This window comes from Streptomyces typhae (genome assembly GCF_009755605.1).
Taxonomy (GTDB): Bacteria; Actinomycetota; Actinomycetes; order Streptomycetales; family Streptomycetaceae; genus Streptomyces; species Streptomyces typhae.
The window spans coordinates 82093-139763 of record NZ_WPNZ01000011.1 but is presented as its reverse complement, the minus strand read 5'-3'; the positions used below and the strand labels follow the sequence as shown (position 1 = coordinate 139763).

Sequence of the window (57671 nt, the reverse complement as noted above, 5' to 3'; positions counted from 1 at the left end):
CGGCACCGGCGACGGCACCCCGCCCCTCACGCCCCGTCGTCCGCCGACCACGCCCGCAGCCATCGCGGGTCCGGCGCGTCCGACTGGCGCATGAAACGCGTGTCTATGGACAGCCGCATCGCCTCCGTCGTCGCGTCGAGAGAGGCGTGGATGATGCGGGGCAGGTGCACCATGAGGTCGCCCGCCGAGAAGTCCGTCCACAGCCAGCGGCGGTCCAGGCTGCGGGCCGTGAACTCCAGGTCGTGGCAGATCTGGCGGCGGTCGCCCGGCCGGTCGGTGGTGTCCCGCAGCGGCTCGTACGCCTCGGGCGGCAGCCGGTGCGAACCCTCCAGATAGACGAGGGCGCCCGACTGCGGCGGGCAGTCCCCGACCGGGATCCACATCGTGACGACCCGGGGCGAGCCCTCGTTCATGTAGTCGAAGTCGACGTGGGCGCGCGAGGCCCTGCGCACCCCGCGGTGGAAGTGGCGCAGGATCCGGCGCGGCAGCATCCGGGCGTCGCCGTCGAGCAGATCGGCGGCCAGCTTGCGCAGCCGCGGATCGTCCAGGAACCGGTCGAAGGTCTCCGAGCGGACGAAGGCGTGCGCCGGGTGCCCGGCCACACCGTGCTCGGGGATCCCCTCCGGCACCCGGCCGGAGAACAGGCCCTCGCGCGCGCTCGTGCCCGGCGCGAGGAACCCGGCGGGCAGCTGCGAGAAGTACCGGGCCCGCAGCCGCAGGACGTCCTCGCGGTCGAGGAAGCCCGGCAGATACAGATAGCCGTCCTCGTGCAGCCGCTCCCGCAGGGCCACCGGATCCGGCAGGTCATCCGTGCCGGTGGCGTGCAGCGGACCGAAGAGCTCGGGGGAAAAGGGTATGGCTACGCCGTTCGACGAGAGATTCACCAGGAGTCCTTACGTCAGCGGATGGTCAGTAGACGCCCTCGACGGCCCCGTGCGGCCCGGTCAGGTCGTCGCGGAAAACCTGGACCGCGGCCACGCCCTCCCAGGGGAACCAGGGATGCGGGCCTGTCCTGATCGCGCTGTCCCGTTCCAGGAGGTTGGGCAGGAAGAGGTCCTCCAGGAGGGTGGTGACGCGCACCCGCCCCCGCTCGCCCACGGGCACCTCGCGCCAGGGATCCGCGGGATCGACGACTTGGAGGACCGCGAAGGGCGGTGGCAGATGGTACGAGTGGCCGGTGCCGCCGGGGGGCGCGGGCGCGCCCGGCACCGCGTCGGCCTGCAGGGCGTGCCCGGCCAGGGTGTTGCCGTAGGTGTCGATCCACTGCACGCCCTCGAGGTGCTCCTGGCGCAGGAAGGCGGCCTCGGCGGCGGAGCAGGTGGTGCCGCCGGTGCACACCGCGCGGATGCCGTAGGTGTGCAGCGGCCGCGGCAGGCGCATGGCGAGTTCGAGGAGCAGCCGCGAGGTGGTGAACAGGAGCGAGGGGCGTTCGGCGGACAGGAGCGTCAGGGTCTGCTCCACCAGGTGCGAGGTGTACGCGTCCGCCTCGCCGCCCGCGCGCAGCGACGCCTTCACCCAGCGCGGGTCGAAGTCGATGGCGTACACCGCGCCGCGCCAGCTGTCCGCGAGGCCCTCCACGAAGTGCCCGTACGCGTGCGGGCCGCTCGGCGTCATCGCGAGGACGTCGCCGCCCGCGACCCCCCGGGCCTGAAGGACGGTCCGGTAGATCTCCACGTCGTACGCGAGGCGCGTCACGTTCACGATCCGGCAGGGCGCGCCGGTGGTGCCGCCCGTCTCGAAGACCCGGAACGGCCGGTCCCGGTAGCCGCGCGGACGCAGGTCGAGGGCGCTCGCGGCCCGCAGTTCACCCTTGTCGAACAGCCCGAAGAGCTCCAGGGCCGCGAAGCCGTCGACGTCGGTCAGCGGGTCGAAGCCGAGCCTGTCCCTGCGCCCGACCCAGAAAGGGGAGCCGGTCTCCGGCGCGAAGTGCCAGCGCATCATGCGGCGCGTCCACGCGTCGAGGTCCACGGCCAGCTCGGGCACGCGCTCGCGCAGTGTGTCGTACAGGGTGTCGAAGGTGACCTGCGGGGCGTGCTGCGCAGGGGACGAGGTGGTCATGGCTGTTCTCCTGGTGCCGCCGGCGGTCGGTACACGAACAGGGAGTCGTCGGCGAGGGCGCGCGCGGCGTCGGCGCCGGCACCGAGCACGGCCGCGAAGGGGAAGGGGACCTCGTGCCCGGCGAGCGGATGGCGTCCGTCGGGGCCGAGGCCGTGCAGCAGCGCCAGTTGCGGGCGTACGAAGAGGTCCTCGGCGGCGCCGCGCACGAGGGCGGGCTCGCGGGTGAGGAGGCGGTCGCCCGGACGCAGCCGTTCCCGCACGGAGGCGGCGGCGCGCTCGGCCTCGCCGGGATCGCGGAAGGCGGTCAGCGGCCAGTGCGGCTCCGCGGGGTCGGGGGCGGGGCCCGGGTGCAGCGCGTCGAGCGCCGCCGCGAGGGCCTTCGCCAGGGGTTCCGGGTCGTGGTCCACGCAGACGACGGTGCGTACGTTGCTGCAGAACCGGCCGGAGTCGGCGGCGATCAGCGGAAGCAGCCACGCCACCGTGTCGTCCAGAGGAAGAAGGCCACCGCCCCCGCCGGGCGGTACGAGGGCGCAGCCGCGACCCGGGCCGTGCAGCGTGAGCGCCGCCGAGTCCCGCACCGAGGCCGCGAGGCCCGCGCCGCCGTACACCACGTGCCGGTCGGTGAGGCCGAGCAGGCCGTGCAGGGCGCGTTGTTCGCAGGGGTACAGGGCGAGGCGCTGCGGGGGCCAGCCCACCGCGAGGAGGGCGGCGACCAGGCGGGCGGCGGAGAGCGGCTCGCGGCGGCTGGGCCGCACCCAGACGCACGCGGACCGCTCGGCCTCGGCGAGGACGGAGTCCAGGCAGGTGAACGTGTTGCCGGGCAGGGACACCAGGACGAGCGCCCCGTCGGGCACGGCGGTCTCGCGGCGTGCGGCACCGTCGTGGAGCAGCGCGCCCCAGCGGTCGACCAGCGGCCCCGGCAGGCCCGCGCTCTCCCACAGGGCCGTCCGGAACCCGGCCGCGCTCTGCGGGCCGAGACCGCCGACCGTGACGGTGCCGTGCCGGAACAACTCCAGTGCGGCGAGGACGCGTTCACGGCGGTCGGTGAGCGGGGGCAGGCCCGGGTGCACCGCGTCCCACCAGCGGCGGTCGGAGTGGGCGACGATGTGCGGGACCAGCGCGAGACGGGTGCCAGCCAGGCCCGGCAGGGGAGCGGTGTCCAGAGAGGGCTGCCACGCGGCCCTGCGGAACGCGAGGACGCCCGGCTCCCCTTCGCTTCCAGGCCCCGCACTCCCCGAGGCCGGCTCGTCGTACGGCGAGCCGGCCTCCTCGGCCTCCCCCTCGTACGGCCGCGTCATGACAGTTCGCCGCGCAGCGCTTCGACCACCCGGAGCTGTTCGGCGCGGGTGAGCGTCGGATACAGGGGCAGGGCGATGTGGTGCCGCGCGAACCAGCGGGCCTGCTCGAACGGACCGTCGACGACCGCCGCTCCGGCCCCGGCCCCGGCTTCGGCCCCGGCTCCGGCCCCGGTCCGCGCCGCGTCGGCCCCCGCCTCCGCCTCCGCGGCGGCGAAGTACGGCTGGTCGCACAGCAGATGGTCGTACACCTCGCCCGCGAGGGAGACGCCGTGCCGTTCGCGCAGCCGCTTCTTCAGGAGGGCCCGGTCCACGGGGGCGTCCAGGTAGGCGAGGTACTTGTAGTAGTTGCTCTGCACCTCGGCGGCCACCGCGTGGGCGCGGACACCCGGCACGTCGGCCAGCAGCTCGTCGTACTCGTGGGCGAGCGCGCGCCGCGCGGCCAGGGTCGCGTCGAAACGCTCCAGGTCCACCGTGCCGACGGCGGCGTGCAGTTCGCTCAGGCGCCAGTTGCCGCCCGGCCGGTCGTGCAGGGTCGAACCCTGGGCGCTCTTGCCGTGGTCGCGCCAGCGCCGCACCTGCTCCGCATCCTCGGCGTCCGCGCACGTCACGAGGCCGCCCTCGCCGCTCACGGCGACCTTCGTCGGGAAGAAGGAGAACGCGCCGAACCGCCCGAACGCCCCGGCGAACCGGTCTTCGAGAGTCGCGCCGAGCGCGTGCGCGGCGTCCTCCACGACCGCGACGCCCCGCCGCTCGCACAGCGTGAGCACGTCGACGAGGGAGGGCGCGACGATCCCGCCGATGTGCACGGGAAGGACGGCCGCCGTGTCCGGATGCCGGTCGAGGGCCGCGCGCAGGGCGTCCGGGTCCAGGCCGAGCCCGTCCAGCTCGATGTCGACGAACCGTACCCGGGCCCCCGCGCGCACGGCCGCCGCGGCCGTCGCGAAGAACGTGTTGACCGGTACGAGCACGGTGCGCCCCGCCACCCCGACGATGCGCAGGGCGATCTCCAGGGCGGCCGCGCCAGAGGCGACCGCTACGCTCTCGCGCCCCGTCCAGGTCCGCGAGAGCTCCTCGAAGCGGGCCAGGCCCGGACCTTGTGTGAGATGGCCGGAGGCGAGCGCGGCGTCGACCCGGTCGAGGACGGCGCGGCGCTCGGCCACACCGAAGTGCACGCGCTGGGCGGGCACCTCACCGGCCGCCCCGGCACCGACGGCGCCGCGGCCCAGGGCACGGGTGAAGAAGTCGGCCGCGTGCCGTACGTGCGTGCCGTGCCCCATGGGCAGCTCGCGCACGTCGAGGCGGTCGAGCGCGTCGGCGGCCCGGTAGCCGCCGCGGACGACGTCGGCCGCGGCGCGGGCGTCGGCCGGTTCCAGGTAGCCGTCGTCGGTGCCGAACTGCAGGTGCAGCGGGGCCGGGGCGAGCGCGGCGTAGAGGTCGCCGAGGTCGGCGTACTCCAGGATGCCGGGCAGGACCGCGCCCTCGTACCCGGTCAGGAGCCGTTCGTACAGCGCCGGATAGCTGCCGAGGTGGCTGGCCGCGCACACCGGCAGCGGACGGGGTGTGAGGAGCGCGGTGTGCAGGGCGACCGCCGCGCCCAGGCTGTGCCCGAACAGGCCCACGCGGTCGGCGTCGACAAGAGGGTGCGAGGTGAGGACGTCCAGGGCGCCGAGGGTGTCGCCGGCCAGCGCGCCGAGGAGCGAGCGGCCGGTGAGGGCGAAGGCGTGCGCGAGCAGGGCGCCCTCCTCGCGGCCGCCGCGCCGCTGTTCGTCGAGGCCGCCGCCGATGCCGTGCTCGAAGGTCAGCGTGACGAACCCGGACCGCGCGAGGTGCTCGGCGACGTTCCGGTCGGGGAAGTCCGGCGGGCTCTCGCCGGTGAGCTGTTCCAGGCGGGCGTTCTTGCCGCCGAACACCAGGACGGCGGGGGCCGGCGCGGTGGTGTCGGCGGGGGCGAGCAGGGTGCCCTGGAAGGCGCCGCGCAGTGGGGAGTTGAGGGTCAGGCGCTCGCGTCGCAGGCCGCCGGTGACGGTGGTGTCGACGGCGGTGACCGCGAGGGGGGCGCGTTCGACGCGGGCCAGGCGCTCCACGACCGCGCGGACCTTGCGGGACCAGGCGGTGTGTGCCGGGGCGTCGGCGAGGGGCGGGCTGGGGCGCAGCGTGGGTTCGGCTCCGAGCAGGCGGCGCACATGGGTGGTCTGCATGCGGGTGCGTTCGCTCCTGTGAGTGTGCGGGTGGTGGCCCTCGCGGGGCGCCCCGGGCCCGCCCCTTTCCCTGAACCAGGGGGCTGCCGCCCCCTGCCCCCCCGCGAATCGGCGCTGCGCGCCTCGTCCTCAAACGCCGGACGGGCTGCGACGGGCCGGAGCCACAGAGAGGGCCTGGGTGGGGCGGGCGGTGGGGAGAGACTCAGACGAAGTCCGCGTGGAGGGTGTCGGGTACCTCCAGCGAGTAGGCGTCCAGCGCCTCGTCGAGTTTGATCTGACCGCGCTTGAGGAGCTCCAGGAGCTCGTTCTGCGGGCGGTAGAAACACGACTTGCACAGGTCCGTGCGGTTGGGGTTGGTGGACTCCCACTCGGCGCGCGGGCCGCCGTCGAGGACGGTGGGATAGCCGAGGTCGACGACGTCACCGATGCGGTACCGGCTGTTGAGGTGGACCTGCGGGCACGGGTAGAGATGGCCGTCGGCGCCGACCGCCGTCACGAAGCGGCTGTAGTGGCAGCGGTCGAAGTCGCCCTCGACCTCCTCGACCTGGTCCATCGGACCGCGGTCCAGCTTCGGCACCGACACCTCGAACGCGTCCGTGGACAGGGCCGCGGCCTCGACGAGGGAGGCGGAGATCTCCTGCATGACGGACTCGATGGTCTCGTGCCCCATCGCGCTGTAGAACTCCGGCTCGAAGCGGACGTAGTGCGCACCGGACTCGTGGGCGATGCGGGCCGCCTCGCGGATCTCGCGGTAGTTCTGCATCGTGATCACGTAGTTGAAGCCGATGCGGAAGTCCGGGGCGACCGCGTTGTCGCGCAGATGGCCGATCGTCCCGATGAACTTCGAGAACGTCTGCTCGCGGTCGCGGGTGATGTCGTTGAACGTGGCCTCGGTGCCCGCGTTCATGCCCACCCGCACCCAGGTGTGGGTCGAGGTGACGCAGTCGGCGACCTTGGGGCGGCCGAGCCGGGACCCGTTGGTGATCAGGCCGATGCGCAGGCCGGAGTCGTGCCCGGCGTAGCAGATGTCGGCGTAACCCGGGTGGATGGTGCACTCTCCGCTGCCGCAGAACGTCACGGCGCGGCCCTCGTTCTCGGCGAACTCCTTGAGCAGGATGATCGCCTTGTCGGTGGTGAGGGAGTCCTTGAACGAGAACAGGTCGTAGAACTGCTCCTCGTTCGGCGAATGGAAGTTGCAGAAATTGCAACGCATATTGCAGGCGCCCATGATGCCGATCCGCATGTGGACCGGTTTGATCTCTTCGCCTGCCACGAATCGCCGCAGGAGATCACCGTGCGCCATGACTTTCTGTGGCGAGTGTGCTTGATCGAGACTCACGTCCGGGAGGCCGTCACCGTTCTTGGGTGCGGCCAGGTCGATATCGCGGGCACCTTCAGTGCTGTTCACGAACCCCTCCACGCGCTTTTGGGCTGCGTTTTGCGTTGTCCGAGCGACCTTGGCGACAGTAGGAGAGCGCTTCCTGGAGTGTCAACGGGTCTAGACAACCCGAAAGTTGAGTAAACATCTATCGCGTTGTCGATTCAGGCCAATGTGGGGGGCACGTGTTCTTGTCACGTGCCATCCGTGTGCCGCCCACGGGCCTTCTTCGCGGCCTCAGGGCGCCCTCTTCGCGCCGGGTGTCAGGGGCACGGATGCCGGAATGTCTTCGCGAAGGTGCGGTAGGTCGTCTGCGGCCTGCGGTCCTCGGCGGCCGGGTGCTCGATGACGGGCACCGGTTTGCACACCGGCCACTGATTGGTGTCCGAGGACTTCTCGAAGCCGTAGGTGCCCGCCGCGCCCTGCAAACAGCCGATGCAGCGGGTGGATTCACCGGTGTCGACGATGCTCGCGTCGATGAGGGTGTTGTAGACGTCGTCCTTCGTCGGGGTCCGCACCGGTGACGGCGTGCCGGCGGTGGCCTCGGAGCCCTCGTTCGCCTCCGAGTACGACCGGTCGAAAGCGTTGGCCAAAAGCATGAAGGCGTCGTGATACATGATCGCGTAGCCGTCGTCGAGGGGCTTGGACCCGAGGTCGTACGGCTCCCTCATCTTGTCGAAGACCGAGAGGAAGCCGCCGAGGCCGACGGGCGCGCCCTTCTTCGCGAGCCACCACTCGGGTGTCACCGACGCGGCGGCGACCAGCGTCGTCCTCGTCTCCCGCAGCATCTTGGTGAGTTCGCCGGTGGTGAGGGTCGGTTCGAGGCCGATGCCGACTTTCAGGATGCGCACGGGGTTGTTGCGATCGCAGGAAGGCTCCTGTGACAGGCGTTTCACGAGTGCCGGAAGGTCCTGGTCGCGGCCGCCGAAGAAGACGGTGTCGGAGTCGGTCACACAGATCTTCTGCGCGGCGGACTGGAATCGCTGCGGGATGCCGGCGGCGGGACCCGTCGAACCGAGGAAGGAGGCCGAGCGCTTGCGCAGCCCGTACTTCTCCCCGAATTTCTTCTCAAGGAGCCGCTGCAAATTGCGCGAGTACACGTCGTCGGGCCGGCTGTCGAAGACGAGGAACCCCTTTCCCTGGCCCTTGTTCTTCTTCAGGTACTGATCGAGTGCATCCACCAACAGGTCGTTGTTCGGTGAGGTCTTGAAGAAATACGGGGCGTTCATGTCGGCGGAGGTGATGACCGGACCGACGGTCGCGATACGGCGTTCGCTCAGCGCCCGCATCGCGTCCCGGGTCTCGGGCGTGCTGCTCGGCAGACCCATCACGCCCACCAGCGGGGTCTGCCGGTCGTCCGTGAGTCCTTCGAGGTCGTCGACCACCGGCCGCCACTCGTCGAGGTCCCTGCCGTCGGGCGCCATGAGGAGCTGGTAGTGCGGTCCGCCGCTGCTGTTGGCACGCAACTGGGCGGCGTGCGCCCCGGCCAGGGCCCGGCGGATCATGTCCGCGGTCATCGCGCTGGAGTCGTCGGAGGTGAAAGGCATCATCAGCGCGATACGGCCGTACGGCATCGGCGTCTCGCCCTGCTCCGGGTCCGACCAGGCCCGCTCCACCCGCTCGTTCTCGTCCGCAACGGCCGCGATCAGCCCCTTGATGTTGTCGTTCGCCTCGAACTCCGACTCCGTGACGCCCACGCACTCGCCGTCACGCTTCTGCAGGCCCCCGGCGCAGTCCCCGGGGCGCGTCACGAGATAGACGATCACGCCCACGGCGATCAGGACCAGCGGCACCAGGACGGCGACGGCCTTGTCCAGGGGGCCGAACCCGTTGCGACGGCTCAGGAACATGCTTCCTCACAGTTCGGGCAGCGGGACGGGGCGCTTGGCGCGGACGGCCGCCGGCCAGGTGCGGGCGGCCTGGCTCAGCACCGCGCGCCAGGACTGGTGCCGCAGCGAGAGGAACGCCAGCTCGGCCCCGATGTCGTCGCACAGGTCGGCCTCCGGCTCGGCGGCCGCGTCGGAGAGGTACCACAGGCCGTGCAGCAGCCTGTTGATGCAGCGGTCGATCTCGTCTATGTCGTGATAACGCTCGTCGAACGCGCCCGCCGCCATCTCGGCGCGCTGGTCGTCCCAGTCCGCCGCGGGCGGGGGCGGCGCCGTCGCCGCGTACCACAGGCAGTTCAGCCAGCGCAGCGCGCTCTGCCGGTCCTGCTCCGACTGGAACTCCTCCGACAGCGCCGCCACCACCGTCTTCGCGTCCCCGGCCGCCAGCGTGTGGCGCAGCGCGTCGGCCTCGCTGTCCTCGCCGCGCGTGGTGTGGTGGCGCCGCAGGAAGCCGTGGATCTCCTGCCAGCCGCGGCGCGAGTCGGTGCCGTGGGAGGTGCGGCGCGCCTCGTGCACCAGGAGGGTGGAGAGCAGCGGGTCGGCGGCGAGCGGCCGGTCCTGCGGCGTGTCGTGCTGCCAGTGCTCGGCCTCCAGATAGTCGGCGGCGGCGTTCGCGGGCAGTTGTTCGGGGCCTTCGAGGCGCAGATGCGCGGCGAGGGCCTGCGCCGCCGTGCTGTCGCGGGCCAGGGACAGCGGTACGAGACGGGCCCGCTGGTGCGGCGAGGGCAGCAGCCGCTCCAGGATCGCCTGGGTCACCGGGACGCCGTCGGCGGTGGTCAGTTCGAGGAGGTTGCGCGGGCCGAGCGGGCCCGCGGGCGGCCCCGGCGCCGAGTCCCGCGAGGCCGTCGCGCGGGTGTGGTCGAGGACGGCGTCGCACAGCACGCTGCCGGCCAGCGGATGCCCGCCGGTGAGCGTGTGCAGCGCGGACGCCAGATACGGGTGCAGCGGGGCCGACGCGGTGTCCAGCATCAGCAGGACGTCGTCGCGGCTGAGCGGGGTGAGCGGCACCACCAGCAGACCCGCCGACGCGGCGTGCCCCGTGCGCCGCCAGTGCGTCGAGGTCACCAGGTCCGGCAGCGCGCGACGGGCGGCGTCCCCGGCGCCCGAGGGCGCGTCGCCGAGCCGGGTGGCGACGACCACCAGCGGGTCGTGCGGGGAGGTGCCCGGCCGGGCGCGGTAGGCGAGGACCAGGTCGACCAGGCGCTCGCCCGCGGGGGAGTGGGTGTTGTCGAGCAGGACCAGGGGGCGCGGATCGCGGTTCAGGCGCTGCCACTTGCTGCGGGCGGCGGTGATGTCCTCCAGGAAGGCGTGCACGAGGGTCTGCTCGGCCGCCTGCCGGTAGTCGCCGCCCCGGTGGAACCAGTCGGCGAGCCGCACGAGCCCGTCGTGGCCCTCCGCCGCCGCGCCGGTGGTGCCCTCGGACTCGGCGTACCGGTCCTGGTACCACTGGCGCGGCGGTGCGGACCCGCGCCCGCGCGCGTACCGCTCGAAGTACTCGGCGAGCGCCGCGTGCGCGACGGCGTACCGGTCGTGCCGGGCGTCGCCCGCGGCACCGGCGGCCCCCGTGTCCTGCGGGGCGGCCTCCGGCGCGCCCGGCTCGTCCAGGCGCGCCCGCAGCCGGCCCGCCCACCGCTGGGCGACGTCCGCCTCGGAACCGGACTCCAGGTGGCAGGCGAGCAGCAGACGGGCGCTGCGGAGGGTCGCCCGGGTGCGCTCGTCGGCGGAGTCGCCGAACCCGGCGAAGACGGCGAGCAGGCCGGGAAGCAGCAGCGGGAAGCGCCTGCCGAGGTCGGGCGCGAGCGACCGCACGAGGTCGGCGAGGAGCTCGACGACCTGGGGCGTGCCCGCGGTGTCGACGAGCGCGAGCGGAAGGCGCCCGGCGTAGTGCCGTTCCAGGGCGCGCAGGACGGCGGTCCTGCCCATGCCGTGCCGTCCGGTCAGCAGGACCAGCGGCAGGTCCTTGTCGTACTCCCAGGGGACCCGGGTGCGCTGGGCGTAGGCGAGACCTGTGAGGCGGGGGACCAGACCGTGGAGAAGCGGATCGCGTGCGTACAGCCGAGGGGCTTCGGATGTGTGCATCTCGCCGGTTACCGCTCCTGTCCTTGGCAGCCCGCTTGCTTCCCGTCCCGCCGGTACCGAAGGCCTCCCGGTGTTCCATGCCGACGTCAACTGCGGTGAAGGTGCATGAAGTTACACCTACCACTATCCGCTGGCCAGGGCTTACGTGGCAGGGGATCGGGCATATTACGGCGGATCTGTGACACGGTGCGGTATGCGGCCGAAGCACGTGGTGGGGCGGGGTCCGGCCGGCCCCGGGAGCCGGTCCGCAGGGGGGGGTGCAAGGGGGTACGCAGAGGGGTACGAGGGGGGTGCACAGGGGGCGCGGAGGTGGTGCGTGCCGGTGCGGGGCTCAGGTGCGCGGGCGCACCGCGAGCGTCACGCGCGCGGACAGCTCGTCCGCGTGGTGCACCTCGCCCGGATAGTCCAGGCGCACCCGGCGCAGCTCGGGAAGACCGGCCAGATGCACCAGGTCGACGGTGTCGAACAGGGTGAGGTGGACGTCCTCAAGGCCCGGCAGGCGCCGTGCGATCCGCCGCAGCGACACCGTGGCGCCGGGCCGGGAGCGCACTTCGAGGCCGGTGAGCTGCGGGATGCGCGCCCCCGGCGGGAAGAGCATCATGCTGAGCTGCTCGTGCGACAGGCGCAGGGTGCGCAGGGCGGGCAGCCCGGCGAGCAGCGCGTCCCAGTCGTCGGGCCGCAGCCGGTCGCTGGCGTTGTGCAGCCGCAGCTCGCGCAGCTGGGTCAGCGCGGTGATGTCGGCGAGCTCGACGGCGTCCGGCGGCAGCGAGAGCAGCCGCAGCGCTCCGGGCCGCGGCAGGTCCCGCAGGCCGCGCCACGGGACCGCAGCGCCGAGGAGCAGCGAGTCCAGGTTCGGGCAGGCGGAGAGCCGGGCCAGCGGCTCCAGTTGGGGCAGGTCGGCGAGGGTGAGCCGGCCGAGCAGCGGCAGCCGGGTCAGCGGCGCGGTGTCGCTGATGGCCCGGCAGCCGTTCAGGGCGAGCGCCCGCAGGTCGGAGAACGCCGACAGGAACCCGAGCGACGTCAACAGTTCGTTGCCGCGCAGCCGCAGCTCGCGCAGGCCGTCCGCGTCCAGGGAGTCGACGATGTCCTGCTCGCTGAAGTCGCCCTGGAGCACCACCCGTTCGTACCCGGACATCGCGCTGAGCGCCTTCAGCTCGGCTGCCGAGCGGACCGTGACGGCCTCGCCCGCGCCGGCCGCGAGCAGCGGCTCGATGATCTCCTCGGCGTACTCGTCGGTGTCGAACCGGTCCCAGTGGGCGAGCAGCTGGGTGCGCACCGCGGGCTGCGTCGTCGTCACGAACTCCCGCAGCCTGGCCAGGGCCGCGTCGCCGCCGATGCGGCAGATCGCGTGCACGGTCGTCACCTCGGCGTCGCCGGTCAGGCTCTGTGCGCCGGGCAGCAGGCCGAGCAGCAGCGTCCCGGTCTCCGCGAGGGCCCTGGCCTCGCGCATGTTCCGCGGGGGCAGGAGCTGGGCGGCGCGCTCCTCGACGACCGTGCGGACGTTCGGGTCGAGGCGGGTCGCGTGGTCGAGCGAGGCGAGGGCCAGCAGGCGCAGGCGCACCTGCACGGTGTCGTCCTCCTCGCGGTCGGCCCGCGCGGTGAGCCGGGTGAGGAGGTCGGCGCGCTCGTCGGGCCTGGCCTGGGCGACGGCCATCTGGAGCACGTCCTCCCACTGGTCGAGGTGCGCGTGCGCGACGAGGGCCTGGATGTCGTGCTCCTCCAGGGCGGCCTTCGCGCCCAGGAAGTCCTGGAAGGTGCGGTGGATGAAGTCCACGGAGCCGACGCCCGGCTCCCGCAGCAGCCCCGAGCGGTCCAGGAGCAGGTTGAGGACGAACTCGGCGCTGCCCGCGGCGGCGAGCTGCGGCACCGACGGGCGCAGCCGGTCCACCAGGTCGACGGCGTCCTCGCGTTTCAGACGGGTGCGTTCGTTGCGGATCAGCCAGTACGCGAGCCGCTTGAGGGGTTCCGTCGCCGACTTCTGGTCGAGCAGCGAGGGCAGGTCACGCTCCTGGTCGCGGCGCTCAAGGAGCATCGCGAGCGCGGCCTCGTACAACGCGACCCGGCCCTTGGGCAGATGGCCCTTGCGCTCGCGGTGCAGCGCGCAGATCAGCGCGCACAGCAGCGGGTTGGTGGCGAGCCTGCTCAGCTCGGGCGAGGACCGCAGCACGCGCATCAGCGTCGCGGCCAGCGCGTCGTCGGGCCCCGCCGCGTCGTGCCAGCGCTGGATGAAGCGCCGTACGTGCGCGGGGCGCATCGGTGTGAGCGTGAACTCGCGGAAGCCTTCGAGGCCGAGCCAGTCCCGGGGCAGCGCGGAGGGGCGGGTGGTGACCAGCCACAGGTTGCCGGGGAAGGCCTTGCGCAGCTTGGTGAGCCAGGAGCGGGCCCGCAGCCGTTCGGCCTCGGGGATCTCGTCGACACCGTCGACGAGGAGCACGCCGCGCCCGGCCTGGAGGACCCGCACGGCCCAGCCCCTCGGCTCGCTGCCCGTCAGCGGGCAGTCGATCCAGTCGAGGAAGCGGTCGGGCATGGGCAGTTCGGTGTCCTCGCGGGCGAGGGTGCGCAGCGGCAGGACGAACGGCACCCGGCCGAGGAGCTGCGGCAGATGGCCGGGCACCCGGTCCTGCTGCGCGGTGGTGATCGCGAGCCACTGCACGAGCGTGGTCTTGCCGGTGCCCGCGACACCGCGCAGGAGCACCCGGTCGTGCGCGGCGAGCGCCGCCTCGACCGGTCCCGTGGCCCGTTCGGACTCCGGGTCGGGGTCGGCGGCCCGCCCGTCGGCCTCGCCGTTGGTCCCGCCGGGCACCGGCTCGACGGGGTCCCTCGCGGGGACGGCCTCCAGGCTCAGATAGGCGGTCTCCAGGGGCCAGGCCTGGCTGCGCGGGTCGTGCAGGTCGACGCCGTGGATGGTGAGGCTGGAGTGCGCGCCGACGACGTAACCCGTGTAGCGCTCCTCGAAGTCGGTGTCCTCCGCGCGCGTCGTCGGCAGCCGCTCCAGGAGCAGCCGGAGCTGCTCCTTCTGTTCGCTCAGGCCGCGCCGCAGCTCGACCTGGGAGCGGGCCTCGAAGCCGGGGCGCTTGCTGAACTGGTGGACCAGGTGCAGACAGGCCGTGACGAGCAGGCGGTCGTGCAGGCGGGCCGCGTCCTCGCTGAGCAGGGCGCGGGTCTCCGGGGCGCTGGCGCGCACCAGGGCCGCGGCGAGCTTCTCGGGGCCGAGGTCGAAGGCCTGCACGTCGTCCATATCCAGGTCGCCGAGGGCGCGCAGGGTGTGGCCGAGCGCGTACCCGACGGCGTTCTGCTCGTCGGGCGCGATGGGCGGGTCGTGCGGGCCCGCCGCGCGCATCGCGCGGCGCACCAACTCCTTCGCGAGCTGGTAGAGATCGGCCTCGCTGAGGGTGCGCCGGTCACCGGTGAAGGACAGCAGGCGCCGGATGCGCACCGGCTGTTCGCCGAACTCCGCGCCCGGCAGGCTCGGGGGCGGCAGCAGCAGCCGTTTCACCAGCGGCACCATCACCGACGACGCGATCCGCAGCCCCACCGTGCCTGCGTCCACTCACACCCCCAGCCGTGCACACACCCGCTTCCCGGCACCTTAGACCGTGAGCGGGCACCGGCGCAGCGGGGCGACGACGGCCGCCCGGCCACGGCTGCCGGACGGACCCGTGCGTCGGTTAGCCTCGCGTGGTGACGACATCTGCCGCATCCCGACGGGCACCGAGGCTGCTCGGCATCAGTGACCTGCACATCGCCTATGCCGAGAACAGGAAGTTCGTCGACCAGCTCTGGCCGGAACACGAAGGTGACTGGCTGATAGTCGCCGGTGACATAGGCGAGATGATGCGCGACGTCGAGTGGGCGCTGCGCACCCTCGCCGAGCGGTTCGACACGGTCGTCTGGTCGCCCGGCAACCACGAGCTGTGGACGCCGGTCGACGACCCGAACCGGCTGCGCGGCGAGGCCCGCTACCGCCACATCGTCGACCTGTGCCGCGACCTCGGCGTGCTCACGCCCGAGGACCCCTTCCCCGTGTGGCGCGGCGAGGGCGGACCCGTGGTGGTCGCCCCGCTGTTCCTGCTGTACGACTACACGTTCCGGCCGGAGGGCAAGCACACCAAGAAGGCGGCGCTGGAGTACGCCTACGAGACCGGTGTGGTGTGCACGGACGAGGTGCTCCTGCACCCCGACCCCTATCCCACCCGCGAGGACTGGTGCCGGGCCCGCGTCGCCTACAGCCAGGAGCGCCTCGACGCCCTCGACCCGGGCCTGCCGACGATCCTCGTCAACCACTGGCCCGTCGTCCGCGAGCCCACGCGCATCCTGCACTACCCCGAGTTCGCCCTGTGGTGCGGCACGGAGGCCACCGCCGACTGGCCCGTGCGGTACCGCGCCACGGCCGTCGTGTACGGCCATCTGCACATCCCGCGCACCCTCACCCACGACGGCGTGCGCCACGTGGAGGTGTCCGTCGGCTATCCGCGCGAGTGGCAGCGCGACTTCCACCCCTCGCCGCGCCTGTGGCAGATCCTGCCCGAGCCGGAGCACGTGGAGGGGTTGCGGCCGAAGCGCTGAGCGGGCCCGCGGCGGCCTGCCGATCCCACCGGCCTGCCGGCCCCACCGGCCTGCACGCTCCCCTGCGGGTGCGCCGGTTCGCGGCGTGCCCGGGGAAGCGGGCGAAGCGTGGATCTGCCGCGTGCCGACGGAAGCGGGCGAGGCGTGGATCTGCCGCGTGCCGATGGAAGCGTGCGGGGTCCCGACCTAGAGTGGGCCCGCAGGCCCACACCCGCACGAGGGGACCGCACACGTGAACCCGAGCGCACCCGCCCCCGACGGCTCCGGTCCGGCCTACACCGGAGCCGACCCCGACCCCGCGTCCGGCACGGATGCCGAAGGCAACGCCGCTGCCCCCGCTCCCGCAGCCGCCCGCTTCACCGGCCGCGTCGCCGTGGTCACCGGCGGCGCCTCCGGCATCGGAGCCGCCACCGCCACCCGCCTGGCCGCGGAGGGCGCGGCCGTGGTCGTCGCCGACGTGGCCGCCGAGCGCGGCGAGGCCACCGCGGAGGCGATCCGGGCCGACGGCGGCCGTGCCGTCTTCGTGCCCGCGGACGTCGGCTCCGCTGCCGCCTGGGACGACGTGGTGGCCGCCGCGCACAGCTTCGGCCCCGTCGGGGTCCTGTCCGCCAACGCCTACGCGTGCGACATCACCCCCGCCCACGAGATGACCCTCGCTTCCTGGGAGCGGCAGCTCGCGGTGAACCTCACCGGCGTGTTCCTCGGCTTCAAGGCCGTCGTCGAGGACCTGCGCGCCCACCGCGGCGCCGTCGTCCTCACCTCGTCGGTGCACGCCCGCACCGGCATCCCCGGCCGCCCCGCGTACGCGGCGAGCAAGGGCGCGCTCCTGTCGCTGTGCGGTCAGCTCGCCGTCGAGTACGGGCCCGACGTGCGGGTCAACGCGGTCCTTCCCGGCCCGGTCCTGACGCCCGCCTGGGACGGCATCGGCGAGGAGGACCGGACGCTCACCGTCGAGGGGACGGCGGCCGGGCGGTTCGGCTCGCCGGCGGAGGTCGCCGCGGCCATCGCCTTCCTCGCCGCGGACGAGGCGTCGTACATCACCGGGACGCACCTGGTCGTGGACGGCGGCTGGAGCGTGAAGAAGGCGTCGGCATGAGGATCGACCGCGTGGAGACCTTCCTCGTCCCGCCGCGCTGGCTGTTCTGCCGCGTGGGGACCGACGACGGCGTCGTCGGCTGGGGCGAGCCCGTCGTCGAGGGCCGCGCCGAGGTGGTGCGCGCCGCCGTCGACGTCCTCGCCGAGCACCTGATCGGGCAGGACCCGCTGCGCATCCAGGACCATTGGCAGGTGCTCAGCAAGGGCGGCTTCTACCGCGGCGGCCCGGTCCTCTCCAGCGCCGTGGCGGGCCTGGACCAGGCCCTGTGGGACATCGCGGGCAAGACGTACGGGGCACCCGTACACGCCCTGCTCGGCGGGCCCGTACGGGACCGGGTGCGGGTGTACGCCTGGGTGGGCGGCGACGAGCCCGCGGTGCTCGCCGAGCACATCGCCGCGCAGATCGAGGCGGGCTTCACGGCCGTGAAGATGAACGCGGCCGGAGCGACCTCGCCCCTCGCCACGCCCGCGGAGACCACCGCCGTCGTCGACCGCGTCGCCGTCGCTCGCGAGGCCATCGGGCCCGACCGGGACGTCGCCGTCGACTTCCACGGCCGCTTCACCCCGGCCAGCGCCCGCCGCGTCCTCGCCGAACTCGCCCCGCTGCACCCGCTGTTCGCGGAGGAGCCGCTGCTGCCCGACCAGAGCCATCTGCTGCCCGCCCTGGTCGCGGCCAGCCCCGTCCCCATCGCCACCGGCGAACGCCTGTACAGCCGCGCCGACTTCCTGCCCGCCCTCACCGCGGGCGTCGCGGTCGCCCAGCCCGACCTGTCGCACGCGGGCGGGATCACGGAGGTGCAGCGCATCGCCGCGCTCGCCGAGACCTACGGCGCGCTGCTCGCCCCGCACTGCCCGCTCGGCCCGATCGCGCTCGCCGCCTGCCTCCAGATCGCCTGGGTGACACCGAACTTCCTCATCCAGGAGCAGAGCCGCGGCATCCACTACAACAAGCGCGGCGATCTCCTCTCGTACGTGCTCGACACCGAGCCGTTCCGCTTCACCGACGGCCACGCCCACCGCACCGCGCTGCCGGGCCTCGGCGTCGAGGTCGACGAGGCGGCGGTCAGGGCCGCCGACCGCAGCGGGCACGCCTGGCGCAACCCGGTGTGGCGGCACCCGGACGGATCGTTCGCCGAATGGTGAAACCCGCCCGGAACAAGGCCTGTTGACGGGCGGGCGACACCCCTACCCTGGTAGCCGCCCGAGGGGGGAGTCGCATGAGCGAACGCGCCCGCAACACCGCCCGCACGAACGGCCCCGGCAAGGGTGAACGCGTCGCCGACTGGGCCGACGGCCGCCTCGGCCTGCACACCCTCGGCAGGACGCAGATGCGCAAGGTCTTCCCCGACCACTGGTCGTTCATGTTCGGCGAGATCTGCCTCTACAGCTTCCTGATCCTCATCCTCACCGGCGTCTGGCTCACCCTGTTCTTCGAGCCGAGCGGCGTCGAGGTCGAGTACGACGGCACGTACGAACCCCTCAAGGGCGTCCTGATGACCCGCGCCTACGAGTCGACCGTCGACATCAGCATGGAGGTGCGCGGCGGGCTGCTCATCCGGCAGATCCACCACTGGGCGGCGCTGGTGTTCGTCGCCGGGATGCTGGTGCACATGATGCGGGTGTTCTTCACCGGCGCGTTCCGCAAGCCGCGCGAGATCAACTGGCTGTTCGGCTGGACCCTGCTGATGCTCGGCCTGATCACCGGGCTCACCGGCTACTCGCTCCCCGACGACCTGCTGTCCGGCACCGGCATCCGCTTCGCGCAGGGCGCCATCCTGTCCATCCCCGTCGTGGGCACCTATCTGTCCTTCTTCCTCTTCGGCGGGGAGTTCCCGGGCCACGACATCATCCCGAGGCTCTTCGCCGTGCACGTCCTGCTGCTCCCGGGCATCATGCTGGGCCTGGTGGTGGCCCATCTGATCCTGGTCTTCCACCACAAGCACACCCAGTTCGCCGGTCCCGGACGGACCGAGAGGAACGTCGTGGGAGCGCCGTTCCTGCCGATCTACGTCGCCAAGGCGGGCGGCTTCTTCTTCCTGGTCTTCGGCGTCCTCGCGATGATGGGCGCGATCGCCACCATCAACCCCGTGTGGGCGCTCGGCCCCTACCGCCCCGACCTCGTGGGCACCGGTGCCCAGCCCGACTGGTACCTCGGCTTCTCCGAGGGCCTGATCCGGGTGATGCCCAGCTGGGAGATCAACGCCTGGGGCCACACCCTGGAACTGGGCGTGTTCATCCCCTTCATGCTGTTCCCGCTGATCATGGCGGTGATCGCGGTGTATCCGTTCGTCGAGTCCTGGGTCACCAAGGACAGACGCGAGCACCACATCGCGGACCGGCCGCGCAACGCCCCCACGCGCACGGGCCTCGGCGTGGCCTGGCTGACGCTGTACGGCGTGCTGATGGTCGGCGGCGGCAACGACCTGTGGGCCACGCACTTCCACCTCTCCATCAACGCCATCACCTGGTTCGTGCGCGTCGCGTTCTTCGTCGCACCCGTGCTCGCCTTCGTCGTCACCCGCCGGATCTGCCTCGGGCTCCAGCGCCGCGACCGCGAGAAGGTGCTGCACGGCAGGGAGAGCGGCATCGTCAAACGCCTGCCGCACGGCGAGTGCGTCGAGGTCCACGAGCCTCTCAGCCAGGGCGAACGGTTCCGGCTCACCGCACACGAGCAGCACGAGCCGATCGACCTGGGCCCCCGCGTCGACGCCAACGGCGTGGCCCGCAAGGTGCCCCGCTCGGAGCGCCTGCGGGCCCGCCTGTCGCACGCGATGTACGGCCCCGGAGCCCAGGTGCCGAAGGCGACGGCCGAGGAGTACCGGAGCATCCACAGCGGAAAGGAGCAGCACTGAACCGGACTGTCGTGCGGGGACGGGTGCCGGGTCAGGGCGTGGCGGGCTCCCGCAGCCAGCCGGGGTGTACGACCTGCGTGCCGATCCCCGAAGGCGCGGGCAGCGGGCCGCCCGTGAGGTGCTCCTCGCGGTAGCGGCGGCAGTCGCGGTGCCAGACGAGGATGCCGGCCATCCAGTGCTGCAACTCCACCACATGGCGGTCGAGGCCGGCCCGTGCCTCCTCGCCGAGCCCGAAGTCCGCGCACAGGACCGGGAGTTCGTGCGCGACGACGTGCTGGAACTGCCGCATGCGGGACTCCATCAGGTCGGCGACGACGGCGAGGGCCGTCGGGTAGTCGCAGTCGAAGAAGTTCTGCACGACGAGGATCGCGTTGTGCGCCTCGCCCTCGTACTCGATCTCCTTCTGGTACGAGAACACGTCGTTCATCAGCATCGCGTAGTCGGCGGCGGCGTTCTCCAGGTTCCGCACCGGGGCGCTCGCGCTGACCTGCGGGGACAGGCGCGTGTCGTGCCCGAAGCGGCACAGGCTCATCGTGAGGTGCGAGCCGAAGGTGTGGCGGCGCATCTCGATGTAGTCGACCGGGTCGGGGACGCGGTTCTGCGCGTGGTTGCCGAGCTCCCACAGCCAGCTGTCCGTCATCGACACCAGCGAGCCGTGCAGCGCGGCGCGCCCCTCCGCGTCCATCGGTCCCGCCGTGCGCGCCCACAGGTCGGCGAGGCCCCGCTCCATGGCGTTCAGGGGCGGGGGCGTCGGGGAGCAGTCGAGCGGCATGAAGAGGCGCAGCCGCTCGGTGCACGCCTTCGCTCCGAGCAGGTCCCGGGGCCTGCCGAACACCGCCGGGTAGTAGTCGTCGCCGTACGTCCCCCAGGTCAGCCAGCACGAACCGAGGTCCAGTTGGTCCCGCGTCGCGTCCGGGTGAATGCCCGCCGCGCACAGCGGGAAGTCGAAACCGGCGAGCTTGCGCGCGTCCCAGATGTGGGAGGCGGGCACGCCCGGCTGCGGTTGCAGCATGCCCATGCGGGCGGCCCAGTCCACGGCCTCGCGCCGGGAGGCGTCGACGTGCGGGCTGATCGTGGTCGTGTACGGCAGGTGGAAGTCGGGGATCCTGGACGGGCCGACGCGCGTGAACGGCACATGGGTGAAGCGGCGCAGGCGCGCGGCGCCGGTCGCCGCGATCAGGTCCTTGACGCCGGCGGCCGACGTACCGACGCCGGTGGGGCCCCCGAGCGGCGAGCGGCCGCCGAGGGCGCCCTCGTTCATGTACCGGCTGGAGCGCAAGTGCCACTCGTGGCCGCCGGACTGCCAGTCCTGGAGGCCCTTGGCGTACGCGAGGACGTCCGCACAGCGGTCCGGGGGCAGGGCCTTCTCGGCGAACAGCGGCGCGAGTTCGGTGAGCAGGGTGTCCTCGAACTGCTGCATCCGCGAGGTCAGCAGGTCGTTCACGGCGTCCGCTGCCTCCTGGGTGGTGCAGCCCAGAAACGTTTCGAGCACCAGGACGCCGTTGCTCAGCTCGCCCTCGTCCTCGACCTCGCGCTGATAGGAGAACAGGTCGTTGCGCAGGTGCACGGCGTCGGCGAACGTGTCCCTGAGCACCCGCAGCGGCCGGGACGCCGCCACCGCGTCGGGCACCTCCGCGCCCGTCGCGTACTCCACGAGCCCCGCCGACCAGGGGGCGCCGCCCACCTTCCGGCGCATCTCGATGTACTCGACGGGGTTCGCGACGCGGTGCGCGTTGATGTTGGACAGCTCCCACAGCGACTCGTTGAGGAGGTTGCGGGTGCTCTCCGCGAAGCGGGCCCGCCACTGCGGGGACATGCTCGGCACCGTGCGCGCCCACAGGTCGGCGAGGCCCGCCTCCACCGGGTTGGCGGGTCTCGGTGCCGGCGCGGCGAGGTCCATCGGCATGAACATCGGCAGCCGCTCCAGATAGGCCCGGCCGCCCTCCCGGTCCTGGGTGCGCTTGAACAGCTCCAGGAAGTGGTCGTCGAAGAAGAACACCCACACGTACCAGTCGGTGACCAGCGAGAGTGCCGCGCTGTCGCAGTCCGGGTGGGTGTACGCGCACAGCAGCGCGTAGTCGTGCGCCTCCAGGTCGGCGGTGTCCCAGACCCCGGACCCCTCCAGCATTCCCTTGTCCCGCGCCCACTGCCTGGTGTGCGAACGCGCCTGATCCACATGGGGGTTGAGGCGCGCCGGATGCACCATGTAGAAGCTCGGCAGCTCGAAGGGGCGTGACGACGACTGCGGCATGCGGAGGTCTCTCCTCGCGGGGGGCGGCGTGCGGGCAGCCGAGCACTACCCGCGGTGCGCCCCCCGATGCCATCGGGTGCCTCCGGTCACACCATCGCGTGATAAGCCCCGTGGAAATCGCCCCGCGACTCAAACGCGTGTACGGAGCGCGGGGTCGCGGGCGCGGTCTGCGGGGGCGATGCCCCGTGCTTCGTCGATCGCGGCCACCGCACGGATCGCCGCGACCCGGCGGGCGAGGCGCCGACGCAGGTCGGCCAGCCGGGCGATCTCCTCGTCGAGCCGCTCGATACGCCGCTCGGCGACGGCCGGGTCGAGGCCGCATCTGCCGCGGGGCGCGGCGGGGGGTGACGGGGGTGGGCCGGCGCCGGGCGGGGGTGCTCCGTCGCCCGGCGGTGGTGGACTGTCGCCGGGCGGCCGTGCCCCCTCGACGGCGGGCGGCAGCAGGTCGTCGTCCAGGAGGTCCAGGCCCGTCGTACAGGCGCGCAGGTCCTCGACGGTGAGGCCGAGCGCGAGGAGCCGGCGGACGACGCGGACGCGCGCCACGTCGCCGGGGCCGTACTCGCGCTGGCCGGTCGGGGTGCGCCGCGGGGGCGGCAGCAGGCCCCGCTCCTCGTAGAAGCGCAGGGCGCGGGGCGTCGTCCCCGCGGCGGCCGCCGCGTCACCGATCCGCATGAGCGCTCCCCACTGTCTCCCGCTCCCGCAGGGGTGTGTGGTTCCGGGCAGGCAGCCGTCCTCGCCCCGGCATCGGCAGATGTGCCCGCGCCCAGTACTCGCGCTCGCGCGGGGCACCGTACCCCGCACCGCCCACACATGCCGCCCGCCGCAGCCGTCGCTCTCTCGTCCCCGCCATGGCCTCGTACTCCTCTCCTACAACTCCACGACCACCGTCCCGAAGTGCCGTCCCCGGAACACCTCCTCCAACGTCCGCGGTGCCGCCTCCATGCCCGCGACCCTGGTGTGCGGAAACGTGATCTCCCCCGACCTCAGCGAGCGGATAAAGCGTTCGTTCCAATCCGACTGTCCCTGTGGTTCGTCCGGTGTGGTCGTGCCGCGCAGCGTGATGTTCTTGACGATCAGGGCGAAGGTGTCGAGCTCGACCGGTGCGGAGGTGCCGTCGAGCTCCGGCGCGAGTTGTCCTGACAGGGCGCCGACCAGCGCGAACCGCGCCCCGGTGCGGGCCGCGCCGAGTGCCGCGCGCAGCTCTTCGCCGCCGACCGTGTCGAAGACGACGTCGAGTCCGCCGGGGGCGGCCTGTGCCAGCTGTTCCGACAGCGGCCCCGCACCGCGGACGACCACGGCGTCGTACCCGAGTTCCGCCGTCATCCGCTCGGCCTTCCCCGGGGAACCGGTGCCGCCGACCACCCGCCCGGCACCGAGCAGCCGGGCGATCTGCCCCGCCATCGAACCGAGGGAACCCGCGCCGCCCGTCACGAACACCGTGTCACCGGTGCGCACATCACCGACCCTGGTCAGCGCGTGCCAGGCCGTCCAGCCCTGCGCGAGGTGCGCGACGGGGTCGGGCAGCGCGTCGCCGAGGGGGCGGCACGCGGCGGCGGGCACAGCGGCGTACGCGCGCCAGCCGAGGTAGTGGTGCACCATGTCGCCGACGTGCGGCCCGCCGCCAGGCGCACCGGCCGCGGCGCCGACCGCGACGACCTCCCCGACCGCCGCGCCGAACAGCGGGTCGCCGACCCGGAGGGGCGGGAAGGGCGCGCCCTCGACCCCGCCTCCGATCAGCGTCCGCAGCGCGGGGAAGACGTGGAAGTACCGGTTGCGTACGAGCACCTCGTCCGGGCCCGGCACGGGCACGGAGGTCTCGACGACCTCGAAGTGCGCGGCCTCCGGCAGGCCCGCGGGGAGCGCGGCGAGCCGCACCTCGCGGGAGCCGCGCGGCAGCGCGAGGGACGGTGAAGGGAGGGGCGGGGGTGACGAAGGCATGACGGCTCCTCGGCCTCGCGGCCTGGTTCGGTCGGACGGGCGAGCCGTGAAGCTAACTCCTGACGTGCGCGTCAAGGGCAAGTCCGCCTCGGGCAGGCGTGTGCACATCAGCCGTTGCGATGCTGGCTGATGCGTCAGTCAGCATCGCAACAGCATCGCGGGATCGGCCGTATAGAACTTGATCGCAGGAGGTTCTCAAGGCGTGGCCAGGGGTGTGGCCGACACCTGCGTTGTGCTGATCTCAATGCACGGGTACGGTGGTCGGCATGGAGCAAGACCCTGACGTGCCCGCCCGGGTACGGGAAGTCATCGCCGCCGCCGGCGTGACCCAGCGGGAGTTCGCCCGCCGGATCGTCATGGACCCGTCGAAACTCTCCCGTTCGCTCGGTGGCACCCGGCGCTTCACCGCGGCCGAGCTGGCCCGCATCGCGGACACCGCGGACGTCGACGCCGCCTGGCTGCTCGGCACGCGCGGCGGCGCGGAACCCCTGCCCGCCCGGTCCGGCACGGCGCGCGGCCGCCGCGCCGCCGCGCCGCCCGAGGGCCGCCCACTGCAGATCATCCGCGAGACGGTCCGCCTCATCGCGGAGCACGGCTTCCACGCGGTCCGCGTCCAGGACATCGCCCAGGCCTGCGCGACGAGCACGGCCGCCATCCACTACCACTTCCCCGGCCGCGACGACCTCCTGGAGGCGGCCGTGCGCTGGTGCATGGACGAGGACACCGCGCGCCGGGCCGCGTCCCTCGCCGACGCGGCGGACGCCGCCGACGAACTGCGCCAGCTCATCGAGCTCCAGACCCCGCGCACCGGGCGCCGGCGCGAGCAGTGGAGCGTCTGGCTCGACCTGTGGGCGGAAGCGGCCCGCTCCACCACGGTCGGCCTGCTGCACACCGAGTACTACCGGCAGTGGCGCGCCACCGTCGCCGACGTCGTGCGGCGCGGCGTGGAGCAGCGCGTCTTCCGGCCCGTCGACCCCGACGCCGCCGCCCTGCACCTGACCGCACTCATCGACGGCCTGGCCACCCAGGTCCTCGCCGGCGCCCCCGAGGGCCCCGGCACCGGACCCGACGACATGTACGCGGCCCTGCTCGCCCACGTGGACGCCGCGCTCACCGCCCACTGAACCCCGTACGCCCCCACAAGCAACCCCCACCACCCGCAAGGGAGTCCGGCATGCCCGTGAACGACAACGTCATCATCACCTGCGCCCTCACCGGCGCCGGTGACACCGTCAGCAAGAGCCCGCACGTCCCCGTCACCCCGCAGCAGATAGCCCGGAACGCGGTGGAGGCCGCCGACGCGGGGGCCGCCGTCGTGCACATCCACGTCCGCGACCCCGAGACCGGCGCTCCGTCCCGCAATCCGAGCCTGTACCGCGAAGTCGTCGAACGCATCAAGGAGACCGGCACCGACGTCGTCATCAACCTGACGGCGGGCATGGGCGGCGACCTCGTCATCGACCCGGACGAGCCGCTCACCCACCTGCCCGGCACCGACCTCGTCGGCGGCCTCGACCGCCTCCCGCACGTCGAGGACCTCCTCCCCGACATCTGCACCCTGGACTGCGGCTCCCTCAACTTCGGCGACGGCTCCAACCTCTACGTGTCCACGCCCGACATGCTCCGCCAGGGCGCCCGGCGCATCCAGGAACTCGGCGTACGGCCCGAGCTGGAGATCTTCGACACCGGTCAGCTCTGGTTCGCCAAGCAGCTCCTGGCCGAGGGCCTGCTGGACGACCCCACCGTCTTCCAGCTCTGCATGGGCATCCCCTGGGGCGCTCCCGCCGACCCCGGCGTGCTCCAGTCCATGGTCAACATGCTGCCCGACGGCGCCGTGTGGGCCAGCTTCGCGCTCGGGCGCATGCAGATGCCGTGGGTCGCGCAGTCCATCCTGCTCGGCGGGCAGGTCCGGGTTGGTCTGGAGGACAACCTGTACCTCGGCAAGGGCAACAAGGCGACCAACGCCCAACTCGTCGAGCGCGCCGTCCAGATCACCGAGGGGCTCGGGTCCCGGGTGGCCTCGCCGGACGAGGCCCGGTCGAAGCTTGGTCTCAAGCCTCGTTCGTAGGGGTTTCGCCCTCACCTCCACTGCGGGCCGGTTGTGGCTGGTCGCGCAGTTCCCCGCGCCCCTTTCGGGGCGCGTGTACCTCCGCCCGGCATTGAAGGGAAATCTCAGTCGATGACCATGACCAAACCCGAAGAAGTCCGGCGCGTCGCCTGTGTCGGGGCAGGTGTGATCGGCGGTGGCTGGGTCGCGCACTTCCTGGCGCGTGGCTACGACGTCACCGCCTGGGACCCGGCGCCCGACGCCGAGCAGCGGCTGCGGCGGCTCGTCGACGCCGCCTGGCCCGCGCTGACCCGGATCGGCCTCGCCGACGGCGCCTCGCGGGAGCGCCTGACCGTCGCCGCGACGCTCGAAGAAGCCGTCGCGGACGCCGAGTTCGTCCAGGAGAGCGCCCCCGAGAAGCTGGAGCTCAAGCGCGACCTCCTGACGCGCATCGACGCCGCCGCGCCCGCCGGTGCCGTCATCGCCTCGTCCACGTCGGGCTATCCGATGACCGACATGCAGACCGGCGCGGCGACCCCCGGCCGCCTCGTCGTCGGACACCCCTTCAACCCGCCGTACCTCATCCCCCTCGTCGAGGTCGTCGGCGGCGAGCGGACCGACGCCGACGCCGTCGCCTGGGCGTCCCGCTTCTACGAGGTCGCGGGCAAGTCCGTGATCACCATGAAGAGCGAGGTGCCCGGCTTCATCGCCAACCGCCTCCAGGAAGCCCTGTGGCGCGAGGCGCTGCACATGGTCGCCAACGGCGAGGCCACCGTCGCGGAGATCGACGCCTCCATCACCGAAGGCCCCGGCCTGCGCTGGGCGTTCATGGGCCCCATGCTCACCTTCGCGCTGGCCGGAGGCGAGGGCGGCATGGCGCACATGCTCGACCACTTCGGTCCTTCCCTGAAGTCGCCGTGGACGCGCCTCGAAGCCCCCGAACTCGACCGGGAGCTGTACGACGCGGTGGTCGGCGGCTGCGAGGAGGCCGCCGCCGGGCGCACCATCGCCGACCTCGTCGCCGAGCGCGACCGGGGCGTCATCGACGTCCTGCGCGCGACCGGGAGGCTCCCGGGACAGGCCACCGCCCCCGCCACCGGGAGGGGAACGGAGTGACCCGGGAGATCGCCCGGCGCCTGCCGCTGCACCGGCAGGTCGTACCGGCCGAGTGGATCGACTACAACGGCCACATGAGCGAGGGCTACTACTCGCTGGCCTTCGGGTTCGCCACCGACGCCATGATGGACGCCACCGGCCTGCACGCCGCGTACCGCGAGACCACCGGCTGCTCCCTCTACACCGTCGAGGGACATCTGCGCTATCTGCGGGACGTCGCCGAGGGCGCGCACCTCGCCGTGCGCACCAGGGTGCTCGGCGTGCACGGCAAGAAGGCGCACTTCGCCCACGAGCTGTACGTGGTCGACGCCGCCGGTGCCGAACCGGCGCCGGACGCCGCGCCCGCGGCGACGACCGAACTGCTCGCGCTCCACGTCGACCAGGGACTCGGGCGCGCGGTGCCGTTCCCGGACGCCGTCGCCGAGCGCCTCGCCGAGTTCGTGGAACCGGCACCGGAGTGGGCGGGCCGGGCCATCGCGGCGCTGGGCGGCGGCGCCGGATAGGTTCACCGGTGACGTGCACGGCGACGGCGGACGAGGTGGTTCAGACGTGAGGCTGGTAATTCTGGGTGGCGGCGGTTTCCGGGTGCCGCTGGTGTACCGGGCCCTGCTCGGCGACCGTGCCGAGGGCCGGATCACCGAGGTCGTCCTGCACGACGTGGACGCCGACCGGGCGGGCGCCATTGCGCGGGTGCTCGCCGAGCAGGCGGCGGGGGTGCCGGACGCACCCGGCGTGCGCGTCACCGCCGACCTCGACGAGGCGCTGCGCGGCGCCGACTTCGTGTTCTCCGCGATCCGCGTCGGCGGCCTGCGGGGGCGGGCCGCCGACGAGCGGGTCGCCCTCGACGAAGGGGTCCTCGGGCAGGAGACCGTCGGCGCGGGCGGCATCGCGTACGGGCTGCGGACGGTGCCCGTCGCCGTCGACATCGCCCGCCGCGTCGCGCGCCTCGCGCCCGACGCGTGGGTCATCAACTTCACCAACCCGGCGGGCCTGGTGACCGAGGCGATGTCCCGGTACCTCGGCGACCGCGTCATCGGCATCTGCGACTCACCCGTCGGCCTCGGCCGCCGCGTCGCGCGGCTGCTAGGCGCCGAACCCGGCCGGGCCTGGCTGGACTATGTGGGCCTGAACCACCTGGGCTGGCTGAGCGGGCTCCAGGTCGACGGCGAGGACCTCCTGCCGCGCCTGTTGCACGACCGCGACCTCCTCGAATCCTTCGAGGAGGGCAAGCTCTTCGGCGCGGACTGGCTCCAGTCCCTCGGCGCGATCCCCAACGAGTACCTGCACTACTACTACTTCAACCGCGAGGCGGTACGGGCCTACCAGCAGGCGGAGCGGACGCGCGGCGCGTTCCTGCACGACCAGCAGGCACGCTTCTACACCCGGATGCGGAACCCGGAGACCGCCGCGTTCGCTACCTGGGACGCCACGCGCGCGGAGCGCGAGGCGACGTACATGGCGCACAGCAGGGAAGCCGCGGGCGCGGGGGAGCGGGCCGCCGAGGACATAAAGTCCGGCGGCTACGAACAGGTGGCCCTCGCCCTGATGCGCGCCATCGCCCGCGACGAACGCGCCCTGCTGATCCTCAACGTCCGCAACCGCGCGACCCTGCCGCAGCTCGACACGGACGCCGTGATCGAGGTGCCGTGCACGGTCGACGCCTCCGGGGCGCACCCGGCGGCCGTGTCCCCGCTGCCGGGGCACGCCACCGGTCTGGTGTGCGCGGTCAAGGCGGTCGAGCGCGAGGTGCTCGCCGCCGTCGAGAGCGGCTCCCGGGCCACCGCGGTCAAGGCGTTCGCGCTGCACCCGCTGGTCGACTCGGTGTCCGTGGCCCGGCGCCTGATGGACGGCTACGGGCAGGCGCACCCCGGTCTGGCCTACCTGACATGATCACAAGATGACCGCGTCCGAGTTCCGCACCGAGCCCGCCGCCGCGCCCCGAGCGCCCGCCGCCCGCCCCTGCACGCTCGTGGTGTGCCGCGGGTGCTGCTGCGGCGACCCCCGCAAGCACCCCGGCACGGACCACGCGGGCCAACTGGCGCGGCTGCGGGCCGCGGCGGAGCGCTCCGGGGGCCGGTTCGCCGTGCGCACCAGCGAGTGCCTCGGCCCCTGCGGCCAGGCCAACATCGTCGTCGTGCAGCCCTCCCGCGACGGCCGGGCGCGGGGCGGCCGCCCGGCCTGGGTGGGTTTCGCCCTGGACGACGCGTCCCTGGACGACATACTCGCCTGGGCGGAGGCGGGCGGCCCCGGAACGGCCGAGCCGCCGGACGCCCTGACCCTGCAACTGGTCGACCCCCGGGATAAATAGCGGACCGGGGGAGGCGCCCCCCCCGCGGCGGGCAGGCTCAGGGCCTGCCCGCACCTGGCCGTTCAGACGCCTGCCAGCACCTGGTTCAGGAAGCCGTGCAGGTTGCGCAGCGTCCGCTCGTGTTGCTCCTGCGGGGTGAGGTTCTCCTCCATGCGGCGGGCCAGCGCCGACTGCTTCTTGCCGCGTACGTAGAGGGAACAGGCGAGGTCGGCGCAGACGTACAGGCCGACGGTGTTGCCCTGCCGCCCCGCCTCGCCCGCGCGGGGCGCGACGAGCAGGGCGATGCCCGAACCGGCCTGCGGCGTCACGCACACCGAGCAGATGCTGGACTTCAGCAGGGAGCGGCGGGCCCCCGTGGCGGCGCGCAGGGCGATGCCGACGAGGGCGTCGTCCCGCTCCGCCACCACATAGCCGCGGTCCGGGGCCTTGGGGTCGCGCCAGCCGAGGAAGTCCAGGTCGGACCAGGGCGTCCCGGTGAACTCCGCGGGCAGGGTCAGGCGCCTCGCCTCGCCCTTGGAGCAGTTCACGAACGAGGCACGGATCTCTTTTTCACCGAGGGCACGCATGTCCGGAAAGTATCAACGGGCCCTGCCGGACGTCCTGCCATTTTTCCCGGTCAGGAACGTGAGCGCCCTCCCCGGGACGCGGCGGCGGGCACCCGCGCGGCACGGAAGCGGACGGTGCGGCGCAGCCGGAACCCCAGCGACTCGTACAGGGCGATCGCGCCGGTGTTGGCCGCCGCCGTGTGCAGGAACGGGGTCTCGCCGCGCTCGCGGACGCCGTGCGCGACGGCGAGCACGAGGCGGCTCGCGAGGCCCCGGCCCCGGTGTGCCGGGTCGGTGCAGACCGCGCTGATCTCCGTCCAGCCCGGCGGGTGCAGCCGCTCCCCGGCCATCGCGACCAGGGCGCCCCGGTGCCGGATGCCGAGGTACGTGCCGAGTTCCACGGTGCGGTCCCGGAACGGTCCCGGCCGGGTGCGCGTCACCAGGTCGAGCATCTCGGGCACGTCGTCGGGGCCGAGCAGCACCGCCGCCTCGTCGGGCGCCGCCGCGATCCCCGCGTCCACGAGCTGCACCCCCGGCACGTCCGCCGTGAGCACCCAGCCCTCCGGCAGCCGCGCCGCGACGCCGGGCAGCGGCACCTCGCCCTCCGGCCCCGCGAAGGCGGCGAGGTCCGCCCAGTCCTCGGCGCCGGGCTCCGCCGGAACCCCCAGCCACGGCGACACGTCGGCCGGATAGCGCACCACCCGCCCGCGCCGCTCGGCGAACCCGGCGTGCGGCCCGTTGAGCGAGGCGAAGCCGGGGTTGTCGAGCGGATGGGCGGAGTCCACCGGGGCGTCGTAAGCAGGGGCGGCCGGGCTGTCGCGTGCGGCCGGGGTGTCGTGACCCGGGGCGGCCGCACCACCCGCCGCACCACCCCGAGCCGCCGTCCCGGCACTCCGGACGGCCTGCTGCACCGTCCGGGCACTCATGCCTTCACCTCGATCACGACCTTGCCGCGCGCGTGCCCGGCCTCGACGGTGCGCAGCGCCTCACCCGCCCGTGCCAGCGGGAACGTGGCCGTGATGGCGGGGCGGATCACGCCCCGGGCGGCGAGGCCCGCGACCGCGGTCAAGGTGGCCGCGTCGCGTGCCCGCGCCACCGGGGAACCGCCGAGCTCGGCCACGAGCTGCTTGCCGCCCGCGGTGATCAGCTTGGTGCGGTCGGCGACCAGTTCGGCGACCTCCCGCAGCGGCTCGCCGCCGACGAGGTCGAAGACGCCGTCGACACCGCCAGGGGCCGCCGCCCGGACGCGCTCCGCGAGGCCGGGCCCCGACGCCACATGGACGGCGCCGAGCGACTCGACGACGTCCTTCTTGCCCGCGCTCGCCGTGCCGATGACCCGCAGGCCCTCGTGCAGCGCGAGCCGCACCGCGCTGCTGCCCACGCCGCCGCCCGCGCCCGTGACGAGGAGGGTCGCCCCCGCGGGCAGCGCGAGCTGGCGCACCCCGTCGTAGGCGGTGGCCGCGGCGACCGGCAGCGTCGCCGCCTCGGCGAACGTCAGGCCCCCCGGCTTGTGGGCGGCCACCGACACCGGCAGCAGCGTGTACTCGGCGTAGCCGCCGGTCAGCGTGGACCCGAACACCGCGTCACCGACGGCGAACCCCTCCACGCCGGGCCCGGTCCGCACGACCACGCCCGCGGCCTCGCTCCCGAGCACCTCGGGCAGTTCGGCGGGCGCCTGGCCCGGCCTGCGGTAGCCGTCGCGCAGCTTGAAGTCGACGGGGTTGACGCCCGCGGCCCGCACCTCGATCAGGAGCTGCCCGGGGCCGGGCCCGGGGGGTTCGCGGTCCACGAGTGCCTCCACCTCGGGGCCGCCGTGCCGGGTGAAAACGTACGCCTTGGCCATCTGTCCCTCGCTCCGCTTCCGGTCTCGCCCGCGGTCCGGCACCCCGCGGGGACCGGCCGTACTCAGTGATCACAAGGTCCGGGGCACCGCCCGCATTCCGCGGCGGGCGGGAGTTCACAAGCCCGCAACGACGGCATTCGTGGTTGGCCGCGCCGTCACCCCGCCGACACGAAACCGCCTGCCCCTTCCGTCAGCCTGGCTCCCTTGACACACTGCACCCGCTCGGATCCCCCCACATCACGCGAGGTCACCCCCCAATGCCTGAGATCAACCGGCGCCGCTTCCTGCAACTCGCCGGTGGCACGGCCGCGTTCTCGATGCTCACGCAGAGCGTCAGCCGCGCCGCGTCGCTGCCCGCCCGGCGGCTCACCGGCTCCCTGAAGGACGTCGAGCACATCGTGGTCCTGATGCAGGAGAACCGCTCCTTCGACCACTACTTCGGCACCATGAAGGGCGTGCGCGGCTTCGGGGACCCGCGCCCCGTCACCCTCCCCAGCGGCAAGCCGGTGTGGCACCAGCAAGGCGGGGGCAAGGAAGTCCTGCCGTTCCACCCGGACAAGGACAATCTGGGCATGCAGTTCATCGCGGGCCTCGACCACGACTGGGCCGGCGGGCACAAGGCCTTCAACAACGGGGCGTACGACCGGTGGATCCCCGCGAAGTCCGAGCGGACGATGGCGTATCTGAAGCGCGGCGACATCCCCTTCCACTACGCGCTCGCCGACGCCTTCACCGTCTGCGACGCCTACCACTGCTCGTTCATGGGGGCCACCGACCCCAACCGCTACTACATGCTCACCGGTCACGTCGGCAACGACGGCAAGGGCGGCGGCCCGGTCCTCGGCAACCAGGAGGCGGGCTACGGCTGGACCACGTACGCCGAGCGCCTGGAGAAGGCCGGGATCTCCTGGAAGGTGTACCAGGACGTCGGCGACGGCCTGGACGCCGCGGGCCGCTGGGGCTGGCTCGAGCACGCCCCCTACCGCGGCAACTACGGCGACAACTCCCTGCTGTACTTCAACACCTTCCGCAGCGCCGAGCCCGGCGACCCGCTGTACGACAAGGCCCGCACCGGCACCGACGTCAAGGCGGGCGACGGGTACTTCGACCGACTGAGGGCCGACGTCGAGGCGGACAAGCTGCCGCAGATCTCCTGGATCGCCGCGCCCGAGGCCTTCTGCGAGCACCCGAACTGGCCGGTGAACTACGGCGCCTGGTACATCGCCCAGGTCCTGGACGCGCTGACCTCGAACCCGGAGGTGTGGGCCAGGACGGCCCTGTTCATCACCTACGACGAGAACGACGGCTACTTCGACCACGTCGTGCCGCCCTACGTCCCGTCCTCCGCGAACCAGGGCCTGTCCACGGTCGCCACCTCCCTCGACCACTTCCCGGGCAACGCCCAGTACGCGGCCGGGCACTACGGGCTCGGCCAGCGCGTGCCGATGCTGGTCGTCTCGCCCTGGAGCACCGGCGGGTTCGTGTGCTCGCGGGTCCTCGACCACACGTCGATCATCCGCTTCATGGAGAAACGCTTCGGCGTGCACGAGCCGAACATCTCGCCGTGGCGCCGCGCGGTCTGCGGCGACCTCACCGAGGCCTTCGACTTCACCGGCAAGGACACCCGGCCGGGCGACCTGCCCGACACCGCCGGATACCGCCCGCCGGACCAGGAGCGCCACCCCGACTACTACCCGAAGGCGCCCGCGAGCCCCGCCCTGCCCCGCCAGGAGCGCGGCTCCCGGCGGGCCCGGCCGCTGCCCTACGCGCCCGTGGTGGACGGCCACGCCACGCCCGCGGACGGCAGGTTCCGGCTCACCTTCGGCGGCGGCGACGCGGCGGGTGTCTGCTTCCACGTACGCTCCGGCAACCGCACCGACGGCCCCTGGACGTACACCGCCGAAGCGGGCAGGACCCTCTCCGACGCGTGGAACTCGGCCTACTCCGCGGGCAGTCACGACCTGACCGTCTTCGGCCCGAACGGCTTCCTGCGCGCCTTCAGGAGCCCCGGCAGGAAGGCGGGGCCCGAGGTCACCGCCCGCCACGACGGGGCGACCGGTGACATCCGCCTGACCCTGACCAACGCGGGCCCGGTGGACTGCGGCCTCACGGTCACCAACGCCTACGGCGGCCGCAAGGAGACCATCGGGGTCAAGGCGGGCGCGACGGTCCAGCACACCGTGGACCTGCGGGCCTCCCAGCGCTGGTACGACCTGACGGTGGTGTCCGACACCGACGCCGGCTTCCTGCGGCGCCTCGCCGGACATGTGGAGACCGGACAGGCGGGCGTCAGCGACCCGGCGTTCGCGACCGTCTGAGCCGCGTCCGCTCCCGCCGGTCCGTGGCGGCAAGGACCGGCGGGAGCGCGGAAAGGCAAAGGACCGGCGGGAGCGCGGAAAAGCAAAGGACCGGCGGGAGCGCGGAAAAGCAGGTGAACAGCGCCTTCGCGGCGCCCTACGATGCGGGGGCATGGCAGACACCCCTCGCCCGCAGGGCGCCCCGGACAAGCCCGTCCTCGACGGTCTCGAAGACAAGTGGTCCAGGCGGTGGGACGAGTCCGGTGTATACGCCTTCGACGCGGACCGGGCGCGCACGCGTCCCCGGTCCGACGTCTTCTCCGTCGACACCCCGCCCCCGACCGTCAGCGGCTCGCTGCACGTCGGGCACGTCTTCTCGTACACGCACACCGACACCGTCGCCCGCCACCACCGGATGCGCGGCAAGAACGTCTTCTACCCGATGGGCTGGGACGACAACGGCCTGCCCACCGAGCGCCGCGTGCAGCACCACTTCGGGGTCCGCTGCGACCCCGCCCTGCCGTACGACCCGCACTTCACCCCGCCCGAGCGCCCCGGCAAGCGGCAGCAGCCCGTCTCGCGGCGGAACTTCGTCGAGCTGTGCGAGCGCCTGACCGCCGAGGACGAGAAGGCCTTCGAGGACCTGTGGCGCAGGCTGGGGCTCTCCGTCGACTGGTCGCACACGTACCGCACCATCGGCACCGAGGCGCGCGCCGCCTCCCAGCGGGCCTTCCTCGCCGACCTGGCCCGCGGTGACGCCTACGCCGCCGAGGCGCCCACCCTGTGGGACGTGACCTTCCGCACGGCGGTCGCCCAGGCCGAGCTGGAGGACCGGGAGCGGCCCGCCGCCTACCACCGTCTCGGCTTCCACGGGCCGGACGGCTGTACCGTCCTGGTCGACACCACCCGCCCGGAGCTGCTGCCCGCGTGCGTCGCCCTCGTCGCGCACCCCGACGACGACCGCCATCGCGACCTCGTCGGCAGGACCGTCCGCTCCCCGCTCTTCGACGTCGGGGTCCCCGTCGTCACGCACCCCCTCGCGGACCCCGGCAAGGGCACGGGCATCGCGATGGTCTGCACGTTCGGCGACACCACCGACGTCGTCTGGTGGCGCGAGCTGCGACTCGGCACGCGTCCCGTGCTCGGCTGGGACGGCCGCTTCCTCGCTACGCCCCCGAGCGGCGTGGAGTCACCGGCCGCCGTCGACGCGTACGCGGAACTCGCGGGCGCCACCGCGCACACCGCCCGCGAACGGATCGTCGCGCTGCTGCGGGCCGCCGGAGACCTGCACGGCGAACCGCGTCCCTGCACCCACGCCGTGAAGTTCTTCGAGAAGGGCGACAAGCCCCTGGAGATCGTCACCACCCGCCAGTGGTACGTGCGCAACGGCGGCCGCGACGAGGAGCTGCGCGGGGCGCTGCTCGCGCGGGGCGCGGAGCTGAGCTGGCATCCGCCGCACATGCGGATCCGCTACGACAACTGGGTGAGCGGACTCAACGGCGACTGGCTGATCAGCCGTCAGCGCTTCTTCGGCGTGCCCGTCCCGCTGTGGTATCCGCTGGACGCCGACGGCACGCCCGACCACACCCGCCCGATCGTGCCGGACACGGCGGCGCTGCCGGTCGACCCGAGCGCCGAGGCGCCGCCCGGCCACGACGAGTCCCGGCGCGGCAAGCCGCACGGCTTCACCGGCGACCCCGACGTCATGGACACCTGGGCGACCTCCTCACTCACCCCGCAGATCGCCGGGCGGCAGCTCACGGACCCGGACCTGTTCGCCAAGGTCTTCCCGATGGACCTGCGCGCGCAGGCCCACGAGATCATCCGCACCTGGCTGTTCGCGACACTCCTGCGCGCCCATACCGGGCACGGCACGCTGCCCTGGCGGCACGCGGCGATCTCCGGCTGGGTCCTCGACCCCGACCGCAAGAAGATGTCGAAGTCGAAGGGCAACGCCGTCACCCCCGCCGACCTGCTGCGCGCGCACGGCTCGGACGCGGTGCGCTACTGGGCGGCGAGCGGCCGCCCCGGCACCGACACCGCCTTCGACACGGGCCAGATGAAGATCGGCCGCCGCCTCGCGACGAAGCTCCTGAACGTCGGGAGGTTCGTGCTCGGTTTCGAGGCGGCGGGCGGTGCGCCTGCGGGCGCCGAACCTGTGGCCTGGGCGTCTGCGGGCGACGCGCCCGGGGTCGACGCGCCGTCGGCCGAAGCGCCGTCGGCCGGGGGCGTCACCGAGCCGTTGGACCGGGCGCTGCTCGCCGACCTCGCGGCCGCCGTCGACGAGGCCACGGCCGCCTTCGACGCCTTCGACCACACCCGCGCCCTTCAGTGCGCGGAGGCGTTCTTCCGGCGTTTCTGCGACGACTACGTGGAGCTGGTCAAGTCCCGCGCGTACGGCGACCACGGCGGTACGGGCGCGCGAGACTCCGCGCGCACGACGCTGCGCGTCGCCCTGGACACCGTGGTGCGGCTGTTCGCGCCGTTCCTGCCCTTCGCCACCGAGGAGGTGTGGTCCTGGTACGCGCAGGGCTCGGTGCACCGCGCCGCGTGGCCGTCGGCCGAGCGGCTGCGGTCGCTCGGGGGGACCGGCGACGGACGGGCCCTCGCCACCGCGGCCGAGGTCATCGCCGGGGTCCGCAAGGCGAAGTCCCTGGCCCGGCTCTCGATGCGGGCACAGGCCGGCGCGGTCGTGGTACGCGGACCGCGTGCCGCGCTCGACCGCTTCGCCCTGGTCGAGGCGGACGTGCGGGCCGCGGGCCGCATCGCCGAGGTGACACGGGTGGACACCGGGCTGCCCGCCGGGGGTGCGCCCGAGGGCTCCCAGGAGCTCGTGGTGGAGGTGCGGTTCCGGGGCCCGTCCTAAGGCCTGTCGTCGATGCCCGCAGGAGGGAGTCTGACGACAGGCCCTAGGGGCTGTCGTCAACGCCCGCAGGAGGGAGCTTGACGAGAGGCCCTAGGTCCGCCGGAGGTGCCGGGTCCGTCACGGACGTGTCCCGGCCTGCGGAAAGTGCGTTCGTGGGGCTGGTCGGGCTCGGGGGCATTCGGGGTAGTGTGCCCCGGTGACCACGCAATCGAACACTCCTGCTGGCTGGTACCCCGACCCCCGGGGTGCCGCCCAGCTGCTCCGCTGGTGGGACGGCGCCCAGTGGACGGACCACACGAACGCGGCCCCGCAGGGCGCGCAGACCGCCACCGCCGCGCCGCCCGTCGCCCCGCCCGCCGACCCGGCCAAGGTGCAGCGCCAGGTGCAGCAGCAGGCGGGTGTCGCTCCCACCGCCCAGGGCGGCGGGAGCCTGTTCAGCGAGCCGGTCCTGGTGGTGAACCAGAAGGCCAAGCTGATCGAGCTGACGAACGAGTACAGCGTCATGGACCAGTCGGGCAACCAGCTCGGCTCGGTCGTCCAGGTCGGTCAGAGCACTCTCAAGAAGGTCGCCCGCTTCGTCGCCAGCGTCGACCAGTTCATGACGCACAAGCTGGAGATCCGCGACGCGCACGGCACGCCGCAGCTCCTGATGACCCGGCCGCGGAAGTTCATGAAGTCGCGGGTCGTCGTGGAGCGCCCGGACGGCCAGGTCGTGGGCGAGATCGTCCAGCAGAACGTCTTCGGCAAGATCAACTTCGCGATGAACGTGAACGGCGTACAGGTCGGCGCGATCAAGGCGGAGAACTGGCGCGCCTGGAACTTCTCGATCGTCGACCACACGGACACCGAGGTCGCCCGGATCACGAAGACCTGGGAAGGCCTCGCCAAGACGATGTTCACGACCGCGGACAACTACGTCCTTCAGATCCACTTCCAGCTCCCGGACCCGCTCCTGAGCCTGGTCGTGGCCACCGCCCTGACCGTCGACACGGCCCTGAAGCAGGACGCGCGCGGCCTGGGCTGACGGCCGCCGCGATGCCGCCCCGACACGTCCTCGCGGGCCGCCGTCGGGGCGCGGCGGCGGCGCGCTAGTGCGGCGTGCCCCTGAGGACCGTGGCTGGTTCCGGCTGCACCGGGATCGAGGCCAGACGGCCGCCCTCCACCGCGCCGAGGACCGGCGCCGCGGGCTCGGGCTCGGCCCCGGCTCCGGGCGCGGGGTCCGTCGGGGGCGGGTCCGCTGGGGTGCGTCCGATCGGGCTGCCGCCGATCGGGCCGGTGTCGATGGGGCTACTGCCGAGCGGGCCGGTGCCGACGGGATTACTGCCGATCGGGCCGGTGTTGACGGCGCTACTGCCGAGCGGGTCGGCGGCGACCGGATCGGCTCCGACCAGGCTGCCGCCGAGCGGATGGGCACCGACCGGATCGATGCCGACCGGATCGGCCCCGGCCAGGCTGCCGCCGAGCGGATGGGCACCGACCGGATCGATGCCGACCGGATCGGCCCCGGCCAGGCTGCCGCCGAGCGGATGGGCACCGACCGGATCGATGCCGACCGGATCGGCCCCGGCCAGGCTGCCGCCGAGCGGATGGGCACCGACCGGATCGATGCCGACCGGATCGGCCCCGGCCAGGCTGCCGCCGACCGGGCCGCCGCCGACGACCCGCTGCGACGAGCGCGTGAGCACCACCACTCCGTACGAGGCGATCGCCGCGCCCGTCACGGCGAGGAGCACTCCGCCCGCGCCGCCGCGCAGCCGCTCGCCCAGCAGGGCGACGCCGATCGCCGACGCCGCCACGGGGTTGGCGAGCGTCACCACGGCGAGGGGCGCGCCGAGGCCCCCGCGGTACGCGGTCTGCGAGAGCAGCAGACCGCCCACCGCGAGCGCGGCCACGAGCAGCGCCACGACCACGACCTGCCCGCTCAGGACCGGGCCCGACCGGTCGGTCGCCGCCACCGTCACCGTCTGCGTGAGCGCGGACGCCACGCCCGACGCGAAGCCGGACGCGGTCGCGTGCCGCAGACCGGGACGGGTACCGGGCCGCGAGAGCAGCCCGATGACGGCCATCGTCAGGGCGGCGACCGTCACCGCCTCCGGCAGCGTGAGCGTGTCGTCGGGCTCCGGCCCCGACGCGGTGAGCAGCAGCGCGCCGAGCCCGATCAGGGTCAGTCCCGTACCGCGCCACTCCAGGCCGGTGACCCGCCGCCCGGCCAGCCGCGCCCCCAGCGGCACAGCGGCCACCAGGGTGAGCGCGCCGAGCGGCTGCACGAGGGTGAGCGGCCCGAACTTCAGCGCCGCCACGTGCAGGATCGCCGCCGCCGCGTTCAGGCCGACCGCCGACCACCACGCGCCGCTGCCGAGCAGCCGCAGTACCTGTCCGCCGCCGTCCGCCATCCGCGCGGCGAGCCGCTCCTGGGCGACGGCCGCGGCGGCGTACGCGACGGCCGACACCAGCGAGAGCGCGACGGCCAGAAGGGTCGCGCCCAGCGGGCCGGTCATCGGGACGCTCCGGACACCGGTGCGCGGGGTGCCGCGACAGTGGGCGGGGGAGGGGCGGCCCGGGGGGCCGGGGGCGCCGGTGCGACTCCGGGCGCGGAGCGGCGGACGATCCGGGAACGGGCCGGTCGCGGCAGCCGGAGCACGGCAAGCGCGATGCCGAGCAGCGCGGTCGCCACGAGCGCGTCCAGCCAGTAGTGGTTCGCGGTGCCGACGATCACGAGCAGCGTGAGCAGCGGATGCAGCAGCCACAGCCAGCGCCACCGGGAGCTGGTGGCGACGATCAGACCGACGGCCACCATCAGCGCCCAGCCGAAGTGCAGCGACGGCATGGCGGCGAACTGGTTGGCCATGGTGTCGGACGCGGGCTCGGCGGCGTACACCGAAGGCCCGTACACCTGGGCCGTGTCCACCAGGTGCGCGGCGGGCAGCAGGCGCGGCGGCGCCAGCGGAAAGCCGAGGTGCAGCGCGAGCGCGGCGGCGGTCAGCGCGGCGAGGATCCGCCGCGCCCAGACGTAGTGCCGGGGCCTGCGCACATACAGCCACACCAGGAAGAGCAGCGTCGCCGGGAAGTGCACCGTCGCGTAGTAGGTGTTCGCGACGTGTACGAGGGTGTCGCCGCCGTCGAGCAGGGCGCCCTGGAGGGAGCCCTCGCCCGGCAGGCGCAGGAACCGCTCGGCGTCCCAGAGGTGCCGTGCGTTGCGGAACGCCTCGCCGGTGTGACCGGCTGCGAGCTGCCGGCCGAACTTGTAGACGAGGAAGAGACCGGCTACGAGGAGCAGCTCGCGCACGAGCGGCGGCCGGGCAGGGCTGTCCGGCCGCCCGGAGGCTGTCTCCGGCTCCTGTTCCGCAGGCTCGGTGCGGGAATCCATCCGCCGGCCCCTTTACGTGACGACTGGGTTGTACGTGACGACCGGGTGGCACATCGATACGCCAGTGTACCGATACGCCACTGTACCGATACGTCAGTGTACCGATACTGGAGCGTACCGATACGGGTGCGTACCGGTACACTGACGTATCGAAGACGTACCGAAGACGCACCGAAAGGGTCCGCCGCGCGTGGACCGGCGGACCACCGCACCGAGGAGACCAGTGATGACGCCGCGGGAACGGGTTCACGACGAGCTCTGCGAGCAGGTGGCGGCGTCGCGACGCTCCAAGATCACGCCGGAGCGCGAGCAGGAGTTCTACGACGCGGTCCTCGACCAGCTCCGCGCGTGCGGCTACGAGGCCGTGACGATGGAGGGGGTGGCCGCGCGCACCCGCTGCAGCAAGTCCACGCTCTACCGCCAGTGGAAGACGAAGCCGCAGCTCGTGGCGGCGGCGCTGCGCGCCAACCGCTGTGTGCGCTTCGCGGGCATCGACACGGGTTCGCTCGCCGGTGACCTGCGGGAGGCGGCACGCGCGGCGTCGAGCTGGGCGGTGCGCGACACCATGATCGAGCAGGCCCTCAGCCATGCCGTGCTGCAGGACGAGGATCTCCAGTACGCGCTGCGCGAGGCGCTGGTGGAGCCCGAGGTGGCGGCCATCGACGGGTTCGTGCGGCGCGCTGTGGGGCGCGGGGAGATCGCCGAGGGGCACCCGGCGGCGGAGTTCCTCACGGTCCAGCTCTTCGGTGTGCTGCGGGCGCGGCCCCTCGTGGAGGGCAAGGACGCCGACGCGGCGTATCTGACGCGGTTCGTGGAGGCGGTGCTGCTGCCGGTGCTGGGGCTCGTGGAGAGCCCGGCGACCGCGGGGGCACCGGCCGCGGCCGACTGAACGCGGGCCCGGGGCCGGTGGATGACCGGACCGGGCCCGCCGGGCGCCGCACCGTGGGGACGGGGGCGGCGCGCGTCCCGGTGCCGGGCGGGCTGAAGGTCTTCAGCCCGCCCGGCACCTGCACTTCCAAGCCCCTTCGGGGGCCCGGCATCTGCTCTTCCAGGTCCCCTCAGGGTGCCTGGCATCTGCTCTTGCGGGCTCCTTCGGACCGCACGGCACCTGCGCCTCGGGGCTCCTTCCGGCGGAGCGGGCGGGGCCCTTGCGGGGTGGGCCGCTCAGACCTGCTGGCCGTCGCCTCCGCCGCCGCCCTTGGCGGCCTTGATGCCCTTGGTGATCTCGTCCATGGACGACATGGGCGGCGCGTCGTCGTGGACGTCGACGCCGAAGCGCACGAGGACGAGCGTCATGTCGTCGGCGGGCGACTTGAAGGCGAGGGACTGGACATAGCCGTCCGGGCCCTTGCGGTTCACGGCCTTCCAGCGGACCAGATACCCCTTCTGGCCGGCGACGGTCACCGCCTTCGACGCGAGCACCTTGTGCGAGACGAGCCTGCCGCCGTAGATCTTGCCGCCGTAGGACTCCTCGGCGTTCTTCCCGATGTCCGCCTTGGCCGCCGCCTCGGGATCGGTCTCCTTCACCTTCAGGCTGCGGGCCGGGGCGGAGAAGGCGCCGCCGCGCACGCAGACCTTGGTGTCGTCGCCGGGGCACGGGTACTGGCCGGTGGTGACGCTGGAGCCGATGCCGTTCGACTTGCCCTCCCAGCCGTCCGGGACGGGCATGCTGATGCCGCTCGCGACGTCGGTGGCGAAGCCCTCCTCGGCCTCGGGCCCCCCGGACGGGCCGGACGGGCCCGTTGGGTCGGGCCTGCCGGGCTTCTCGCCGCCCTTGCCGGGTTCCGAAGGCCCCGCGGACACCGGGGGCTTGGCGCTGTTGTCGTCATCGCCGTCGTCGTCCGCGGTCAGCGCGTACACGCCGCCCGCTATGCCGGCGAGCACCGCGAGGGCCACCACCACGACGACGGCCGTACGGGTCCGGCGCCGCGGGGCTCCCGGCGGCTGCTGCGGGTAGGGAGCGACGGCGCCGAAGCCACCGCCCGGCGCGCGGACGTGTTCCGTCCACGTGGTCCCGTCCCACCATCGCTCGGACGGCGGGGCACCAGGTATCTGCCCGGGGTCGGGATACCAGCCCGGGGGAGTCGCGTGCGTCATGGGCGTCAGGGTATGAGCACCGGGTGAAAGCCGGATGAGAGGGGTGTGCTCCTCGCTCGCGCTCCGGCCGCGCTGCGGCCGGGCTCCGGCCGTGCTGCGATCGGGCTCCCGGCGTGCATCGGCCGCGACTTGGCCGTGCATCGGACACGTCTTGGCCGTGTTCCGGCAGCGTCGGGTCCGCGCTCCGGCCGCGCCGGGGACACCGTCCGGCCGCGTCCCGCTCGCGTCCGGAGCCGTCGGTGTCGGCGTCAGTGCCGGCGTCAGTGTCGGTGCCGGTGTCAGTGCCGGTGTCAGCGGCGGTGTCGGTGCCGGTGTCGGTGCCGGTGTCAGTGTCCGTCCACCACCAGGCGCGTCGGCGCCCGCACCCCCTCCGCCGCTCCCGGCAGCCGCAGCCCCGCACGCCCCGGCGTGAGGGAACCGAGGACGCTCGCGTGCCGGGCGCCCGTGCTCGCCGGGGCCGTGCCGGGCAGGCCGTGTGCCGTGAGGAAGCCGAGCACCGCGAACGCGTACGCCTCCTTCGCCGCCGGGGCGAGGCCGAGCGCGTCGGAGCCGCGTACCGGTACGCCGGCCCCCAACTCCGCCCGCAGCATGGCGAGGAGCGTGGGATTGCGGATGCCGCCGCCGGACGCGACGACCTCGGTGGCGCCCACCGAGCGCAGCGCGTCCGCGACCGTCACCGCCGTGAGCCGCGTGAGGGTCGCGACGACGTCCTCAGGCGCCACCGGTGCCGACGACCGGTGTTGCGCGAGGGCCGCGCGCAGATACGCCGCGTGGAAGAGCTCCTTGCCGGTGGTCTTGGGAGCGGGCAGCGCGTAGTACGGCTCGGCCAGGAGCCGGGCCAGGAGGTCGCCGTCCACGGTGCCGCGGGCCGCGATCGCGCCGTCCCTGTCGTACGCGAGGCCCTGGGTCCGGCCCTGCGGCGTCAGTTCGCGCACCGCGGCGTCGATCAGCGCGTTGGCGGGCCCGGTGTCGAAGGCCGTGCCGTCCGGGGCGGTGATGTTCGCGATACCGCCGAGGTTCAGGGCGACCGGGGTGCCGGGGCGGCCGCGCAGCCACAGCTGGTCGACGAGGCTGACCAGCGGCGCGCCCTGCCCGCCCGCCGCCACGTCACGGGGCCGGAAGTCGGCGACCACGGGCAGGCCCGTCGCCTCCGCGATCCACGCGGGCTGACCGATCTGCAGCGTGCCGTGCACCTGGCCGTCCGCCACCCAGTGGTACACCGTCTGCCCGTGCGAGGCGATCAACTCGGCGCGCCCGTCGCACAGTTCCCGGTCCGCCTCCGTGGCCGCCTCGGCGAACGCCCTGCCGATGCGGGTGTCCAGGACGCAGACGTCGGCGAGGGTCGTGGACGCGGGCGGCAGGGCCGCGGTGAGGGCCGCTCGCAGGCCTTCGTCGTACGCGCGGCTGATGACGCCGAGAGGCGTGAGCCGGAGGCAGTCGTCTTCGAGGGTCAGGTCGACGGCGCCGGCGTCGATGGCGTCGTGGGAGGTGCCGGACATCAGACCGATCACGCGCACGGAGGTCTCCTTGTCTCGCCGTGTGCTGCCCCGCCGTCTGGTCGGGTGCTGCCCCGTCCGGCCGGGGACCGCGCCCGTACCGCCGGGTGCCGCCCCCGCCTCGCCGGGTGCCGCCTCCATGATCCTTGAGACCGCGGGCCCCGTCACCCCCCGACGGCGCCCCTCTGGACGGTGCTCACCCCCGACGGCACTCACCCCCGGACGGCACTCGCCCTCCGGCAGCACGCACCTCCCCGACGGCGCGCACCACCCGACCCCGCCATTCCTCCGGCCCGCCCCAGGCGCCCCGCAGTGCCCGTGCCTTCAGGAGCCACAGGGACAGGTCGTACTCGGCCGTGTACCCGATGGCGCCGTGCAGTTGCAGCGCGGCGCGGGCCGCCTGGTGCGCCGCGTCCCCGGTGGCCACCTTGGCGGCGGCGAGGTCCACCTCGGCCTGCCGGTCCCCGCCCGCCAGGGCCACCGCCGCCCCGAACACCAGCGGCCGCGCGAACTCCAGGCCCACCAGGACGTCCGCGAGCCGGTGCTTGACGGCCTGGAAGGAACCCACAGGAACCCCGAACTGCGCCCGCCGGCGCACGTACGCCACCGTGCGGTCGAGGAGCGCGTACCCGACTCCCAGGCACTGCGCTGCCGTCGCCAGGGCCGCCCAGTCGCGTGCCCGCCGGGCCGCGGTGTCCGCGTGCGCCCCGGACGCCAGCCGCTCGCCGCCCGGCAGGAGCCCGGCCGACCGGCGGGTCGGGTCGAGGGTCGCGCGCGGGTCCGTGTGCCCCGGGGCGAGCCGTATCTCGCCGTCACCGGCGGCGAGCAACACTGTGGCGGCGTCCGGATCCAGGGCGCGGGGGCCGGTGGCGGAGCCCGCGCCGGTGTCGGTGCCGCCCGCGTCGAAACCGGCGTCGGTGCCGGTGCCGGTACCGACACCGGCGTCGGTACCGGTGCCGACGCCGACGCCGGTGAGTGTCAGCGTCGCCACCGCCGAGCCGCCGACGAGCCCCGGCAGCAGCCGCTCCGCCGCGTCCGGCGACCCGAGTTCGGCGAGGCGGGACAGGAGCGCCACCGACGCCACCGTCTCCACGAGCGGTCCGGGCACCGCGTGCCGTCCCAGCTCCACGAAGGCGACGGCCGTCTCGACGGGCAGCGGTCCCACGCCCGCGTGCTCCTCGGGTGCCGCGAGGGCGAAGACACCGGCCGTGCCGAGCCCGCGCCACACGGCGAGTCCGGGGGCGTGCTCCCCGGCGGCCCAGGCGCGCGCGGCCGCCGGGGTGCCGGCGGCCGTCAGCATGCCGTCCAGCGAGCGCGCGAACGCCCGCTGCTCGTCGTCCAGGAGGAACCGCATCACCGGCGTCCCTTCGGCAGGCCGAGCAGCCGCTCGGCGATCAGGTCGCGCTGGATCTCGTTGGTGCCCGCGTAGATCGGCCCCGCGAGCGCGAACACATACCCCTCGGTCCAGTCGCCGCACTCCGTCCCAAGCAGGTCGAGCGCGGTCTCGTGCACGGCTATGTCGTGCTCCGACCAGAACACCTTGTTCAGGCTCGACTCCGCGCCGAGCGGCGCACCGGCGGCGCCGCGCGCCACCCCGGCCCAGGTGTAGAGCTGATAGGCGCGCGCCCCGATCACCGCGTCGGCGACCCGGTCGCGCAGTGCGGTGTCCGAGGGGTCGCCGTGCGCGCGCCACTCGCGCACGAGCCGCTCCGCCGTCGCGAGGAAGCGCCCCGGCGGACGCAGCGTCAGACCGCGCTCGTCGCCCGTCGCCGACATCGCGATGCGCCAGCCCTGGCCCGGTTCGCCGATCACGTCCTCGTCGGGCACGAACACGTCGTCGAGGAACAGCTCGGCGAAGGCGGGCTTGCCGTCCAGGCGCCCGACGGGCCGCACCGTGACGCCGTCCGCGTCGAGCGGGAACATCAGATACGTCAGGCCCCGGTGCGGCCGGTCCGCCGCGGGATCGCTGCGGAACAGACCGAAGGCGCGATCGGCGAAGGCGGCCCTCGACGACCACGTCTTCTGCCCGTTCAGGACCCAGCCGCCGGACGCGCGGCGGGCGGTGGAGCGCAGCGAGGCCAGATCCGAACCCGCCTCCGGCTCCGACCAGGCCTGGGCCCAGACGGTCTCGCCGCGCGCCATGGGAGACAGCAGACGGGCGCGCTGCTCGGACGTGCCGAAGTCGAAGAGGGTGGGCGCGAGCAGGCTGATCCCGTTCTGCGAGACCCGGCCCGGGGCGCCCGCCCCGTGGTACTCCTCCTCGAACAGGAGCCACTCGACGATCCCGGCGCCGCGCCCGCCGTACTCCTCGGGCCAGGACACCACCGACCAGCGGTCCGCGGCGAGTTCGCGCTCCCAGGCACGGTGGGCGGCGAACCCCTCCGCCGTTTCGAGGGACGGCAGCGGCCGCCGGGGCACGTGGCCGGCCAGCCAGGCGCGCGCCCGGCGCCCGAACTCCTTGTGCGCCGCCGTGAGATCGAGGTCCATGCCGGTCCGCCTTCCACCCGGGCATCTTCCCTAACAAGTGTTTGGTAGGTTACCGTGCGGGGGAGGCATTCGTCGAGAAGCAACGAGAAGCAACGAGAGGTACCGAGGAGTGCCCGAGAAGAGCCCGACGGGCGCCCGACGCGTGCGGAGAAGCTCGGCGGCCTCGGAGGAGTTCCGGGTGAGGGGGTGGCGGGAGTGGTCGACGCGGACAGGACGGCGGCGTCGTACGTGGCCGGTCACGGCCTGCTCGACGGCCGCACGGCCGTCGTCACGGCGGCGGCGGGAGCGGGCATCGGCGGCGCCACCGCACGCCGCTTCCTTGAGGAGGGCGCGCGCGTCGTCGTGGGCGACGTGCACGCGCGCCGCACGAAGGAGACGGTCGCGCGGCTCACCGAGGAGTTCGGTGCCGGGCGCGTGCACGGCGCGGCGTGCGACGTGACGGACGAGGCGCAGGTCGGAGCCCTGTTCGACCTGGCCGAGCGGCACCACGGGGGCCTGGACATCGTCGTGAACAACGCGGGTCTCGGCGGCACCGCCCTGCTCGCGGACATGACCGACGACCAGTGGGACACGGTCCTCGGCACCACGCTCACGGGCACGTTCCGCTGCACCAGAGCCGCCCTGCGCCGCCTGCGCGCCGCCGGCCGCGGCGGCATCGTCGTGAACAACGCCTCGGTGCTCGGCTGGCGCGCACAGCCCGGCCAGGCGCACTACGCGGCGGCGAAGGCCGGCGTCATGGCCCTCACCCGCTGCGCCGCCCTGGAAGCGGCACCCGACGGTGTCCGCGTCAACGCCGTGGCGCCCAGCATCGCCCTGCACCCGCATCTGGCGAAGGTCACCTCCGGCGGACTCCTGGACGAGCTCACCGCACGCGAGGCGTTCGGACGCGCCGCCGAGCCCTGGGAGGTGGCCAACGTGATCGTCTTCCTCGCCTGCGGCTATTCCTCGTACATGACGGGGGAGACGGTCTCGGTCAGCAGCAGGCACCCCTAGGCGGAGAATGACCGTGTGCCGAATCAGAAGCAGTCCAGCGACACCAGCGCGAAGCAGACCACCAGCAGTGAGCCGGGCGGCGGCAAGCAGGTCGCCGACGGCAGGCCGGGCGGCGGCGAGCGGGCCGCCCGCGGCAAGAAGAAGCCCCCGGTGACCCCCTCGCCCGAGCGGCGCGGCGAGCTGCTCGGCATCGCCGCGGACGTCTTCGCCGAACAGGGCTACAACGCCACGACCGTACGCAAGATCGCAGACGCCGCGGGCATGCTCGCCGGCAGCCTCTACTACCACTTCGACTCCAAGGAGTCGATGCTCGAAGAGATCCTGCGCACGTTCCTGACGGAGCTGTGGGACGGCTACGACAGCGTCCTGTCCGCACCACTGGGCCCGCGCGAAACGCTGGAGGCCCTCGTCACCGAGTCCTTCCGGGAGATCGACCGGCACCGCTCCGCCGTCGCGATCTACCAGAAGGAGTCCAAACACCTGGTCACCCAGACCCGGTTCGAGTACCTGGTCGAGTCGCAGCAGCGGTTCGAGAAGGCCTGGCTCTCGACGCTGGAACGGGGCGTCACCGAAGGCGCCTTCCGGGCCGACCTGGACATCCGCCTCGCTTACCGCTTCGTGCGCGACACGGTCTGGGTCGCCGCGTCCTGGTACCGCCCCGGCGGCGGCCACAGCCCCGAGGAGATCGCCCGCCAGTACCTGTCGATGGTCCTGGACGGCATCGCCGTACGCACGTAAGCGCGCGCCGTCGCCCGTACGGCGCCACGACCGCGAGGAGTACGCAGCCATGGCCGAGGCCTACATCGTCGAAGCGGTCCGCACGCCCGTCGGCAAGCGGGGCGGGGGCCTGGCCGCGGTCCACCCCGCCGACCTCGGCGCCCACGTCCTGAGCGCGCTCATGGAGCGCTCCGGCGTCGATCCGGCCGCCGTGGACGACGTCGTCCTCGGCTGCCTGGACGCGGTCGGGCCGCAGGCCGGGGACATCGCGCGCACCGCGTGGCTGGCCGCCGGGCTGCCCGAGGAGGTGCCGGGCGTGACCGTGGACCGGCAGTGCGGCTCCTCCCAGCAGGCCCTGCACTTCGCCGCGCAGGCCGTTCTGTCGGGCACCCAGGACCTCGTCGTCGCGGGCGGCACGCAGAACATGTCGATGATCCCGATCGCCTTCGCGTCCCGGCAGGCCGCGACGCCCCTCGGCCTGACCGACGGCCCGTTCGCGGGCAGCGAGGGCTGGCGCGCCCGCTACGGCGACCGGCCCGTCAGCCAGTTCCACGGCGCCGAGCTGATGGCCCAGAAATGGGACATAGACCGCGCCGACATGGAGGAGTTCGCGCTCCGCTCCCACCGGCGGGCCCTGCGCGCCGCCGACGAGGGCCGCTTCGACCGCGAACTCGCCCCCCTCGCGGGCGTCACCGCGGACGAGGGGCCGCGCCGCGACACCACGGCGGCGAGGATGGCGGGACTCACCCCCGTCGTCGCCGGCGGCACCATCACCGCGGCCTGCTCCTCCCAGGTCTCCGACGGCGCAGCCGCCCTGCTCCTCGCCGGTGAACAGGCCGTCCGCGACCACGGGTTGACGCCCCGGGCCCGCGTGCACCACCTCTCGGTGCGCGGCGAGGACCCGATCCGGATGCTGTCCGCACCCATCCCCGCCACGGCACACGCCCTGAAGAAGACCGGTCTGACGCTCGACGACATCGACCTCGTCGAGATCAACGAGGCCTTCGCGCCGGTCGTCCTCGCCTGGCTGAAGGAGACCGGAGCCGATCCCGGCCGCGTCAACGTCAACGGCGGCGCCATCGCCCTCGGCCACCCCCTCGGCGCCACCGGCGCCCGCCTGATGACCACCCTGCTGCACGAACTGGAGCGCACCGGAGGCCGGTTCGGCCTCCAGACCATGTGCGAAGGAGGCGGCCAGGCCAACGTCACGGTGATCGAACGGCTGTGAACCGCGCGCGGCCGCCGCCGAAGCCGCCGTGGCGGGTTCCGGCCGCCCTCTCCGGGCGCGACCGCGCGGCAGCGGCAGCGGCAGTGGCATATGACAACCTGTCACTCCATGTGGGAGTAGCTGCACGGACCGCGCACCGCGACGCCCCCCGCCCGGCTAGTCTCAAGTTCTGTACGTCGATTGAGCGACCCCTGGAGGTAGCGCGATGACGCAGGGACGGCCCGGTGGCGGCGCCTGGGCCCCGCTGTGGGAGCGCGAGACGGAACTCGCCGCGATCCACCGCGCGGTGGCCGATCTGTGCTCGGACCGGACGCACCGGGGCGGTCTGCTCGTCTTCAGCGGCGAGGCCGGCATCGGCAAGACGGCGCTGCTCGCCGAGGCCCGCCGCATCGCGCGGGACCGGTCGGCCGCGGTCTGGGTGGCACGCGGCGGCGAGACCGTGAAAGAGGTCCCGTTCAAGGTCGTACGGCAACTCCTCCAGCCCGCCCTGATCTCGCTCACGCCCGAGGAGACCCGCGAGTACCTGGGCGACTGGTACGACATCGCGGGCCCCGCCCTCGGCATCACCGAGCCGGGCAGCGGCCGCCCCGACCCGCAGGCGGTGTGCGACGGCCTCGTCGACGTCGTCACCCGCCTCGCCCGGGTGCACTGGCCCCTCGTCCTCATCGTCGACGACGCGCACTGGGCCGACCAGGAGACCCTGCGGTGGCTCGCCGCGTTCGCCGAGAAGCTGGACGACCTGCCCGTCCTCCTGGTGGTCGGCCACCGCCCCGGCGAGGCCGGCGGCGACAGCGCCGTGCACCTGGCCGCGGTCCGCTCCGCCGCGCGCCCCACGACCGTGCTCCAGGCCCTCACCCCGGACGCCGCCGCGGGCCTGACCCGCGCCACGCTCGGCGAGCACGCCGACGCCCCGTTCTGCCGTGAGGTCTGGGCGGTCACCGGCGGCAATCCGTACGAGTCCGTGGAACTGCTCGCCAAGGTCCAGGACAGCGAGATCGAACCGGTGGAGAGCTCCGCCGCCGAACTGCGCGACCTCAACCGCTCGGCACGCGGCCGCGGCCTCGTCGACCGCATCCAGGAACTCGGCACGGACGTCGCCCAGTTCGTCCGGGCCGCCGCCATCCTCGGCTCCTCGTTCTCCGTGGAACTCGCCGCGTCGCTCATCCCCATGCCGCTCGCCGTCGCCGAGCGGTGCGCGGAGCGGCTCGCCGCCGCCCGCATCGTGACCGGCGGCGAGACGGGCCTGGAGTTCGTGCACCCGCTGATCGCCTCCGAGGTGTACCGCTCGATGCCGCCCGCCACCCGCACCGCCTTCCACGGCCGGGCCGCCTGGGCCGTCATGGATTCGGGGCGCGGTGCCGCCGCGGCCTCGCCGCACCTCCTCGAAGTCATCCCCGACGACGATCCCGAACTCGTCACCCAGCTCCGCCAGGCCGCCACCGAACACCTCGCGACCGGCGCCCCCGACGCGGCCCGCCGCTGCCTGGAGCGGGCCCTGCGCGAACCGCCCCGGCCCGGCGTGCACGCCCGCGTGCTCTACGAACTCGGCTGCGCCACCCTGCTCACCTCACCCGCCACCACCGTCCGGCATCTGCGCGAGGCACTGTCGCTGACGGGGCTCGGCCCGGAGCTGCGCGTCGACGCCGTCTGCCGCCTCTCGCAGGCACTCGTGCACAACGACGAACTGGGCGAGGGCCTGCGCGTCATCGACGAGGAAGCCGCGCGACTGCCCGACGGCACCGCCCGGCTGCGGCTCCAGGCCGTCCACTTCATGTGGGAGGGCATCCACGCGGGCGAGGAGGACGCACCGGGCCGCTCCCGCCGCCTCGCCGCGCTCGCGGGACCGCTGACCGGCCGCGACAACGCCGAGCGGGCGCTGCTCATCCTGCGCGCCTTCGACGCGATGACCCGCGGGGAGAACGCCGAGGAGGTCGTCGAGCTGTGCGACCGCGCCCTCGTCAACGGCCGGCTCGCGCCCGGTCTCGGCTGGACCGACACCGAGTGGAGCTTCGAGCTGCGCCTCATGCTCGGCAGCTCCTACGCCTTCGCGGACCGGCTCGACCGCGCGGAGAGCCTGTTCTCCGAAGCGGTGAAGGCATACGAGTCGGCGGGCTGGAGCGGCGGGCACCTCGCGCTCGCCCACGCCTTCCTGGGCTATGTGCACCGCAGGCGCGGCCGGCTCAGGGACGCCGAGAAGTCGCTGCGCGAAAGCCTGCGGCTCGCCGACCGCGTGGGGCAGGGCGGACTCCCGATGCACTGGGAGGCCGCCAGCATGCTCATCGACACGCTGCTGGCCCGCGGCCACGCCGAGGAGGCCAAGGCCGTCGCCGACCGGTACGGCTTCGCCCCGCCGTCCGCCTCCACGATCTACGTGCCCGACGCCATGTCCGTACGCGGCAGGCTGCTGCTCGCGCTCGGCCACACGGAGGACGGCCTCAACGAACTGGAGGCCACCGCGAAGGCGCTGACCGCTCGCGGCCAGTACAACACCGTGCTCGCACCGTGGGCCTACGACCTCGCCCGCGCGCTCGCGCACGAGGACCCGCGGCGCGCCGCCGACCTCGTCGGCGACGCCCGCGTGCAGGCCGAGCGGTTCGGCACGGACACGGCGATCGGGGAGGCGGTGCGCTGCGCGGCGGGGCTCGCGTCCGGTACGCGCGCCGTGGCCCTCTACGCCAAGGCCGTGACGTACCTGGAGGCGTCGCTCTGTGCGTACGAGCACGCTGTCGCGCGTGTCGAGTACGGGATCGCCGCGGGGGACGTCGACGCCGTGCAGCATGGGCTTGCCCTGGCGCGGGCGTGCGGGGCGGATGGGCTTGCCGCCCGGGCCGAGCGGGAGTTGGCCGGGGTGTAGGTCCCGGCGGCCCCTGCCCGGCTTGCCGTCGATCGGCCTGCGGCCTCGTCCTCAAGCGCCGGACGGGCTGGTTTGTGCGGGCTGGGGCTTGTTGTCGGGTGCCGGGCCGTTGCTGGGGTGTCGGCCTGCGGGCTCGTCCTCAGGCGCCGGACGGGCTGGGATGGCCGGGCTGGGGCCTGCTGTCGGGTGCGGGCCTGTCCTCAAGTGTGGGGCGGGCTGGGTTGTGCGGGCTGGGGCTCGTCGGTGGGTGCGGGGGCGTCCTCACGTGTGAGGCGGGGGGCGTGCAGCGCTTCCAGTGTTCGTGTTGCCTCCCGTACCGTTCTTTCGATCAGTTCCGCGCACGTCGGCAGGTCGTCGATGAGGGCCGCCACCTGGCCCGAGGCCATCAGGCCGCGGTCCGGGTCGCCGTCCACCAGGGCGGACTTGAGCATCATGGGGGCGTTGGCGGCCAGGAGGAGCTGACTCCAGGACAGGTTTCCGCCGTGGCGCAGGGACAGGCCGTCGCGGATCAGGCCGGGCCAGGTCGTGCCGGAGACGTGGCGGAACGCGGAGGCGTGACGGACGGCGCGGAGCAGGGAGCGGAGGGGGCCCGACCGCTCCAGGGCGGCCACGAGGTCCGTGCGCAGCATGCGGTGGGGGAGGCCGTCCACACGCGTGGTGACCGTGATGTCCCCGGCCGTCGCCGCGAGATAGCGGGCCTTCACCGCGTCCGGCACGGTGGACTCCGCGGTGAGGAGGAAGCGTGTGCCCATCGCGACGCCCGCCGCCCCGTACGCCAGCGCGGCGACCAGGCCCCGGCCGTCGCGGAAGCCGCCCGCCGCGATCACGGGGATGTCCACGGCGTCCACGACCTGGGGCAGCAGGACCGTCGTGGCGACCTCGCCGGTGTGCCCGCCGCCCTCGCCGCCCTGCACCACCACCGCGTCCGCGCCCCACGCCGCCACCTTCTCCGCGTGCCGTCGCGCCCCCACGGACGGGATCACCAGGACACCGGCGGCCTTGAGCTCCGCCATCAGGCCCTCGGACGGCGCGAGGGCGAACGACGCCACCCGCACCCCCTCCTCGATCATGATGCGCACCCGCTCACGGGCGTCCCCCGCGTCGGCGCGCAGATTCACCCCGAACGGCGCCTGCGTACGGGACCGGACCTTCCGCACCGCCGCACGCAGCCGCTCGGGCGTCATCGTGGCGGACCCCAGGATGCCGAGCGCCCCGGCGTTCGCCACCGCCGACACCAGGCGCGGGCCCGCCACCCAGCCCATGCCGGTCTGCACGAGCGGGTGCCGCACCCCGACCAGCCGGGTCAGTTCCGTCCGCGGTCCGGGCAGCGCGGTCACGGCGCGGGCACCTCTCGCTCGCGCAGCCCCGCCGGGTCCAGGACGGCTCGGATCAGATGGAGTTCCCCGGTGGTCGGCTCCCGCGTGCGGTCCGGGAGCGGGCCGTCCGGGAGCCCTCCGAGGGGGAAGCCCGTGGCCGCGCGGACCTCGTCGGCGGTCACCCCCGGGTGCAGGCTCACCACCCGCATCGCGCGCTCCGGCGTGCCGAAGTCGAAGACGCCCAGGTCGGAAACCACCCGGCGCAGCTCGTGGAAGCGCGTCGCGGACGGGCCCGCCGCCGCGGCGCTGTCGTACCCGACGCCGCAGATCATGTCGACCCGCTCGACGAACACCCGGGGCGAATGCCGCGGGATCCAGTAACTCACGGGGTTGTTGAGGGTGTTGGCGGGCGCGCCACGGGCCCCGAGGAGCTGGCGCGTGGGCTGCCGCCAGTCGCCGACACAGCTGATGTTCTGGTTGCCGAAGCGGTCGATCTGGCTCGCGCCCATCATCACGTGCCGACGGCCGCCCATCACCATCGTCAGATGGCGCCGGTACGGCAGCCAGCCCTCCGTCACCGCCGACCGCGCCCCGACCGCCGGCGCGTCGCCGATCAGCAGGGCCTCGCCGTCGGTCAGGAGCAGCTCGGGTGCGAACGTCAGCTTTGCCAGGCGCGCCGCGATCGTGGGCACCGTGCCCATGGGGGCGGCGAGCACCTCGCCGTCTCCCCGCCACGCCTCGGCGCACGCGACCACGCAGTACTCGGCCCGCGTGACCGTCGTCGGTGGCGGTGGCGGTGGCGGTGGCGGTGGCGGTGGCGGTGGCGGTGCTGGCGCCGGTGCCGCTCTCGGTGGCGGCGGTGTCGGTGCTGTCATCGCTGCTCCTCGTGCCAGGACCGCACGGCCGTGCGGTAGTCCTCCTCGTCCGTGCCGGACAGGAAGCGGGACGTGAAGGCCCGCCAGGTGTCCGGGGTGCGCGCCGCCGTGGCGTACTCCCTCTGGAAGGCCTCGTCGCGGCCGTGGTCCGGCGCGCACGAGGTGAAGTGGGCGCCCCCGGGGGTCTCGGCGACCCCCGTCACCGCGTACCGCGACACGAGGAGCGTCTGCGGCGCCGCGTCGCGGGTCAGCTCGGCGGTGGCCACGATCCGCTCGCACGTCACGTACGCCGTGTCCGCGGCCTCGCAGAACAGGTCGTCGAAGTACGGATCGGGGCCCAGATACTGGCCGTTGCCCAGGGCGTCCGCGCGGTCGAGGTGCACGACGGCCGCGTCCATGGGCAGGGCGGGGACCGCCACCAGCTCCTCCCCGTCCGCGTACGGCGACGTCACCGTACGCAGCGCCGGGTTCACGCGCAGGACGTCCGAGCCGAGGCCCGCCCGGACCGGCAGGAACGGGAGCCGCTGGGCGCCCGCGGTCAGCCCCTGCAGGAACATCGCCTCGTCCAGCTCCACCAGTTCGAGGGCGCCGCGCTCGCGGGCCGCCCGGAAGTGCGGCTCCAGCGGGATCGAGTCGAGGGTCACGAACGGTGCGACCAGCTTGCGGACGCGGCCCGCCGCGGCCAGCAGGCCGACGTCGGGGCCGCCGCAGGAAAGCACCGTCAGGTCCGTGACGTCGGAGCGCAGCAGCGCCCGCACCAGGGCCATCGGTTTGCGGCGCGAGCCCCAGCCGCCGATGCCGAGCGTCATGCCGCTCTCCAGGCGCCCCACGATCGCGTCGACCGTCATGACTTTCCCGGCCCCGCCGCCCCTCCCCGCATCGCGGGCGTGCCCGTCCGGCCCGCCGTGTCCGCCGTGCCTGTCCGGTTCGTCGAGTCCGCCGCGTCCGTCCGGTCCGGCGTAACCGCCGCGTCCGTCCGGTGCGCCGTGCCCGCCGTGCGCGTCGTTCATCGGGGTCCCCCCGTCTCCGTCCGGCCGAAGTCCGCGCGGACGCGGTCGGCGAGGCCGCTGAGGCTGGCCTCGAAGGTGAAGCCCTGCTCGAAGCGGTAGCTGCGGTGCACGTCGACCGGGTCGATGCCGTTGATCGCGGCCTTGGCCAGGCGCAGCAGCGTGCCGTCCTTGCGGGCGATCTCGCGGGCCAGCTCCAGGGCCGCCGCGCGCAGCTCCGCGCGGGGCACCACCCGCCACACCGAGCCGTGCGCGTGCAGTTCGGCGGCGGTCGCCGTGCGCGAGGTGTAGTACAGCGCCCGCATCAGATGCTGCGGCACCAGGCGCGCCAGATGCGTGGCGGCGCCGAGCGCGCCGCGGTCGAGCTCCGGCAGGCCGAAGGTGGCGTCGTCGGCCGCCACGATCGCGTCCGCGTTGCCGACGAGGCCGACGCCGCCGCCGAGGCAGAAGCCCTGCACCGCGGCGACCACCGGGACCTCGCAGTCGTACACCGCGGAAAAGGCCGCCGCACAGCCGTGGTTGGCGCCGAGCAGCGCTCCGTGCCCGGCGTCGCGCTGCATCTCCTTGATGTCCACGCCCGCGTTGAACCCGCGGCCCGCCGCGGCGAGCACCACGCAGCGGACACCGGGGTCCCGGCCCGCCGCGCGCACCGCGTCCGCCAAGTCGTACCAGCCCCGCACCGGCAGGGCGTTGACCGGGGCGTGGTCGACGGTGACGACGGCCACGCCGCTCTCCGGAGCCGAGGTGGAGACAGACATCGGGGAATCCGCTACCTTTCGACCAGCGCCATCAACCAAACATTTGTTAGTTGTCTGGAAGGTAGCAGCCATGACTGACAAGGGACAGACGGTCGTGGTCACCGGCGGCACCCGCGGTGTCGGCGCGGGCATCGCACGACGCTTCCTCGCCGCCGGAGCGCGCGTCGTCGTGTGCGCCCGCAGACCCCCCGCCGCGCCCGTCGAAGCGGGCGGCGCCGCCGCCGAGTTCCGCGTCCTCGATGTGCGCGACGCTGCCGCGGCGGCCGACTTCTTCGCCGGGGTGGCGGCCGACCACGGGCGGATCGACGTCCTGGTCAACAACGCGGGCGGCACGCCGTTCGGGCTGCTCGCCGAGTCGCCCGTCGCCCGCCAGACGAAGATCGTCGAGCTGAACCTGCTGTCCCCGCTCTACGCCTCCCTGGGTGTCTACGAAGTGATGCGCCGTCAGGAAGAGGGCGGGGTCATCGTCATGATCGGCAGTGTCAGCGGCACCCGTCCCTCACCGGGCTCGGGAGCCTACGGCGCCGCCAAGGCGGGCCTGGAGAACCTGGCACGCACCATGGCCGTCGAGTGGGCGCCGCACGTGCGCGTGAACACCGTCGTGCTCGGCCTCACCCGCACGGAGAGCTCCCACCTGCACTACGGCGACGAGGTGGGCGTCGCCGCGGTGGGCCGTACGGTCCCGCTCGGCCGCCTCGCCGACCCGGCGGACGTCGGGGACGCCTGCCTCTTCCTGGCCTCGGACGCCGCGCGGTATGTCAGTGGCGCCGCGCTGCACCTGCACGGCGGCGGCGAGCGGCCCGCGTTCCTCGGCGCGGCCTCCGTGAACCACTGACATCCACACGTCCGGCCGTCTGTCCACGTAGCCGTCTGTCCACGAAGCCGTCTGTCCACCCTATGAAGGGGAGTGCGCGTATGAAGGCGAACACCGCCGCGGGATCCGGGATCTGCGCGGGCCGTGTCGTGATCGTCACCGGTGCGGGCCGGGGCCTCGGACGCGCGCACGCCCGCGCGTACGCCGCCGAGGGGGCGCGCGTCGTCGTCAACGACCTCGGAGTGCGACTCGACGGCACCGGCACGTCCGGCGGGCCCGCGCAGGACGTCGTCGAGGAGATCCGCGCGGCGGGCGGCGACGCCGTCGCGCACCGCGGGGACATCGCCACCTCCGAAGGCGCCGCCTCCCTGGTGCGGGCCGCCCTGGAGACGTACGGCCGCCTGGACACCCTCGTCAACAACGCGGGTTTCCTCCGCGACCGCATGCTGGTCAACCTCGACGAGGAGGCCTGGGACGCCGTCGTACGCGTCCATCTGAAGGGCCACTTCCTGCCTCTGAAGCACGCCGCCGTCCACTGGCGCGCCGAGGCCAAGCAGGGCCGGACGCCGCACGCGTGCGTGGTCAACACCAGCTCCGGCGCGGGCCTTTTCGGCAGCGTCGGCCAGGGCAACTACAGCGCCGCCAAGGCCGGGATCCTCGGCCTCACCCTGGTGGCGGCGGCCGAACTGGCCGCCTACGGAGTGCGCGTGAACGCCGTGGCGCCCGCCGCCCGGACCCGTATGACCGAGCAGACCTTCGCCGACGCCATGGCTCCTCCCGAGGACGACGGCCCCGGCACCTTCGACGCCATGGCACCGGAGAACGTGTCCCCCCTGGTCGTCTGGCTCGGCTCGGAGTCCTCCGCCGGTGTCACCGGCCGCGTCTTCGAGACCGAGGGGGGCCGCATCACCGTCATGGAGGGCTGGCGCCCCGGCCCGAGCCTGGACAAGGGCAGCCGTCACGGTGCCGCCGAGGCGGGCGCGGTGGCCCTGGAGATTTTTTTTAATGTCACCCCCCCCCCCCCCTTGTTAGTGGGGGGCA

At 73.6% G+C, this 57671-nt stretch carries 44 protein-coding genes and 1 pseudogene (1 of these 45 running past the window's edge); 21 read left to right on the top strand and 24 right to left on the bottom strand.

What is annotated here, in order from left to right; genetic code table 11:
• A protein-coding gene (locus GPA10_RS43735; RefSeq protein ID WP_157166845.1) for a Gfo/Idh/MocA family protein crosses the window boundary here: on the top strand, positions 1-94 show its 3' end. 1040 nt of this gene lie to the left of the window's left edge; the window shows 94 of its 1134 coding nt (coding positions 1041-1134); its start codon lies beyond the left edge, outside the window; it ends in the stop codon at positions 92-94.
• Here GPA10_RS43735 and GPA10_RS21020 read toward each other — a convergent pair.
• From GPA10_RS21020 to GPA10_RS20985, 8 genes are all read right to left on the bottom strand, one after another.
• Positions 27-884 (bottom strand): phytanoyl-CoA dioxygenase family protein, encoded by an 858-nt coding sequence (locus tag GPA10_RS21020; RefSeq protein ID WP_343041166.1) that lies wholly within the window; start codon positions 882-884, stop codon positions 27-29. The two genes, GPA10_RS43735 and GPA10_RS21020, sit on opposite strands and share 68 nt — an antisense overlap.
• 25 nt (positions 885-909) lie before the next feature.
• A complete protein-coding gene (locus GPA10_RS21015) occupies positions 910-2058 on the bottom strand; it encodes an acyl-CoA synthetase family protein (protein WP_157166844.1) in 1149 nt (382 codons plus the stop codon).
• Positions 2055-3356: a hypothetical protein gene (locus tag GPA10_RS21010; RefSeq protein ID WP_157166843.1), complete on the bottom strand. Its 1302-nt coding sequence runs from the start codon at positions 3354-3356 to the stop codon at positions 2055-2057. Before GPA10_RS21010 ends, GPA10_RS21015 begins: the two co-directional genes overlap by 4 nt.
• Positions 3353-5554: an aminotransferase class I/II-fold pyridoxal phosphate-dependent enzyme gene (locus GPA10_RS21005; protein ID WP_157166842.1), complete on the bottom strand. Its 2202-nt coding sequence runs from the start codon at positions 5552-5554 to the stop codon at positions 3353-3355. Before GPA10_RS21005 ends, GPA10_RS21010 begins: the two co-directional genes overlap by 4 nt.
• Before the next feature lie 202 nt (positions 5555-5756).
• The gene (locus GPA10_RS21000) at positions 5757-6962 is read right to left on the bottom strand and encodes a radical SAM protein (RefSeq protein WP_343041165.1); all 1206 of its coding nucleotides are present in this window, start codon (positions 6960-6962) and stop codon (positions 5757-5759) included.
• Between the two features lie 233 nt (positions 6963-7195).
• Positions 7196-8782: an ABC transporter substrate-binding protein gene (locus GPA10_RS20995; protein ID WP_157166841.1), complete on the bottom strand. Its 1587-nt coding sequence runs from the start codon at positions 8780-8782 to the stop codon at positions 7196-7198.
• Between the two features lie 6 nt (positions 8783-8788).
• Positions 8789-10897 (bottom strand): ATP-binding protein, encoded by a 2109-nt coding sequence (locus tag GPA10_RS20990; protein WP_157166840.1) that lies wholly within the window; start codon positions 10895-10897, stop codon positions 8789-8791.
• 331 nt (positions 10898-11228) lie between these two features.
• Positions 11229-14447 (bottom strand): NACHT domain-containing protein, encoded by a 3219-nt coding sequence (locus tag GPA10_RS20985; RefSeq protein WP_343041164.1) that lies wholly within the window; start codon positions 14445-14447, stop codon positions 11229-11231.
• Positions 14448-14578: 131 nt separating this feature from the next.
• Between GPA10_RS20985 and GPA10_RS20980 the strand changes: the two genes are divergently transcribed.
• From GPA10_RS20980 to qcrB, 4 genes are all read left to right on the top strand, one after another.
• Positions 14579-15463 carry a metallophosphoesterase family protein gene (locus tag GPA10_RS20980; protein WP_343041163.1) on the top strand — a complete coding sequence of 295 codons (885 nt, stop codon included), beginning with the start codon at positions 14579-14581 and terminating at the stop codon, positions 15461-15463.
• Positions 15464-15836: 373 nt separating this feature from the next.
• A complete protein-coding gene (locus GPA10_RS20975) occupies positions 15837-16559 on the top strand; it encodes an SDR family NAD(P)-dependent oxidoreductase (protein WP_343041191.1) in 723 nt (240 codons plus the stop codon).
• The gene (gene dgoD / locus GPA10_RS20970) at positions 16556-17701 is read left to right on the top strand and encodes a galactonate dehydratase (protein ID WP_157166839.1); all 1146 of its coding nucleotides are present in this window, start codon (positions 16556-16558) and stop codon (positions 17699-17701) included. Before GPA10_RS20975 ends, dgoD begins: the two co-directional genes overlap by 4 nt.
• 74 nt (positions 17702-17775) lie before the next feature.
• Positions 17776-19410 (top strand): cytochrome bc1 complex cytochrome b subunit, encoded by a 1635-nt coding sequence (gene qcrB / locus GPA10_RS20965; protein WP_157166838.1) that lies wholly within the window; start codon positions 17776-17778, stop codon positions 19408-19410.
• Positions 19411-19441: 31 nt separating this feature from the next.
• Here the strand turns inward: qcrB and GPA10_RS20960 are convergent, their stop codons facing one another.
• From GPA10_RS20960 to GPA10_RS20950, 3 genes are all read right to left on the bottom strand, one after another.
• Positions 19442-21661, bottom strand: coding sequence for a terpene synthase family protein (locus GPA10_RS20960; protein WP_198351660.1), 2220 nt, complete (start codon positions 21659-21661; stop codon positions 19442-19444).
• Positions 21662-21790: 129 nt separating this feature from the next.
• Positions 21791-22333, bottom strand: a complete 543-nt coding sequence (locus GPA10_RS20955; RefSeq protein ID WP_157166837.1) for a MerR family transcriptional regulator — start codon at positions 22331-22333, stop codon at positions 21791-21793.
• A gap of 195 nt (positions 22334-22528) precedes the next feature.
• Positions 22529-23599 (bottom strand): MDR family NADP-dependent oxidoreductase, encoded by a 1071-nt coding sequence (locus tag GPA10_RS20950; protein WP_157166836.1) that lies wholly within the window; start codon positions 23597-23599, stop codon positions 22529-22531.
• Positions 23600-23865: 266 nt separating this feature from the next.
• Between GPA10_RS20950 and GPA10_RS20945 the strand changes: the two genes are divergently transcribed.
• The 6 genes from GPA10_RS20945 (at position 23866) to GPA10_RS20920 (ending at position 29070) form a co-directional block, all read left to right on the top strand.
• Positions 23866-24723 carry a TetR/AcrR family transcriptional regulator gene (locus GPA10_RS20945; protein ID WP_058851389.1) on the top strand — a complete coding sequence of 286 codons (858 nt, stop codon included), beginning with the start codon at positions 23866-23868 and terminating at the stop codon, positions 24721-24723.
• Between the two features lie 50 nt (positions 24724-24773).
• On the top strand, positions 24774-25667 hold the full coding sequence (locus GPA10_RS20940) for a beta-keto acid cleavage family enzyme (RefSeq protein ID WP_157166835.1): 894 nt from the start codon (positions 24774-24776) through the stop codon (positions 25665-25667).
• A gap of 117 nt (positions 25668-25784) precedes the next feature.
• The gene (locus GPA10_RS20935; protein WP_107450632.1) at positions 25785-26762 is read left to right on the top strand and encodes a 3-hydroxyacyl-CoA dehydrogenase NAD-binding domain-containing protein; all 978 of its coding nucleotides are present in this window, start codon (positions 25785-25787) and stop codon (positions 26760-26762) included.
• Positions 26759-27265, top strand: a complete 507-nt coding sequence (locus GPA10_RS20930) for a thioesterase family protein (protein ID WP_058851392.1) — start codon at positions 26759-26761, stop codon at positions 27263-27265. Before GPA10_RS20935 ends, GPA10_RS20930 begins: the two co-directional genes overlap by 4 nt.
• 46 nt (positions 27266-27311) lie before the next feature.
• Complete coding sequence (locus GPA10_RS20925; protein ID WP_343041162.1) at positions 27312-28652, top strand: 6-phospho-beta-glucosidase; 1341 nt, start codon at positions 27312-27314, stop codon at positions 28650-28652.
• A gap of 7 nt (positions 28653-28659) precedes the next feature.
• A complete protein-coding gene (locus tag GPA10_RS20920; protein WP_157166834.1) occupies positions 28660-29070 on the top strand; it encodes a (2Fe-2S) ferredoxin domain-containing protein in 411 nt (136 codons plus the stop codon).
• Positions 29071-29132: 62 nt separating this feature from the next.
• Here the strand turns inward: GPA10_RS20920 and GPA10_RS20915 are convergent, their stop codons facing one another.
• From GPA10_RS20915 to GPA10_RS20905, 3 genes are read right to left on the bottom strand one after another with little or no spacing between them, the layout of a single operon-like run.
• On the bottom strand, positions 29133-29636 hold the full coding sequence (locus GPA10_RS20915; RefSeq protein WP_157166833.1) for an FBP domain-containing protein: 504 nt from the start codon (positions 29634-29636) through the stop codon (positions 29133-29135).
• 50 nt (positions 29637-29686) lie between these two features.
• Positions 29687-30541 carry a GNAT family N-acetyltransferase gene (locus GPA10_RS20910; protein ID WP_157166832.1) on the bottom strand — a complete coding sequence of 285 codons (855 nt, stop codon included), beginning with the start codon at positions 30539-30541 and terminating at the stop codon, positions 29687-29689.
• Positions 30538-31458, bottom strand: coding sequence for an NADP-dependent oxidoreductase (locus tag GPA10_RS20905; protein ID WP_157166831.1), 921 nt, complete (start codon positions 31456-31458; stop codon positions 30538-30540). Before GPA10_RS20905 ends, GPA10_RS20910 begins: the two co-directional genes overlap by 4 nt.
• Positions 31459-31715: 257 nt before the next feature.
• Between GPA10_RS20905 and GPA10_RS20900 the strand changes: the two genes are divergently transcribed.
• The 3 genes from GPA10_RS20900 (at position 31716) to GPA10_RS20890 (ending at position 37645) form a co-directional block, all read left to right on the top strand.
• Positions 31716-33776 (top strand): phosphocholine-specific phospholipase C, encoded by a 2061-nt coding sequence (locus GPA10_RS20900; RefSeq protein WP_157166830.1) that lies wholly within the window; start codon positions 31716-31718, stop codon positions 33774-33776.
• Positions 33777-33927: 151 nt separating this feature from the next.
• The gene (valS, locus tag GPA10_RS20895) at positions 33928-36621 is read left to right on the top strand and encodes a valine--tRNA ligase (RefSeq protein ID WP_157166829.1); all 2694 of its coding nucleotides are present in this window, start codon (positions 33928-33930) and stop codon (positions 36619-36621) included.
• A gap of 196 nt (positions 36622-36817) precedes the next feature.
• Positions 36818-37645: an LURP-one-related family protein gene (locus tag GPA10_RS20890; protein ID WP_058851400.1), complete on the top strand. Its 828-nt coding sequence runs from the start codon at positions 36818-36820 to the stop codon at positions 37643-37645.
• Positions 37646-38279: 634 nt separating this feature from the next.
• Here the strand turns inward: GPA10_RS20890 and GPA10_RS42575 are convergent.
• A pseudogene (locus GPA10_RS42575) lies at positions 38280-39107 on the bottom strand (DMT family transporter); the annotation flags it as partial.
• A gap of 8 nt (positions 39108-39115) precedes the next feature.
• Positions 39116-39988, bottom strand: a complete 873-nt coding sequence (locus tag GPA10_RS20880; RefSeq protein WP_157166828.1) for a phosphatase PAP2 family protein — start codon at positions 39986-39988, stop codon at positions 39116-39118.
• Positions 39989-40214: 226 nt separating this feature from the next.
• On the opposite strand from GPA10_RS20880, the gene GPA10_RS20875 reads away from it, so the two are divergent.
• A complete protein-coding gene (locus GPA10_RS20875) occupies positions 40215-40877 on the top strand; it encodes a TetR/AcrR family transcriptional regulator (RefSeq protein ID WP_058851402.1) in 663 nt (220 codons plus the stop codon).
• Positions 40878-41152: 275 nt separating this feature from the next.
• On the opposite strand, the gene GPA10_RS20870 is transcribed toward GPA10_RS20875, so the two are convergent.
• The 4 genes from GPA10_RS20870 to GPA10_RS20855 form a co-directional block, all read right to left on the bottom strand.
• Positions 41153-42085, bottom strand: a complete 933-nt coding sequence (locus GPA10_RS20870; protein WP_157166827.1) for a DUF2510 domain-containing protein — start codon at positions 42083-42085, stop codon at positions 41153-41155.
• Between the two features lie 326 nt (positions 42086-42411).
• Positions 42412-43602, bottom strand: coding sequence for an anhydro-N-acetylmuramic acid kinase (locus GPA10_RS20865; RefSeq protein ID WP_343041161.1), 1191 nt, complete (start codon positions 43600-43602; stop codon positions 42412-42414).
• Between the two features lie 175 nt (positions 43603-43777).
• Positions 43778-44935, bottom strand: coding sequence for an acyl-CoA dehydrogenase family protein (locus GPA10_RS20860; protein ID WP_157166825.1), 1158 nt, complete (start codon positions 44933-44935; stop codon positions 43778-43780).
• A complete protein-coding gene (locus tag GPA10_RS20855) occupies positions 44935-46068 on the bottom strand; it encodes an acyl-CoA dehydrogenase family protein (protein ID WP_157166824.1) in 1134 nt (377 codons plus the stop codon). Before GPA10_RS20855 ends, GPA10_RS20860 begins: the two co-directional genes overlap by 1 nt.
• Positions 46069-46254: 186 nt before the next feature.
• Here GPA10_RS20855 and GPA10_RS20850 point away from each other — a divergent pair, with 186 nt between their 5' ends.
• From GPA10_RS20850 to GPA10_RS20835, 4 genes are all read left to right on the top strand, one after another.
• Positions 46255-47061 carry an SDR family oxidoreductase gene (locus tag GPA10_RS20850; RefSeq protein ID WP_343041160.1) on the top strand — a complete coding sequence of 269 codons (807 nt, stop codon included), beginning with the start codon at positions 46255-46257 and terminating at the stop codon, positions 47059-47061.
• Positions 47062-47211: 150 nt separating this feature from the next.
• Positions 47212-47799: a TetR/AcrR family transcriptional regulator gene (locus tag GPA10_RS20845; protein WP_058851469.1), complete on the top strand. Its 588-nt coding sequence runs from the start codon at positions 47212-47214 to the stop codon at positions 47797-47799.
• Positions 47800-47848: 49 nt separating this feature from the next.
• Positions 47849-49006 (top strand): acetyl-CoA C-acetyltransferase, encoded by a 1158-nt coding sequence (locus GPA10_RS20840; RefSeq protein ID WP_157166823.1) that lies wholly within the window; start codon positions 47849-47851, stop codon positions 49004-49006.
• 205 nt (positions 49007-49211) lie between these two features.
• Complete coding sequence (locus tag GPA10_RS20835) at positions 49212-51860, top strand: ATP-binding protein (protein WP_157166822.1); 2649 nt, start codon at positions 49212-49214, stop codon at positions 51858-51860.
• 200 nt (positions 51861-52060) lie between these two features.
• Here the strand turns inward: GPA10_RS20835 and GPA10_RS20830 are convergent, their stop codons facing one another.
• The 4 genes from GPA10_RS20830 to GPA10_RS20815 form a co-directional block, all read right to left on the bottom strand.
• Positions 52061-53122, bottom strand: a complete 1062-nt coding sequence (locus tag GPA10_RS20830; protein WP_246259519.1) for an NAD(P)H-dependent flavin oxidoreductase — start codon at positions 53120-53122, stop codon at positions 52061-52063.
• A gap of 71 nt (positions 53123-53193) precedes the next feature.
• On the bottom strand, positions 53194-54051 hold the full coding sequence (locus tag GPA10_RS20825) for a CoA-transferase subunit beta (RefSeq protein WP_198351658.1): 858 nt from the start codon (positions 54049-54051) through the stop codon (positions 53194-53196).
• Positions 54048-54899, bottom strand: coding sequence for a CoA transferase subunit A (locus GPA10_RS20820; RefSeq protein ID WP_157166952.1), 852 nt, complete (start codon positions 54897-54899; stop codon positions 54048-54050). Before GPA10_RS20820 ends, GPA10_RS20825 begins: the two co-directional genes overlap by 4 nt.
• A 158-nt stretch (positions 54900-55057) precedes the next feature.
• The gene (locus GPA10_RS20815; RefSeq protein ID WP_058851411.1) at positions 55058-55816 is read right to left on the bottom strand and encodes an enoyl-CoA hydratase family protein; all 759 of its coding nucleotides are present in this window, start codon (positions 55814-55816) and stop codon (positions 55058-55060) included.
• A gap of 70 nt (positions 55817-55886) precedes the next feature.
• On the opposite strand from GPA10_RS20815, the gene GPA10_RS20810 reads away from it, so the two are divergent.
• Both GPA10_RS20810 and GPA10_RS20805 read left to right on the top strand, forming a co-directional pair.
• On the top strand, positions 55887-56651 hold the full coding sequence (locus GPA10_RS20810; protein ID WP_157166821.1) for an SDR family oxidoreductase: 765 nt from the start codon (positions 55887-55889) through the stop codon (positions 56649-56651).
• 80 nt (positions 56652-56731) lie between these two features.
• Positions 56732-57671: SDR family oxidoreductase (locus tag GPA10_RS20805; protein WP_157166951.1), on the top strand; the 940-nt coding region annotated here is incomplete at its 3' end.

Coding starts and splice junctions, on each gene's coding strand:
- GPA10_RS21010 (WP_157166843.1), bottom strand. CDS start 3,356: ATGACGCGGCCGTACGAGGGGGAGGCCGAGGAGGCCGGCTCGCCGTAC.
- GPA10_RS21005 (WP_157166842.1), bottom strand. CDS start 5,554: ATGCAGACCACCCATGTGCGCCGCCTGCTCGGAGCCGAACCCACGCTG.
- GPA10_RS20870 (WP_157166827.1), bottom strand. CDS start 42,085: ATGACGCACGCGACTCCCCCGGGCTGGTATCCCGACCCCGGGCAGATA.
- GPA10_RS20995 (WP_157166841.1), bottom strand. CDS start 8,782: ATGTTCCTGAGCCGTCGCAACGGGTTCGGCCCCCTGGACAAGGCCGTC.
- GPA10_RS20945 (WP_058851389.1), top strand. CDS start 23,866: ATGGAGCAAGACCCTGACGTGCCCGCCCGGGTACGGGAAGTCATCGCC.
- GPA10_RS20920 (WP_157166834.1), top strand. CDS start 28,660: ATGACCGCGTCCGAGTTCCGCACCGAGCCCGCCGCCGCGCCCCGAGCG.
- GPA10_RS20835 (WP_157166822.1), top strand. CDS start 49,212: ATGACGCAGGGACGGCCCGGTGGCGGCGCCTGGGCCCCGCTGTGGGAG.
- dgoD (WP_157166839.1), top strand. CDS start 16,556: ATGAGGATCGACCGCGTGGAGACCTTCCTCGTCCCGCCGCGCTGGCTG.
- GPA10_RS20900 (WP_157166830.1), top strand. CDS start 31,716: ATGCCTGAGATCAACCGGCGCCGCTTCCTGCAACTCGCCGGTGGCACG.
- qcrB (WP_157166838.1), top strand. CDS start 17,776: ATGAGCGAACGCGCCCGCAACACCGCCCGCACGAACGGCCCCGGCAAG.
- GPA10_RS20830 (WP_246259519.1), bottom strand. CDS start 53,122: ATGGGCTGGGTGGCGGGCCCGCGCCTGGTGTCGGCGGTGGCGAACGCC.
- GPA10_RS20855 (WP_157166824.1), bottom strand. CDS start 46,068: ATGGACCTCGATCTCACGGCGGCGCACAAGGAGTTCGGGCGCCGGGCG.
- GPA10_RS20955 (WP_157166837.1), bottom strand. CDS start 22,333: ATGCGGATCGGTGACGCGGCGGCCGCCGCGGGGACGACGCCCCGCGCC.
- valS (WP_157166829.1), top strand. CDS start 33,928: ATGGCAGACACCCCTCGCCCGCAGGGCGCCCCGGACAAGCCCGTCCTC.
- GPA10_RS20910 (WP_157166832.1), bottom strand. CDS start 30,541: ATGAGTGCCCGGACGGTGCAGCAGGCCGTCCGGAGTGCCGGGACGGCG.
- GPA10_RS20860 (WP_157166825.1), bottom strand. CDS start 44,935: ATGCGGTTCCTCCTGGACGACGAGCAGCGGGCGTTCGCGCGCTCGCTG.
- GPA10_RS20840 (WP_157166823.1), top strand. CDS start 47,849: ATGGCCGAGGCCTACATCGTCGAAGCGGTCCGCACGCCCGTCGGCAAG.
- GPA10_RS20880 (WP_157166828.1), bottom strand. CDS start 39,988: ATGGATTCCCGCACCGAGCCTGCGGAACAGGAGCCGGAGACAGCCTCC.
- GPA10_RS20960 (WP_198351660.1), bottom strand. CDS start 21,661: ATGCCGCAGTCGTCGTCACGCCCCTTCGAGCTGCCGAGCTTCTACATG.
- GPA10_RS20815 (WP_058851411.1), bottom strand. CDS start 55,816: ATGTCTGTCTCCACCTCGGCTCCGGAGAGCGGCGTGGCCGTCGTCACC.
- GPA10_RS20950 (WP_157166836.1), bottom strand. CDS start 23,599: ATGCCTTCGTCACCCCCGCCCCTCCCTTCACCGTCCCTCGCGCTGCCG.
- GPA10_RS20940 (WP_157166835.1), top strand. CDS start 24,774: ATGCCCGTGAACGACAACGTCATCATCACCTGCGCCCTCACCGGCGCC.
- GPA10_RS20810 (WP_157166821.1), top strand. CDS start 55,887: ATGACTGACAAGGGACAGACGGTCGTGGTCACCGGCGGCACCCGCGGT.
- GPA10_RS20875 (WP_058851402.1), top strand. CDS start 40,215: ATGACGCCGCGGGAACGGGTTCACGACGAGCTCTGCGAGCAGGTGGCG.
- GPA10_RS20820 (WP_157166952.1), bottom strand. CDS start 54,899: ATGACGGTCGACGCGATCGTGGGGCGCCTGGAGAGCGGCATGACGCTC.
- GPA10_RS20935 (WP_107450632.1), top strand. CDS start 25,785: ATGACCAAACCCGAAGAAGTCCGGCGCGTCGCCTGTGTCGGGGCAGGT.
- GPA10_RS20825 (WP_198351658.1), bottom strand. CDS start 54,051: ATGACAGCACCGACACCGCCGCCACCGAGAGCGGCACCGGCGCCAGCA.
- GPA10_RS20915 (WP_157166833.1), bottom strand. CDS start 29,636: ATGCGTGCCCTCGGTGAAAAAGAGATCCGTGCCTCGTTCGTGAACTGC.
- GPA10_RS21015 (WP_157166844.1), bottom strand. CDS start 2,058: ATGACCACCTCGTCCCCTGCGCAGCACGCCCCGCAGGTCACCTTCGAC.
- GPA10_RS20905 (WP_157166831.1), bottom strand. CDS start 31,458: ATGGCCAAGGCGTACGTTTTCACCCGGCACGGCGGCCCCGAGGTGGAG.
- GPA10_RS20990 (WP_157166840.1), bottom strand. CDS start 10,897: ATGCACACATCCGAAGCCCCTCGGCTGTACGCACGCGATCCGCTTCTC.